Below are 56,108 nucleotides of genomic sequence, written 5' to 3'. Positions count from 1 at the left end.
GGTTGAAAGGCGATGCCGCCCGCGCTCGCGCCGGCTGCGCACTCAAAGAGCAGGAACTCGGGCATTATCGGCCCGAAGCCGGCGACGTCGTCATCGACGGCCTGTTCGGGGCGGGACTTGGCCGCGAGGTGTCGGAGGAGGTGCGCGCGCTGATCGGCCGTGTCACCGAGGCGGCTATCCCGGTACTCGCCATCGATCTGCCCTCCGGCCTTGATGGCCGCACCGGCAAGGTGCTGGGCGCAGCCTTCCGGGCGCATAACACCATCACTTTCATGACGCGCAAGCCGGGCCATCTCTTGATGCCGGGCAGGGAGCTTTGCGGTCGATTGGAGGTCTTCGACATCGGCATTCCCGCTCGCATCGTCAGGGCCGGGGCGAGCGGCGTCATTGCCGAGAACACGCCCGAGGCCTGGAAAGGCGTGCTGCCGGCCGAGCTGCTGGAAACTCACAAATACAAGCGCGGCCATCTGGTCGTCTTCTCGGGCGATGCCGACAAGACGGGGGCTGCGCGCATGTCGGCGATCTCAGGCCTGAAGGTCGGCGCGGGTCTGGTGACGATCGCCGCCCCGCGCGCGGCGATGGCCGCCAATGCCGCGCATCTGACCGCGATCATGCTGCATGCAATCGACGACGAGGCCGAACTGCAAAGCTGGCTCTCCGACAAGCGGCTGCAGACCTTCGTCCTCGGTCCCGGTTTCGGCATCGGCGCCAGGGCACGCGGTTTCGCCTCGGCTCTCGCAAAGCGCCGGCTCGTGCTCGATGCCGACGGCATCTCCTCGTTCAAGGATGAGCCGCAACAGCTCTACGACCTTTTCCAGGGTGAACCACGTCTGGTGCTGACGCCGCACGAGGGCGAATATTCACGGCTCTTTCCCGATATCGCCGGCGACGGCGCGCTCGGCAAGGTGGATAAGGCCGTGGCCGCTGCCCGTCGCGCCAATGCCGCAATCGTCTACAAGGGGGCCGATACCGTCATCGCTTCGCCGGATGGCCGCGCGCTCATCAATACCAATGCACCTGCCTGGCTTGCCACCGCCGGTTCCGGCGATGTGCTCGCCGGCATCATCGGCGGATTGCTCGCCCAGGGCCTGCCGGCCTTCGAGGCCGCGGCCGCCGGCGTCTGGCTGCATGGAGAGGCAGCTCACCGCGCCGGCAAGGGGTTGACAGCGGAGGACCTCGCGGTCGCCGTGGCGCCGCTTTAGCCCGCCGGCTCAAGCCTCAGCCCCGGCTTATTTCTTCAGCGTCTGCTGCAGGGCGATTGCCCCGTGCGGCGCATTGACCTTGCCCTCATGGATCATCAAGGCGAAGACGTCGCGCGGTTCGGCCTTGACTTGGCGATCCTTATCGATCAGCGGCAGATCATCGGGGACCTTGCCTTCCGCCCAGGTCTCGAGCCGACTTGCCCAGGCCTTCAGGTCTTTTTCCTCGTAGCAGGTCGGAATATCGTCCGATCCCTTCTGCAGCCTGGCATAGACGAAGTCTGCCGTGACGTCGGCAATCATCGGATATTCGAAATGTTCGGCGCAAACCGGGGCTACCCCGTATTTGGCTAGCAGCGCGACGAATTCCGGCACCTTGAAGGAATCGTGCCGCACCTCGACAACGTGTCGCAGCTTCAGCCCATCCTGCTTTTCCGGCAGCAGCTTCAGGAAGGCCTCGAAGTCTTCCGCATCGAACTTCTTGGTCGGCGCGAACTGCCAAAGCAGCGGCCCGAGATGGTCGCCGAGTTCGCTGATGCCCGACGACAGGAAGCGTTCCATCGATTCACCAGCCTCGGCAAGCACCCGCCTGTTGGTGACGAAACGCGTCGCCTTCAGCGAAAAGATAAAGCCGTCGGGAACATCCGCTGCCCATTTCGCAAAGACTGCGGGCTTTTGCGTGCTGTAATAGGTGCCGTTGACCTCGATGACCTTCAGCTGGCGGCTGGCATAATTCAGCTCGTCCTTCTGTTTCAGGTCATCAGGAAAGAAATGCCCGCGCCAGGGCTCGAAGGTCCAGCCGCCGATGCCGGTGCGGATAGTGCCGGATTTCGTCATGTCGTCCTCCCTATTGGCAGCCGCTCAGGCCGCATTGATCTCTTTCATCATGTCGACGAGCGTCCATCCTGGCCGATAAGGGTTCGGTCGACGACCCGTTTCCTGAAACCCGAAGGCGCGATAGAGCGCGATATTCCGTTCAATCAGGGCATTCGTATAGAGCCGGATCTCCGGCACGGCCCGCTCCCGCGCCCTGTCCTCCAGCCAGCGCAGCATCGAGAGCCCATGTCCGGCGCCCTGAAAGGCCGGCGAGACCGCGATGCTGAACAGCATCAGATGATCGGAATGCTGCTCGACGACCACGAGGCCGGCCGTTTCACCGCCAATCTCGCGCAGCCAGACCTCGCCGCGTTCGATCCGCGGCGCATAATCTTCCGTCACCGGTATCGGCGGAGCGCCGAGAAGCTCGGTATAGGGCCGATAGGCGGCTGTTGTCAGCGTCGCGATCGTTTCCAGATCATCGGGCGACGCCGGCCTCATCGTCATTCCGCCGCAACCGCCTTCTTCGTCGGCCGTCGTTCCAGCAATTCCTTCAGGAACTGTCCGGTATAGGAACGCTTCTCCCTGACGATCGTCTCCGGCGTGCCGACTGCCACGATCTCGCCGCCACCGTCGCCGCCTTCGGGCCCGAAGTCGAGGATCCAGTCAGCCGTCTTGATGACCTCCAGATTGTGCTCGATAACCACCACGGAATTGCCCTGGTTCACCAGCTCGTGCAGCATTTCGAGCAACTTGGCGACATCGTGGAAATGCAGGCCGGTCGTCGGTTCGTCGAGAATATAAAGCGTGCGTCCCGTCGAGCGTTTCGACAGCTCCTTGGCGAGCTTGACGCGCTGCGCTTCGCCGCCCGAAAGCGTATTGGCCTGCTGACCGACCTTGATGTAGCCGAGGCCGACATCCTTCAGCGATTGCAGCTTGTCGCGCACGGCAGGCACCGCCGCGAAGAAATCGACGCCTTCCTCCACCGTCATGTCGAGCACGTCGGCGATCGACTTCTGCTTGAAGGTGACGTCGAGCGTTTCTCTATTATAGCGCTTGCCGTGGCAGACGTCGCAGGTGACGTAGACATCCGGCAGGAAGTGCATCTCGATCTTGATAACGCCGTCGCCTTGGCAGGCCTCGCAGCGTCCGCCCTTGACGTTGAAAGAGAAGCGGCCCGGCTGGTAGCCGCGCGCCTTGGCTTCCGGCAGACCGGCGAACCAGTCGCGGATCGGCGTGAAGGCGCCGGTATAGGTCGCCGGGTTCGAGCGCGGCGTGCGGCCGATCGGCGATTGGTCGATGTCGATCACCTTGTCGATATGCTCGAAACCGTCGATGCGGTCGTGATCGGCCGGGTTCTCGCGCGCGCCCATGACGCGCCTTGCCGCCGATTTATAGAGCGTCTCGATCAGGAAGGTGGATTTGCCGCCGCCGGAAACGCCCGTCACCGCCGTAAACACCCCGAGCGGGATCGATGCCGTGACGTTCTTCAGATTGTTGCCGCGCGCGCCGATCACCTTGATCTCGCGGCCCTTCTTCGGCTTCCGGCGCTCATCGGGAACCGGCACGCCGAGTTCGCCGGAGAGGTATTTGCCCGTCAGCGACTTCGGATTGGCCATGATGTCCTGCGGCGTGCCGTGCGCGATGACCTGACCGCCGTGAATGCCGGCCGCCGGGCCGATATCGACCACGTCGTCGGCCGTCAGGATCGCATCCTCGTCATGTTCGACGACGATGACGGTATTGCCGATGTCACGCAGGTGCTTCAGCGTGTCGAGCAGCCGGGCATTGTCCCTCTGATGTAGGCCGATCGAAGGCTCGTCGAGTACGTAGAGCACGCCCGTCAGACCCGAGCCGATTTGCGAGGCAAGACGGATGCGCTGGCTCTCGCCGCCCGACAAGGTACCTGAGTTGCGCGACAGGCTAAGATATTCCAGGCCGACATCGTTGAGGAAGCGCAAACGGTCGCGGATTTCCTTGAGGATCCGGACGGCAATTTCGTTCTGCTTGGCGTTGAAGCTTGCCGGCAGCGCCTCGAACCAGTCGCGCGCGATGCGGATCGACATCTCCGTCACTTCGCCGATATGCAGCCTATTGATCTTCACGGCGAGCGCTTCCGGCTTCAGGCGATAGCCGTTGCAGGCCGGGCAGGGAGCGGCCGACATGAACCGCTCGATATCCTCGCGTGCCCAGGCCGAATCCGTCTCCTTCCAGCGACGCTCGAGATTGGTGATGATGCCTTCGAAATTCTTGTGGGTCGTATAAGAGCGGGCGCCGTCGGCGTAGTGGAACTCGATCTTGTCATCGGTGCCCTTGAGGATGACGTCTTTTACCTCGTCGGACAGATCGTTCCATCGCGTGCCGAGCTTGAAGCCGTAATGTTTTCCGAGCGCTTCCAGCGTCTGGTTGTAATAGGGCGAGGTCGACTTGGCCCAGGGCGCGATCGCCCCGTCGCGCAACGTGCGCTCGGGCTCGGGCACGATCAGGTCGGGGTCGATCTTCTGCTGCGCGCCGAGACCGTCGCAGGTCGGGCAGGCGCCGAAGGGATTGTTGAAGGAGAAGAGCCTGGGCTCGATCTCCGGAATGGTGAAGCCCGAGACCGGGCAGGCGAATTTCTCCGAAAACAACACGCGTTCATGCGTCTCGTTCAGCGACTTGTTGGCAGAGCCGCCGGCCGAGGTCTCCTCCGGCGGCAACGGTTTGTCGGCGAATTCGGCGACCGCCAGCCCGTCGGCGAGCTTCAGGCAGGTTTCCAGGCTGTCGGCCAGGCGTGCCGAGACATCGGAGCGCACAACGATGCGGTCGACCATCACGTCGATGTCATGCTTGTATTTCTTGTCGAGCGTTGGCGCCTCGGCAATCTCATAGAACTGGCCGTCGACCTTGACGCGTTGGAAGCCCTTCTTCATGAGCTCCGCCAGTTCCTTCTTGTATTCGCCCTTGCGCCCCCGCACGAGCGGCGCGAGGATATAAAGACGGGTGCCTTCACCGAAAGCGAGGATGCGGTCGACCATCTGGCTGACGGTCTGGCTCTCGATCGGCAGGCCCGTTGCCGGCGAATAGGGAACGCCGACACGGGCAAAAAGCAGGCGCATGTAGTCGTAGATCTCGGTGACTGTGCCGACCGTCGAGCGCGGATTGCGCGAAGTGGTCTTCTGCTCGATCGAAATCGCCGGCGACAGGCCGTCGATCTGGTCGACATCGGGCTTCTGCATCATTTCGAGGAACTGCCGGGCATAGGCCGACAGGCTCTCGACATAGCGCCGCTGGCCCTCGGCATAGATCGTGTCGAAGGCAAGCGAGGATTTGCCCGAGCCGGAAAGACCGGTCATGACGATCAGCTTGTTGCGGGGCAGATCGAGATCGATGCTCTTCAGATTGTGCTCACGCGCGCCGCGGATGGAGATCGTCTTCAGTTCGCTCATCGTCTCTGCTTTGGTTTTCTGGATAACAGCCCTTATTTAGTGATGCCGACCGGCGAGTCGAGGCTGAATATCCGCAAGGCTCAAGGTTTTCGATTCTGTTGACAGGATCATACGGATAAATTAGAACAAATAAAGAACAAAAATTCCTGATGAATGCATGCGGCTTTCTGATGGGATAAATATGTGGATTAAAGACCGCTTACGCGCATCGGCGGTCCTCTATGGTTTAAGGTGCGCTGATCGATTAACGCCGCCGGGCAGGGCGGCAGGCAGGGTGAAAAGCATGGCTGGTAGCGTGAACAAGGTAATTCTGGTCGGAAACGTGGGCGCAGACCCCGAAATCCGCCGCACTCAGGATGGCCGGCCGATCGCCAATCTTCGTATCGCGACCTCGGAAACCTGGCGCGACCGAAATTCCGGCGAGCGCCGCGAGAAGACTGAATGGCACACCGTCGTCGTCTTCAACGAGGGCCTCTGCAAGGTCGTTGAGCAATATGTAAAGAAGGGCGCCAAGCTCTATATCGAAGGCCAGTTGCAGACCCGCAAGTGGCAGGATCAGCAGGGCCAGGACCGTTACAGCACGGAAGTCGTGCTGCAGGGCTTCAGCTCGACGCTGACGATGCTCGACGGTCGCGGCGAGGGCGGCGGTGCGAGCTCCGGCTTCGGTGGCGGTCGCGGCAGCGGTGCCGGCGGCAACGATTATGGCGACGACTACGGCGCGCCGGCTCCCTCTTCGTCGCCGAGCCGCGGCGGCGGTGGTGGCGGCGGCAACTTCTCGCGGGATCTCGACGACGACATCCCGTTCTGATCGACCGCTTTTCCTGGTTTGAAAGATTGAGGGCATGATGTCTTGGATGACGTCATGCTCTTTTTCTTTGATCACGATGTCGATCGGGTGGATCCCGATCTTGCTGCTGTTTCAGTGCGGCGTCGCGCTGATCAGATTGAGCGCCGCTTTCGCGCCGTCGACGACGAATTGCACGGCGAGCGCGGCGAGGATGACGCCGAGAAGCCGCGTCAGGATGGCACGGCCCGTGACGCCGAGGAAACGGTCCAGCCTTTCGGCGATGAGCAGCATAAGAAGGGTCAGCAACAGATTGGCGGCAATGACGCCGATCAGCTGCGCCTTTCCGACAGATGTCGCCAGCGTGCCGGCAAGCAGGATCGTCGCCGAGATTGCACCGGGGCCTGCAATCAGCGGCAAGGCGAGGGGAAAGACGGCGATATTCTCGATATGATCCTTGGTGACGGCCGCTTCCGTGGCTTTCTCCTTGCGTTCCTGCCGCCTCTCGAACACCATCTCGAAAGCGATCCAGAAGAGCAGCAGCCCGCCGGCGATACGGAAGGCGCCGATCGAAATCCCGAGCACGCCGAGCACGCTTGCGCCGAACAGCGCGAAGATGGCGAGAATGATCAAGGCGATGGTCGAGCCGCGCAGCGCCACCTGTGTGCGCTCGGCTCGGCTCATGCCCGTCGTCAGCCCCAGGAAGATCGGCGCGAGCCCCGGCGGATCAATGGTGACGAGAAGCGTCGTGAAGGCGTTGATCAACTGGTCGGCGCTTGCCATCGTCTCTCCGGAACCCCATATGGATGCGTGGTTTTTTATGATTGTGAAGCGGGGATTTCGATTTGGCAAATATCCTGCGGCGGATTCCCGATCCGGCCGCGAAACTTATGTGTTTTACCCTCTTTAAGCCGCAAAAGCCTGTTCAAAACGCGCTGTGAAATTGGCGCGGGAACAGGCTTTCCGCTATAAATCTTCAAGTGATTCTAGAAGAGATCGTGATCTGTTTTGACTGAGCAAACACCCCCCGGCGGCGGGAAGCTCCCGCCAGGCATCGAGCCCATCTCCATCATGGAGGAAATGCAGCGGTCGTATCTCGATTACGCCATGAGCGTCATCGTCAGCCGCGCGCTGCCCGACGTGCGCGACGGCCTGAAGCCCGTGCACCGGCGCATCCTCTACGGCATGTCCGAGCTCGGCATCGACTGGAACAAGAAATACGTCAAATGCGCCCGCGTCACCGGTGACGTGATGGGTAAATACCATCCGCACGGCAATGCCGCGATCTATGATGCGCTCGCACGTATGGCGCAGCCTTGGTCGCTCAGGCTGCCGCTGATCGACGGTCAGGGCAATTTCGGTTCCGTCGATGGCGATCCGCCGGCGGCCGAACGTTACACCGAATGCCGCCTGGAGAAGGCCGCCCATTCGCTGCTCGACGATCTCGACAAGGAAACCGTCGACTTCCGCGACAACTACGACGGCACCCTCTCCGAGCCGGTCGTGGTTCCCGCCAAGTTCCCGAACCTGCTCGTCAACGGCGCCGGCGGCATCGCCGTCGGCATGGCGACCAACATTCCGCCGCACAATCTCTCCGAAGTCATCGACGGCTGCATCGCGCTGATCAACGATCCGGCGATCGAGCTGCCGGAACTGATGCAGATCATTCCAGGCCCTGACTTCCCGACGGGTGCGAAGATCCTCGGCCGCGCCGGCATCCGCTCCGCCTATGAGACCGGCCGCGGCTCCGTCATCATGCGCGGCGTCGCCGCCATCGAACCGATGCGCGGCGATCGCGAGCAGATCATCATCACCGAGATTCCCTACCAAGTGAACAAGGCGACGATGATCGAGAAGATGGCCGAACTGGTGCGCGAAAAGCGCATCGAGGGCATCTCCGACCTGCGCGACGAATCCGACCGCCAAGGCTATCGTGTCGTAATCGAGCTGAAGCGCGATGCTAATGCCGAGGTCATCCTCAACCAGCTCTACCGCTACACGCCACTGCAGACCTCCTTCGGCTGCAACATGGTGGCGCTGAACGGCGGCAAGCCGGAGCAGCTGACGCTGCTCGACATGCTGCGCGCTTTCGTCTCTTTCCGCGAGGAAGTCGTTAGTCGGAGAACGAAATTCCTGCTCCGCAAGGCGCGTGACCGCGCCCACGTCTTGGTCGGCCTCGCCATCGCGGTCGCCAATATCGACGAAGTCATCCGCGTCATCCGTCAGGCACCCGATCCGCAGTCAGCCCGCGAAGAGCTGATGACGCGCCGCTGGCCGGCGGAAGATGTTGAAAGCCTGATCCGCCTGATCGACGATCCGCGCCATCGCATCAATGAGGACCTCACCTACAATCTCTCGGAAGAGCAGGCGCGCGCGATCCTCGAATTGCGCCTTGCCCGCCTGACGGCACTCGGCCGCGACGAAATTGGCGACGAACTCAACAAAATCGGCGAGGAAATCAAGGATTACCTCGATATTCTCTCCTCGCGCGTCCGCATACAGACCATCGTCAAGGACGAACTTATCGCCGTCCGCGACGAGTTCGGTACGCCGCGCCGCACCGAGATCGTCGATGGCGGCCTCGAAATGGACGACGAGGATCTGATCGCTCGCGAGGACATGGTCGTCACCGTCTCGCATCTCGGTTACATCAAGCGCGTGCCTTTGACCACCTACCGCGCCCAGCGTCGCGGCGGCAAGGGTCGCTCCGGCATGACTACGCGTGATGAGGATTTTGTTAGCCGGCTATTCGTAGTCAATACGCATACGCCTGTTCTGTTCTTCTCCTCGCGCGGCATCGTCTATAAGGAGAAGGTCTGGCGCCTGCCGATCGGCACGCCGACCTCGCGCGGCAAGGCTCTGATCAACATGCTGCCGCTCGAGCCCGGCGAACGCATCACCACCATCCTGCCCCTGCCTGAGGATGAGGCGAGCTGGGATAATCTCGACGTCATGTTCTCGACGACGCGCGGCACGGTTCGCCGCAACAAGCTGTCGGATTTCGTCCAGGTCAACCGTAACGGCAAGATCGCCATGAAGCTCGAAGAGGAGGGCGACGAAATCCTCTCCGTCGAGACCTGCACGGAAGATGATGACGTACTGCTGACGACGGCGCTCGGCCAGTGCATCCGCTTCTCCGTCGACGACGTTCGCGTCTTTGCCGGCCGCAACTCGATCGGCGTGCGCGGCATCAATCTCGGCGATGGCGATCGCATCATCTCGATGACGATCGTCGGCCATGTCGATGCCGAGCCCTGGGAGCGTGCTGCCTATCTCAAGCGGTCCGCCGTCGAACGCCGGGCGACGGGCGTTGACGAAGAAGATATTGCGCTGGTTGGAGAAGAAGTCGTTGAAGAAGGACAACTCTCCGACGAACGCTATGAAGAGCTGAAGGCACGCGAACAGTTCGTGCTGACGGTCTCGGAAAAGGGCTTCGGCAAGCGTTCATCCTCTTACGATTTCCGCATCTCCGGCCGTGGCGGCAAGGGCATTCGCGCCACCGACACGTCGAAAACAGGCGAGATCGGCGAACTGGTCGCGGCCTTCCCGGTCGATGACGGTGACCAGATCATGCTCGTCTCCGATGGCGGCCAGCTGATCCGCGTGCCGGTCGGCGGCATCCGCATCGCTAGCCGCGCCACCAAGGGCGTCACCATCTTCTCGACGGCCAAGGACGAGAAGGTCGTGTCCGTCGAGCGCATCAGCGAGCCGGAGGACGACGAGACGGCGGAGGCGGGTGAGGAAACAGCCGTTTCCGAAGGCGCGGCTCCCGCTGGCGAAATCGACGAAACGCCGTCGGCCGAATAATTCGCCACATTCTCATTCTGAACCGGGCGGCCCCTGCCGCCCGGTTTTTTATTGCGCTATGAAGGGCTTGCCGATTCATCCGAGGGGGAATGTTATGGGCAAGTGGACAAGGCGAGGGGTGCTTGCGGGCATGTCGGCCGTCGCGGGGGCTGCCGCGGGCGGCTATCTCCTGCAGCCCGAAAGCGATTCCGGACCGGTCTTTCCACCGGAAATTCCCGCCGATGACGGCGCGGTCATTCTCAACGATGCAGGAGAGCTGACGCCGACGCGGGTCGCCACCCATCTGACCGTCAGGGAGCCGCCACAGGAGGCGATGATCGGCCGGTTGCGCACCGCGCTTTCGGAGGCGGTCAAAGCCAACAGGCCCTTCGTCGCCAGCGCAGCGCGCCATTCGATGGGCGGGCAGAGCCTTGTCGAGAACGGCACGGCGCTGACGCTCGATCAGGATTGGCTGGAGGCCGATACGTCGGCCCGGACCTACCGCGTCGCCGCCGGCACGCGCTGGTCGACGGTGATTTCGAGGCTCGATGCCATCGGTTTTTCGCCCGCCGTCATGCAGTCCAACAACGACTTCGGGGTCGCCAGCACCTTTTCGGTCAATGCCCACGGCTGGCCGGTTCCGTTCAGCGGTTGCGGCAGCACCGTGCGCTCCATCAGGCTGATGACGGCGGATGGCAATCTGCTGACCTGCTCGCGCAAGGAAAACACAGAGCTCTTCAATCATGCCATGGGCGGATATGGCCTTTTCGGGGTTATCACCGAGCTTGAGCTGGATATGGTGCCGAACGTGCTGCTGCAGCCGACATTCGAGCATCTTGCCGGCGAGGATCTCGGGCGGCGCTTTGCCGAGATTCTCAAGAGCGACAGCTCGATCAACATGGCCTATGGCCGCATGGATGTTTCTCTCGATCGCTTCTTCGAGGAAGCTCTGCTGATTACCTATCGCGCCGCCCCGGATCAGACGAATATACCCGCGGCCGCCGGCTCGGGTTTTGTCAGCCATATCTCGCGCGAAATCTTCCGCGCGCAGCTCGGCTCGGATGCGGCCAAACATTTCCGCTGGTGGACCGAGGCTGTCGTCGGACCGCCGATCGCGAGGCAGGCGACGCGCAACAGCCTGATGAACGAACCCGTCATCACGCTCGACGATCGTGATCCGTCCCGTACGGATATCCTGCACGAATATTTCGTGTCGCCGACGCGCTTTGCCGATTTCGTCGCGGCATGCCGCGATGTCATTCCGGCTTCCTATCAGCAGCTCCTGAACATCACGTTGCGTTATGTGGATACCGATCGACACAGCGTACTGGCCTACGCCGGGGAAGCCCGGGTCGCCGCGGTGATGCTCTTCTCGCAGGAAAAGACGGTAAGGGGCGAGGCCGACATGCAGCGGATGACCGAGGCGCTGATCGAGCGCGTGCTTGATATCGGTGGCAGCTACTATCTGCCTTATCGGCCGCATGCCCGGCCGGATCAGTTCGTACGTGCCTATCCCAGAGCCGGGGAGTTTGCAGCGGCCAAGCGCCGGCTGGATCCCGGCCTCACCTTCCGTAATCATTTCTGGGATCGTTATCTCGGAAGCCTCTAGGAGGATTTGCATGTCCAGGCTTCGGCTGACCGCTGTGCTTTATACCGTGGCCCTGCTCTTGGCGGCGGCGTTGAATTACATTCCGGGGCTGACGGATGCGCAGGGGCGCGCTTTCGGCATCTTCGCGCTCGATATCTATGATGACAGCCTGCACGTTGCCTCGGCGGCCTGGGCCGGCATTGCAGCGTTTATATCAGCCCGTGCATCCAGAAATTTCCTCTTCTATTTTGGTTTGCTCTATTTCAGCGACGGCCTTCTCGGGCTGATCACGGGATCGGGCTACCTCGACCTCGGCATCGTCAACTACGGCATCCAGGATATTCCCTTTACGTTCAAGATCCTGGCCAACCTGCCGCATCTCTTTCTTGGCGGTGCGGCGATCGTTTCCAGCTATATCTTCCGTCGCGAGGCCCCCTAATGCGGCGCCTCCTGAAAATCATCGGTTGGCTTCTGGCCCTCCTCGTCATCGTCATCCTGTTGCTGCTTAGCCCGGTCGCCTATGTCGAGACCTTCTGCCACGCCGACCCGGAACCCGATACCTACAGGCCGCTGATATCGGAGCCGGAATTCCGCCGGCAGGAAGCCAATACCTATCTCACCTATCCGGAGTGGCATATCGTCTATGCTTATGACGGCCTCGCCGAGACCCTGAAGACCGGGGACGAATATGGCTTTGGCTATATCTCCAGCGTCAAGGATTTCTGGGTCGCCGATTGCGCGCTGACCCGCATCGCTGATCGTCATGGCGGCGCCGATAGTCAGACTCGGATGATGATTGCTACCATCGGCGTCAGCTTCACGCTCGAAATGGGCCTGAAAGCTGCCTATGAGGAAACCGTGGGCAGGGTGTTTGCACTCTGGCGCGGCAGCGAAAAGACGCCGCAGGATATCGTTGCCCGCGACATGGCGATCGATTATGCGGCCTTCCTGCGCCAGACCCCATGGTACAAATATCCCTTCCAGCCCTGGATCGACAGGCTTTGGGCCGCCCCGATGGAAGAGCCGCTGCGCGGCTGGGAGCGCCGGCTCGCGCTCGGCGGCGAATGGCGCGCCAAGATCGCCTATGCCGGCATGATCGCCGGTGCTGTGGCCGCAACCGGCGAGGCGAAGCTGACGATCCGCTCGGTGATATCAGGCCTGCCAGCGGCCACGCTTTCTGAAATACCCGATGTGGCTGTGATCTCCGACAGCACTGACGGCGTGCTGATCGAGACGCCGCGATACGATCGCTTCACCCATATCCTCGCCGAGATTGTCAGGGCCGGCGGCGTAATCGTCGAAATTGCGGGTAATGACGAGATCATGCTGTCGCTGACCATGCCTTCTGGCGCTGCCCAGAACGATCTGCCCGGCGAGGTGATCACGCGTCTCCCGCGCGCTGGCTTCGATGGCGACCGCCTGCTTCTGTCGGTCAAGATGGCGGATCTCTCGCTCCTGCTGCGAGACCGGCAGATTGCCGATCCCGGCCTCGAGCATATATTCGATTTCTGACGTATCGGATGGGTGACGCCATGGTGAGGCGCCTGGCACGCGGAACAGGCATTGCAATTGCGGTCGTTGCCGCGGTCTTCGTGCTGTTTGCAGAGGTCTTCGCGGTAACGGGCAAGGCGCCGGCCGCTATGGTCTTTACCGTACGCGGCATGGAGCCTGCCGCCTTGCCGGACGGTGTCTCCATTCTTCGATGGGGCAGGGGTTTTGCCGTGGTGACAAGCGAGCGCGCCGATTATGTCCGCGCGCTTTATGTCAACGGCGCATTTCTCGTTCTGCCAGTGCGAAAGAGCGGCTGCCTGGCGCTTCGCCCGGCATCAAGCTGAGAAAAAAGCCGGACGCTGGGTGCATCCGGCTTTGAATAGCCTCGGCGACGGAAGGGTGTCGCTCGAGGTGGGGAAGGGGGAATGTCAGAATGCGCTATGCTTTTCGTTGAGCGCCTTTACCTCTTCGCCTTCGCGCCTGAGCGCGGAAATCGTCGAGGCCACGGACACTATGAACATGACGCTGATAAGGGCTGTGAGCACTGTCAAGATCGTGAACATAGGCATTCCTTTCGTGGGGAGTTGCGTTCTCGCCCGTCAGTATTGGCCCACGACGGCCGTCCGGGCCGAAGCATAGGGACCATAAACCTTGGACGTATCGACCTTCTGATCATAAAGAGCGACGGTTGCAGTAAGCATACCCGTGATCATTGCCATCCAGACTACGTTAATCATGGTAATCTTGCCGGGCATATTCAGTCCTTCCTGGCGCGCTTGTCGCATCTATGTGTCGGTTGAATGAACGCATCCGTTTAAAATTGGTTCCGCCGGATGTTGAGCGGGTGTTTAGCAAGCCCGATCTGAAGCGACTTTGAATGTCTCGTTCATCTGGCGTTCAGATTCGAAGCTCGTTTTTGGACGCAGCCGGCCCCGAGCAGCGCGCACGATCGCCGCGTGTTCAGCAAGCTCCGGCCGTACCCAGTTCACCTCGTAGCGATCGGCGAAATAGCCATAGGCCATTTCACCGGCGAGGGAGAAAACAACGGCAAGTGCAACGAGCACGATCAGCATGGACTTGGTCTTTCGGAGAGCGCCGGATGCCGGAATGGCATCGGCCGACTTGACGATCCGAGTTAAGCAGATCGTCTCTGAAACGGCCTTGAACGGTCTATTCATCCGTCGTTCAGTCGCCTGGATCGGCTGGCCAAATCACTTGCGGGAAGGCGGCATCCGTGACAAAAGGCGTCAAACCAACGGTCGGGCCAGATGACGACAGCTTTTTATCCGGGGTCCTTTGACCCGATCACCAACGGACATGTGGATGTTCTGGTCCAGGCGCTGAACGTCGCCGAAAAGGTCATCGTCGCGATCGGCATCCATCCCGGCAAGGCGCCGCTCTTCTCCTTCGAGGAGAGAGCCGAGCTGATCCGCCGTTCGCTTGCCGAGGTTCTGCCCGCCAAAACAGGCGACATCGCCGTCGTCGCCTTTGACAATCTGGTCGTCGATGCCGCCCGCACCCATGGCGCAACGCTGCTGATCCGCGGCCTTCGCGACGGCACCGACCTCGACTACGAGATGCAGATGGCCGGAATGAATAGGACGATGGCGCCTGATATTCAGACCATCTTTTTGCCGGCGGGAACGGCTTCGCGGCCCATTACCGCCACATTGGTCCGCCAGATCGCCGCCATGGGCGGCGACGTCAGCGCTTTCGTGCCGGCAGCCGTCTTGCAAGCCCTCACATCCAAGCGCAAAGACTAGGCGGATAACGCCCAACGGAGCTCACATGAAACTCTTTTATCTCGCATTTGCCGGCGTGCTGTATCTCGCCTCCTTCGCCGGCGATGCCTTCGCCCAGTCGGCCGATCATTATCTCACCATCCAGCTGAAGAGCGGCCCCGTGGTCATCCAGCTGATGCCCGATGTGGCGCCGAAGCATGTCGCTCAGATCGAGGCGCTGGCCAAGAAGGGCGAATATGACAACGTCGCCTTCCACCGCGTCATCCCCGGCTTCATGGCCCAGACCGGCGACGTGAAATACGGCAACATGGAAAAGAACTTCGACGCGAGCCAGGCCGGTACCGGCGGCTCTGACCTGCCAGACCTTCCGGCCGAATTCTCCAAGAGCCCGTTCGTACGCGGCACGGTCGGCATGGCACGCGCCCAGGATCCGAATTCCGCCAATTCGCAGTTCTTCATCATGTTCGCCGACGGTTCCTTCCTCAATGGCCAGTACACGGTTGTCGGCAAGGTTGTTTCCGGCATGGAGAACGTCGACAAGATCAAGAAGGGTGAAGGTCAGAACGGCGAAGTCAGCAATCCCGACCGGATGATCAAGGTCACCCTGGGCAAGAAGTAAGCGACGAGAAGAAAACAACAGGAGAAGGCAATGGCCGAGATCAAGGACCCCGAGAACACCATCATTCTGGAAACCACCAAGGGCAAGGTTGTCATTCAGCTGCTGCCGCAGGTCGCCCCGGAGCATGTCGCCCGCATCAAGGAACTCGCCCGCGAGAAGGCCTATGACGGCGTCGTCTTCCACCGCGTCATCCAGGACTTCATGGCCCAGACGGGCGATGTCGAATTCGGCAAGAAGGGCTCGGAAACCTTCAATCCCAGCCGCGCCGGCATGGGCGGCTCCTCCAAGCCCGACCTGAAGGCTGAATTCTCCGCGACCCCGCATGTCCGCGGCACCTGCTCGATGGCCCGTTCGCAGAACCCGAACTCGGCGAATTCGCAGTTCTTCATCTGCTTCACCGATGCGCCGTGGCTGAACAAGCAGTATTCGGTCTGGGGCCAGGTCATCGAAGGTATGGACAACGTCGACAAGATCAAGCGCGGCGAGCCGGTTTCCGATCCGGACTCGATCGTCTCTCTGCGGGTTGCCGCCGACGTTTGATTGTGATTTCTGCTGAAACCCGCCCTTGCGTGAAAGCGCGGGGCGGGTTTCGCTTTGCTTGAAAGTGCCCTTATGCGCGTAGACCTCTTCGATTTCGACCTACCGGATGAACGCATTGCGCTACGGCCCGCCGAGCCGCGCGACAGCGCGCGCCTGCTCGTCGTCGATCCGAACGGGCAGACAATGCTTACCGACCATCGCGCCTCCGATCTGCCATCCTTTCTGCGGGCAGGTGATGCGCTTGTATTCAACGACACCAAGGTTATTCCGGCGCAGCTTGAAGGCATTCGCCATCGCGAGGGTGCGGGCGGCCAGCAGATGTCGGCGACGCTGCATATGCGTGTCGGCGCCAACAAATGGAAGGCCTTCGCCAAGCCCGGCAAGCGCATCAAGGAGGGCGACCGCATCGCCTTCGGCCATAGCGGCGAAAGCTGCATGATCGGCTCGCTTGATGCGACCGTGGAAGAAAAGGGCGAGGCAGGCGAAGTGACGCTCGCCTTCGATCTCTCCGGCCCTGCGCTTGATGAAGCGATCGCCGCCGTCGGCCACATTCCGCTGCCGCCCTATATCGCCGCCAAGCGGCCGGAGGATGAGCGCGACCGCGCCGACTATCAGACCATCTACGCGCGCGAGAAGGGCGCTGTCGCAGCTCCCACGGCCGGCCTGCATTTTACGCCGGCTTTGTTCGAGGCGCTCGACAAAGCAGGTATCGAACGCCATTTCGTGACGCTGCATGTCGGCGCCGGCACCTTCCTGCCTGTCAAGGCCGATGACACCGACGACCACAAGATGCATCTCGAAAGCGGCTATGTCAGCGCCGAGACTGCCGCGCGGCTGAATGAGGTGAAGCGAAGCGGCGGGCGCATCGTCTGTGTCGGCACGACTTCGTTGCGGTTGATCGAGAGTGCGGCCGGGGAAAGCGGCGAGATCAAGCCCTGGGCTAGTCCCACTGGCATCTTCATCACGCCCGGCTACCGCTTCAAGGCGGTCGATATCCTGATGACCAACTTCCACCTGCCGCGCTCGACGTTGTTCATGCTGGTCTGTGCCTTTGCCGGCTTCGAAACCATGCACGCGGCCTATAAACAGGCCATTTCGACAGGCTACCGCTTTTATTCCTACGGCGACGCGAGCCTTCTTTTCCGGAAAGAAAAATGACCGAGAACTTCCAGTTCACCCTGAAGAAGACCGATGCCGGAGCACGCCTCGGCGAAATTTCCATGCCGCGCGGCACGATCCGCACACCGGCCTTCATGCCGGTCGGCACGGTCGGCACGGTCAAGGCCATGTATCTCGACCAGGTACGCGAGACCGGCGCCGACATCATCCTCGGCAATACCTATCACCTGATGCTGCGCCCGACGGCCGAGCGCGTCGCCCGTCTCGGCGGCCTGCATAAGCTGATCCGCTGGGAACATCCCATCCTCACGGATTCGGGCGGCTTCCAGGTCATGTCGCTATCGGGGCTGCGCAAGCTCGACGAACAGGGCGTGACCTTCAAGTCTCATGTTGACGGCAGCCTGCATCACATGTCGCCGGAGCGCTCCATAGAAATCCAGGGGCTGCTCGGCTCCGACATCCAGATGCAGCTCGACGAATGCGTGGCGCTGCCGGCCGAACCGAAGGAGATCGAGCGCGCCATGGAAATGTCGCTGCGCTGGGCCGAGCGCTGCAGGGTCGCCTTCGGCGAACAGCCAGGCAAGGCGATGTTCGGCATTGTCCAGGGTGGGGACATCCCGGCGCTGCGCATCCGTTCGGCGGAAGAGCTCACCAAGCTCGATCTCAAGGGTTACGCCGTCGGCGGTCTTGCGGTCGGCGAGCCGCAGGAGGTGATGCTGAAGATGCTCAACGAGACGCTTCCTGTGTTGCCTGGCGAAAAGCCGCGTTATCTGATGGGCGTCGGCACGCCTGACGATATCCTGAAATCGGTCGCTCGGGGCATCGACATGTTCGACTGTGTCATGCCGACCCGTTCCGGCCGCCATGGCCTGGCTTTCACCCGCCGCGGCAAGGTCAATATCCGCAATGCCCGCCATGCCGAGGATATGCGCCCACTCGACGAACAGTCGAACTGCCCGGCTTCACGCGATTATTCCCGCGCCTACCTGCACCATCTCGTCCGCTCCAACGAAGCACTCGGCGGCATGCTGCTCTCCTGGCACAATCTCGCCTATTACCAGGAATTGATGCAGGGCATCCGCAAGGCGATCGCCGAAGGCCGCTTCGCCGATTTCATGGCGGAAACGCAGGAGGAATGGGCGAGAGGGGACCTCCAACCGGTCTAAGCCGCTAGAAAGGTTTAAGCTGTGAAGCTGAAACAGGTTCTAGCTGAAATGCGGATTGGCACGCAATTTTCCGACAGCAAAATCGATGAAGCTTCTGACCTTAGCTGAGGCATACCGTCCATCGGGATGGACAACATGGATGGGTAGAGCTTCCTCATCGTAGTCGGACAGGACCGTCTGCAACTCGCCCGATTCAAGCTGAGGCGCAATTTGGTAGGAAAGAACGCGCGTCAAACCCCAGCCACGCGCTGCCGCTGCGATTGCAGCTTCGTTGGTGTTGCAAAAGAGGCGGGGGTTGACGCGCACAGCAGCCTTTCCTGCTCCTCCAAAGCGCCATTCCAGCGACGTCCATGCACTGGTGGATGCGACGATCTGATGGCGCGCGAGATCGTTAGGCACTGTCGGAATGCCGTGCTTCTCAAAATACGCAGGCGATCCGCAAATCACTCGCTTTATTTGGCCGACACGCGTCGCGGTGAAACCGGAGTCGCTCAGGTGTCCGATGCGGACAGCGACATCGATACCCTCGTCGACAATGTTCACCACGCGGTCAACAAAAAGGCCCCGCCCGGTGACCTCGGGGTAAAGATCGAGATATTCGGTCATGATGGGCAAAACGAACATCGTGCCAAACATCACCGAAGCGGTGACGGTGAGCGTGCCGGTGGGCTTGCCGTAAGCCCCTGCAGCCGCCGCGTCTGCTTCCTCGAGACCGGTAAGCAGCCGCTGACAATCCCCGAAATATCTGGCCCCGGCTTCCGTCAGCTTTACTGATCGGGTCGTGCGGGTCAGGAGGCGCGTTCCGATAACCGCTTCCAACGAGGAAACGATGCGCGTCACTGCCGGGGGACTCATGTGCATTTGTCGCCCAGCCGCGGCGAAGCTCTCTGTTTCCGCGACCTTCACGAACACTCTCATCGCCTGCCATCTGTCCATGCGAGCCGCAATCATCCCGTACATCGTTTCAGGATTGCAGAATTAAACGCTTTTGGGACGATCGCAACGCATGAACCCTTGGTGTAGCAGGCCATTGAACGGGAACATTCTATATTGACGTCGGCAGTTTTAGCCCCTGCACGAAGGCGTGGAGACGAGGAGCTAAGGCGGCCACACCGAAAGCAGCCAGTTTCTTCTTCGCGGCCGTTATTTCTGCCGCGTCGTCGGCGTAATCGGCAAGCGCGAATTTAACCGCGATATTGGTGATTGCATCAAAACTCGCTCCTCGTTTTGCAGCGTCGATCTCTGCCGCCGTAAGTGCCATCCGCTTTGCGTCGATCTCCAACAAGTCAAGAGAATCGCGATCACCTCTCGTGCTCGCAATCGCAAGTTCGATCTGTATGAGCATGACCGGCGTAATGAGATCTTTGGTCAAAGCACTCTCCGCAAGCAATAAGCATGCGAGCCTGCGCATTCGCCGTGGAATGCGCAGGCCTTACGCTAGCTCAGCGCTTTGCCACCTTCCGGTCGAGAAAGTCGTGAATGAGGGGCGCCATTTCATCGAGCTTGTCTTCCAGAGCGAAATGGCCCGTATCAAGGATATGCACTTCCGCGTTCGGAAGATCGCGCAGATAGGGATGGGCGCCTTCCACCGGAAAGATCTTGTCGTTTTTGCCCCAGACGATCAGCGCCGGCGGCTTGCGCTCGCGAAAGAACGTCTGGAACTGCGGGTAGAGCGGAACGTTCGTGCGGTAGTCGTAGAACAGATCCAGTTGAATGTCCTTGTTCCCAGGCCGATCGAGCAGCGCCTGATCTTGAACCCAGTTGTCGGGGCTGATGCGCGAGAGATCCTTCACGCCATCGGTATACTGGAACTTGGTGGTTTCGAGAGCGACGAGGTTCGACAGAGCCCCCCGCTTCTCGGGCGAGCCATCAGCCCAATAGGCCTTGATCGGATCCCAGAACGCGCGCAGACCTTCGTCATAGGCGTTTCCGTTCTGGATAATCAGTCCGGTAACCCGTTCGGGATGCTTGAGCGCCAAACGGTAGCCGACCGGAGCGCCGTAATCCATGACATACATCGCATATGTCTTGGCGCCAATCTGGCCCATGAGCGTGTCGACCATGTCGGCGTAATGGCCGAACGTATAGGCGAACTTCGCGTGATCGGGAGCGCCGCTCTGGCCGAAGCCCGGATAATCCGGTGCAATGACGTGATAGCGATCTGCCAGCAATGGGATGAGATTGCGGAACATATGCGACGATGTCGGAAAGCCGTGCAGCAGCAGAACCACTGGGCCATCGGCAGGGCCGGCTTCGCGATAGAACATGTCGACACCATCGATCTTGGCCGAGCGATAATGAACGGTTACGGCAGCCTGGCGGATGAGCGCAGCCTGCGTGGCTGGAGCTGCAACAGCCTGAGAAAGAGGGGCGATGATGACGGTTGCCAGCAACAGCGAAAGGATCAGTCTCTTCATCACATTTCTCCTTGGTTGAAGATCACCGAGCGTCTGCGTCGGCGTCTGCAACCAACAATAGCCGTTCGCTCGACTACGTTAATCGGCAAAAGGTGAAAGTGATTATTTCGATTATCGGAATAGTGACCGGCGTCTGCCAGCGCTCAAATGCCCTTGCTATCCGTATTCGGCATGATCTGCACCCCATTGATCCGGTAGCTGCCGTCCGGCTGGCGCGTGATCTGGTAGATCGCCGTCCAGTCCTTGCCGTCGCGGCCTGAAATCAGCACCTCGTGATAGATCAGTGCGCCGTTGTCGATCGAGCGGCTGCGCCCGAAAGCGTAGTTGCCGGGGTGATAGACCGGCTCGTAGCTCTTCTTGACCATGGCGAAGAACACGTTCTTGTCGGGATACATCGCCTTGATGCCGGGGGCGGCGAAGGAATAGGCGGTCTCGGCATCGTCCTTGAGGAAGGCCTTGATCTGTTCCTCGATCATCGTCCGCGTCGTTTCGATCGGATCTTCGGCGCGGGCCGATGCGTGGGAGAGGATGGACGCTGCACACAGAATGAAAACTGCGAAGAAGGCGCGCATGGGTTGATCTCCGGCTCTATCGAAGGAATGCTCCCGATAGAGCGGAAGTGTAGGCCATTTCCAGCGCAAGGAAAGTGGGCGCTAAGACCAGCGCCGGAAGAGGGCGCTGGCATTCACCCCGCCGAAACCGAAACCGTTGGTAATGGCATAGTCCATCGCCACCGGCCGCGCCGTCTTGCCGACGATATCGATGCCGTCAGCGGCTAGATCGGCCTCATCCAGGTTGCGGGTCGGCGGCGCGATCTGGTCGCGCAATGCGAGGATGGTGAAGATCGCCTCCAGCCCGCCGGCGGCACCCAGCAGATGGCCGGTCGCCGATTTCGTCGCGCTGACGGCGATGCCGCCATTGCGGCCGAAAACCGTGCTGATCGCCGCGATCTCGCCTCTGTCACCGACCGGTGTCGAGGTCGCATGCGCGTTCAGATGCTTGACCTCCGAGGTGGGGATCTTTGCTTGCCTCAGCGCGGCCTCCATCGCCCTGCGGGCACCATCGCCGTCCTCAGGGCCAGAGGTCATGTGATAGGCGTCTGCCGCCGTGCCGTAGCCGACGAGTTCAGCGAGCGGCACGGCGCCACGGGCAAGCGCATGTTCCAGCGTCTCGATGACCAGAATGCCGGCGCCTTCGCCCATGACGAAACCGTCGCGTGCCGTGTCGAAGGGCCGCGACGCAAGTTCCGGCGTGTCGTTAAAGCCGGTGGAAAGAGCGCGGGCGGCGGCAAAGCCCCCGAGGCTCACCTTGTCGATGCAGGCTTCGGCGCCGCCGCAGATCGCCACATCCGCTTCTCCGGAGCGGATCAGCCGCGCCGCATCGCCGATCGCCTGGACGCTGGCCGCACAAGCCGTCACTGGCGCGCCGAGCGGTCCTTTGAAGCCGTAGCGGATGCTGACCTGGCCGGCTGCAAGGTTGACGAGGAAGGAAGGCACGGTGAAGGGCGATAGCCGCCGCACGCCGCGCGTTTCGCTGATCCGCACCGCTTCGGCGATCGCCGGAAAACCGCCGACCCCGGAGGCGATGATCGTTGCTGTGCGCTCGCGCTCGCCTTCGTCTGTAGGCATCCAGCCGGCTTGCTTCACCGCTTCTTCCGTCGCCGCCATGGCGAAGTGGATGAAGCGGTCCATCTTCTTCTGATCCTTGGGCGGCACGTATCGATCGGGATCGAAACCGGCTTCCGCGTCCTCGGCGATGCTGGGAACGATACCGCCGACCTTGGCCGAAAGCTCGCCGACGATATCTTCCGCCAGCACACTCAGACCCGAGCCGCCGTCGAGAAGACGTCTCCAGGCGGGCTCGACGCCGGTGCCGAGTGGCGAGACAAGTCCCATGCCGGTGACAACGATACGATCCATTGCATTTCCTCTCTATGCGTCGATGCCGAGATACCATGCGCGCATGCGGGCGATCCGTTCGCGCACCCCGTCATCGGCGGCTGGGCCTGCAAGCAGGCTGGTGTTCTCGGGTGTGACTTGTTCGCCGGTCTGAGCGTCGACCAGCACCGTTTTGCGCTCTTGGCCGGAGGCAGCATCGCCGAGCAGGAAGGCGAGGTCCTCTGCCGGAATATGGCGGCTTCCCCAGGAAAACAGCGCCATCAAAACAGGAAAGAAATCCCGTCCCTTTTCCGTCAAGACATACTCGTAACGGGCAGGGCGTTGTTGATAGAGCCGCCGTTCGAACAGCCCTTCATCGGTCAGATGCTTCAGCCGCCGCGTCAGGATGTTTGGCGCCACGCCGAGGCTCTTCTGGAATTCATCGAAGTGCGACAGTCCCTGGAAGGCGTCGCGCAGAATCAGGATGCTCCACCAGTCGCCGACGCTGTCGAGCGCGCGTGCCGCCGGGCATTTGAAATTGCTGAAGCTTGTCCGCTGCATGGCTGATGTCACTACAACAGTGACTATCATCATGCAAGTTACTATCGAGACTGGCCCTCGAAAATCCGAGCAAGGACGATGCCGGTGACGAGCATGCCGGCCGCAACAAAGATCGTATCGCCCGGCGTGCCGATATAGAGCGGCCCGATATTGGCAAAGAGCAGGAAGGCAATGAGGAAATTTGCCCAGCCCCAGACGACATTGGCTGTCGGCGAGCCAAGCTTTGCCCGCGGCGCAAAAGGGCTGCGGAAAGACCGGCCGCTGACGCCGTTGACGAAATGCGGCACGCCGTTCGTCAGAAAGGCTGCGGCGATGAAATGGGCGATATAGGCGATCCAGGGCAAAGGCTTCTCCGCTGCTGCACGAGTGGCATCAATGGAAGAATGTGGCGGATATCCGCGGCGGCAAGAGGGGCGCGGCAACGCCGGCTGCCTGTCATGCCACGGAAATTCATTGTATTCGATTGTGGTGGAAGCGGCCGGAACGGCCGCTATCCCTATCAGAGAAGGTGGAAATCGCTGAAGTGAAGTGCGGGAGACTTGTCGAGATCGGCGACATGGACTGCGCTGCCCGCTGCGCTTCCATCCGCGTCAAAGAATAGAGCGCCGCTGGTCTGATTGTAGATCAGTCTATCATCGGCCTCGAGCGCTTTCGTTCCCAGAACGAAATTCTCATCCGAAAATCCGGAGAGGCTGAGTGCGGCGAAAATCGCATGGTCGAACAATAGCTTGTCGCCCGCCGCGGAAGAGAAATCCCGGATCTTGTCGACGCTGAGATTGTCGGGCTTCACGTCGAAGACGAAGGAATCGGCTCCGCCGCCGCCGGTCAAAATGTCCGCGCCGGCTTTCCCGATCAGCTTGTCGCTACCGAGCCCGCCGGTCATCTGATCGGCGCCTTTGCCGCCATTGATAATGTTGCTTCCGTCGTTGCCTGTGAGAACGTTGGCCGCGTTGTTGCCTGTCGCGCTGAGATTGGCCGTTCCGGTCAAGGCGAGGTTTTCGATCGTTCCGGCGGTGCGTGTCTGATCAGCCAGATTGAAGGAGATCGAAGCATTGATGGTGTCCTTGCCGGATGCGCCTGTTTCATCGGCAAAATCGCCCGTATTGTCGACCACATAGGTGTCGTTGCCGGCGTGCCCCGACATGTGGTCGGCGCCCGTGCTTCCATCGAGGATATTGTTGCCGGAATTGCCGGTGAGAACATTCGCCAGGGCATTCCCCGTGCCGTTCAGATTGGCGGTGCCGGTCAGCGTCAGATTCTCGACATTTCCGATCGTATGCGCGGTATCCTTGAGGCTGAAGCTAATCGACGACATGACGGTGTCGGTCCCACCGCCTTTGCTTTCGTCGACGATTTGGGCGGGGTTGCTCACGGTGAAAGTGTCGTTGCCGGTGCCGCCGTAGAGATGGTCGCCGGCCGGTGGAGGCGTGCTGGCGCTGCCGCCCTTGATGTTGATGATCAGGGGATGGTCGACGACGTCAAGCGTCAGGGACGAAACGTTGCTGAGGCTCTTGATTGCCGCCGTTCCGCTCAGAGGATCAAAGACCTCCACGGCGCCGAAGGAGGCCCCGAGATTGATCTTGACGCCTGACGTCGCGGCTTGAATGGCGGTGTCGGAGGCCTGGTTCCAGATGTCGGGCTCGTTCCAGATGATGATCTGGTAGCTGCCGTCCGATTTTTCCGTGAGCAAACTGTGTGCGGACGACGGCAGACCGTCGATCGAATAGTTGAGGGCCCCCGCGCTGAAGCTTGCCTTGGTCGCGCCGCCGTCATCGAGGATTTCGGTCATATTGTGGATTGCCGTCGCTGCCGGCTTGGCGGAATAGTCGAGATGAAAAAGGCCGAAATGCTTTTCTTGATTGGTGCCCTGCGGATCGGAATAGGCGTCCAGCAGTTCGTAGATGAACGTGTTTTTCGATCCGAGCGCTGCCCCGTCCATCAATGTATTGAGCACGAGCTTTGCCTGCGTCGCTTCACTGACGCCTTCCCAGCCGCCATTGGTGTCGGCGGTCAGCGAGGTGTGATAGCCCGTCTCGGTGACTGCAAGCGGCTTGCCGGGATCGGCAGCGCGTTGAACACCGGATTCCCGGGAGAGCCAGGAATATGGCTGGTCGCCATCTTTCGCGTAGGTGTGGATCGTCGTGTAGTCGGACGCGGAAGCGACGGTATATCCGGTAAAGCCGAGGACCGGGATATTCTTCAGCAAGGGATCTGCGTTGACGGCGGCAAACAAGTCCTTCTGATAGGCGAGCGCGGCTGCCTGGCCGCTGAGGCCGTGATAGCCGACCGGCCAGTTGTTGACTTCGTTCGGACCTTCGATGCCGACGACCGAACCGGGATGGGCCTGCACGAAGGTATGCAGCCGCTGGGCGACGGTCGCGGGGTCCACTTCCCGCTGGGCGCTGAAGACGAATTGCACGCCGGCTGCGGCCGCATCGCCGAGATGCGTCTGACCGTTGGGATCGGAAGCGGTGTTGGGGGCATGATCGCGGACCGTGTCGAGGCCAAGATAGTCGAGAGCTTTGACAACTTCACCGACATTGGAATATTTTCCGTCTGTATAGTCGATATGTGTGTCGATGCCAAAGGAACGAATAATATCGTTTATTCTAACAGCTTGAGCCATAAGTTTTTCTCCCAGTTTACAAGGGAATCGGCTGTGGGAATATATCCCCATTTGCTGAAGCCGAATCGATTTAATACACGGGGAGGGCCGTGCAGTGTTGCCCGTTAACCATGATTTATTGTTCTGAATGTGACCTGCGTCGCATCGCAATTGCTGCGGAATTGGTGCTTGCCTTTTTGCATTCAGCCTGCTGATCATGCCGCCTGAGACGGCCCATACCCCATTGCATGACGTAATCCGATGCAGGTTTGGAGGATCCGATGACCGTCAATGTTCAATTCCGGTTTCGCAGTGGCTTGCCGTCGACGGAATTCGACAATGTCCGCCTTCGTGGCAGTTGGGACGAGCACGGTCGGCATTCGAACGATTGGACGTCCGTTCCTATGCGGCGTTCCCATGACGAAGACGGATATGAGGTCTTCATTGCAGATGTTTCCTTTCCAGATGCCGGGATCGGCACAAATTTTCGCTGGGGTATCGAGCTGGATCGGCCTGATACACCGAACCTCTGGGCGATCGCCGCCGAATTGGATGACGAGACCTCGTCGCGTCGTGAACGTGCTTTCGATCTCCAGCGGGACATGGCGCCGCAGATCTACTATCTGACATGGATCGGCCGTCTGGGGGCCAATCGGGTTGAAAGGCCCGGCGCCGCCGACGGCATTCGCTTCTCGGTCTGGGCGCCGAACGCGAAAGAGGTTTCGCTCGTGCTCGCCGATCCCGCTATCGGCTATATCGCCGACGACGGCACCGGCACGGACGCGACCATCGGCATGAGAAGGGCCACGGATGGGTTCTGGATCGCTGAAACCGGCGATGATGGCACACTTGCCGATTTCGACGGCATGGTCGGCACGCCCTATATGTACCGCGTTACCAAGGACGACGGATCATTCGCCTACCGGACCGATATCTGGTCTCTCATGCAGATCGGCGCCGGAGATTTCGATCCCGACGGCGCAATCTATCGCGGATCGCCGGCGGCATTGGACGGACCGCAGAGCTGCTCAGTCGTCTGCGATCCGAAACGGGTGGTGCTCCCTTCAGGCCAGGAGGTTGCCGCCGAGGCTTTCTGGGCGGACGAGTTCGTTGCCGGACGGCTGCTTCAGGATCGGCTCGAAAATCTTGTCATTTATGAATTGCATGTCGGCGCTCTTGGCTTCGGCAAGTCCGCCCCCGGAACGCTCGATGACGCCATCGCATTCGTCGCCCATCTTTCGGCGCTGGGCGTCAACGCCGTGGAACTGCTGCCGATTGCGGAATTCGAGACCCGGGCCAATTGGGGTTACGGCACGTCGCATTTCTTTGCCGCGGACCACGGCGCGGGCGGCACAGACCGGTTGAAGATGTTCGTCAAGGCGTGCCATCAACAGGGCATCGCCGTCATCCTCGATGTTTGTTACAACCACTTCGATCCGGACGGCGAGCGCGCGCAATGGGCCTATGATTCCAACGATCACACGCGCAATATCTATTACTGGTACGAAGGACGGCCGGAGGACTACGCCGATCCCAGAGGCGGATATATCGACAACATCTCCACGGGATGGGCGCCTGCCTTCGATGAAGAAGCCGTGCGCCAGCTTTTCATTTCGAGCGCCGCCTTTTTCGTCTCCGTCTGCCATATCGATGGCTTCCGGTTGGATCAGACGAGCTCGATCCATCAATATCCGGTTCTGCACGCCGATGGCCGTCGCGCTGATCGGGCCGCGGCCTTCGGCGCCAAATTCTTAAAGCAGTGGACCCGCACGATGCGGCTGATCAAACCGCAGCTTTTCCTGACGGCCGAAGATTATTCCGACTGGTCGGCGATGACGGAACCGAGCCTGACTGGCGACGGACTCGGCTTCGACGCGACCTGGTACGGCGATTTTCATCACAATCTCGTCGAATATCATGGCGGTGCGCAGGCGCAGCTGCTGAAGAATGCCGGTTTCGGCGACGAGCGGCCTCTGACCATGTCGTCATTTGCCGGCGCATTGCGCACGAGCGCGCGATCAAAGGTGGTCTACAACCAGTCGCATGACGATTGCGGCAATCGAGAGGGATCGGCGCGAACTGCTGTTATCGCGGTCAATTTCGCGCCTGTTGTCGGCGAAACCCGCAAGTGGGCCGAGGCGCGATCAAGGTTCGCTGCAGCGATGACGCTGCTGTCGGCCGGGACGCCGATGTTTTTCATGGGCGAGGAAATCGGCGCCCAGAAGCCCTATCGCTACGATGATTTCCTCGACAACCGGGAGAATATTCTAGGCGAAGCCAAGAATGGCGGAGCGGGATTGCTCAGCTGTTATCGCGACCTGATCGCACTCAGCATCCGCGAAGCAGCTATTCGTTCGCGCAACATCGCCATTCCCCTAATTCATGACGAAAATCGGGTAATCGCATTCCACCGGTGGAACGACGGCGAGGATTTCCTTGTGGTCGGATCGCTGAACGACGCTCCTTTCGATGACGGTTATTGGCTGCATAGCGAACGCCTGGGAGATGCCCTCTGGGAGGAGGTCTTTAACACCGATGCTCAGGAATATGGCGGCTGGAATGTCGGCAATGGCGGCGCAAAGATCAGGGCCACGGCGGGAGCGCTCAATGCCGTGCTGCCTGCGGCAGGTGTTCTTGTCTTCCGCAGGCTGTGACGCTTGCCGCCTTGGGCGGCGGGAACCTCAGGCGAAGCCGAGCGGCAGGTTTTCCAGTTTCCTGTCAGCGCCGTAATCGCGTTCATGCGGCGAGCGGCGACGGCCGTCACGGCGGATGGACAGATCGATTCGGTTTTCGGCAAAGATCCCATCGGGATAGGTGCCGGTGTCATGGCAATCGCCGTCGATTTTCGGGGCAAGGATTTTCAGAATCATCGGGGGTTCCTCCGCAACGTACCGGACCGCTTGGCTCCATTTATAAATCCCGAATTATTAATAAATTAACCATAAACGCCGGCGGAAGACGCATTCGGCTCGACTGCTTGCGGCGTCGAAAGGCGTCTCGATGGAACTCCGAACCTTGCTCGCCGTTGATGTGGTGAGCACAGGAGGTTTCCCATGCAATTGATCGAAACGCGGGTGACGCAGGCTGGCGGCTTCCTTGCCGTCGAATTTCTGGGTGAGGGAGGGGAATCGATTTCCGTCAGGATCGACAACTCCAATGGCGAACTCGATGAGAAAACGGCGGTGGATCACGCCAAGGTCATGATGGTTCAGCTGACGGCATTTACCGGCACCGGCACGGATGGCAGCGTCAACCGTTACGATGCCCTGAGCAACGGCAACTTCGATGAAGGCAGCAAGGGCCTTCTCGGCCAAGCCAGTGCACGTTCGAGCAAAGATCGCGAAACGCTGGAGGACGAACTCGAGGAGGGACTTGAGGACACATTTCCTGCGAGCGATCCCGTCTCGGCAACGGTTTCATCCATCCCCGCCAATGCGCCGCGCCGCTAATCCGCGGACGGCGGGTTAGCGTTCGCATGACAGATTGATGTCACAACTGAGAAACAGCTGAAAACATCAGATATCTGTTTGACATGGGAGCCTCCTAGAGAGGTGCCAAGGAAGGGACGCGTGTGACGACATCTCGCGCTTCCCCTGTCTTGGAGATGCGCCCCATGAAAATCATTCAGATCACCGACACCCATTTCAGCCCGAACAAGCCGCACTTCAACGGCAATTGGGCACCGCTCCTGACATGGATCGAGGAGACGGGCGCCGATCTGATCGTCCACACCGGCGATCTCACCGTCGATGGGGCCGACAAGGACGAGGATATCACCTTCTCGATGGATCTGATGCGCCAGATCTCGATCCCGATGCTGATTGTTCCCGGCAATCATGACGTCGGCCACTTCAAAGAATCCGATCAGCCCGTCAATGACGAGCGACTTGCGCGCTGGCGCAGCCTTGCCGGTGACGACCGCTGGCTGGAGGATACGGCCGGCTGGCGCTTCGTCGGGCTGAACTCGCTGCTTCTTGGCCATGAGGACGACGAAGAGGAGGCCCAGTTCGAGTGGCTCGCCAAGGCGCTTTCCGAAAGGGCAGGGCGGCGCGTGGCGCTCTTCGCGCACAAGCCGCTGTTCGTCGACGCACCCGATGAAGGCGATACCGGATATTGGAGCGTTCGTCCTGCTCAGCGGCGCCGGCTCTATGAACTGATCGCGGCCCACGACGTGGCGCTTTTCGCAAGCGGCCATCTTCACTGGGCCTGGCAGGGTCGTTTCGTCAATACCCAGCTGACCTGGGGGCCGTCGGCCGCCTTCGTCATCGACAAGATGGAGCGGGAGATGCCGGGCGACCGCCTGATCGGCGCCGTCATCCATGAGTTCGGTGCCGATGTCGCAAGCACGATCGTCGCTATTCCCGGTATGACCGCGCATGTGCTCGACGATGTCGTGCACGAGGTCTATCCGCAGGCGGTCAAGCCGCGGGAGCCCGTCGAATGAGCGCGCTCTCGCTTCACGGTATTACCAAGGCTTTCGGCGGCAACCAGATCCTCAATGGCGTCAGCCTCGATGTCGGTGCCGGCGAATTCATCGCGCTAGTCGGCCCCTCCGGCTGTGGCAAGAGCACGCTGCTTCGCGTGCTCGCCGGCCTCGATCATGCCGACCACGGCGAGATCCTGATCGGTGGGCGGGACATGTCAGGTGTCGCCGCCGCCGACCGCAACATTGCCATGGTCTTTCAATCCTACGCGCTCTATCCGCATCTGACGGCCTCTCAGAATATCGCCGTGCCGCTGGCAATGCGCCGGCTGTCGAGGATGCAGCGGCTGCCCTTTCTGGGATCGCTGATGCCGGACCAGCGGACCATTCGCACGACGATTGCCCGCGACGTCAGGGACATGGCGACTTCACTGAAGATCGACCATCTGCTCGACCGCAAGCCCGGTCAGATGTCGGGCGGCCAGCGTCAGCGCGTGGCGCTCGCCCGCGCCATGGTGCGCCAGCCGAGCATCTTCCTGATGGATGAGCCGCTGTCCAATCTCGACGCCAATCTGCGCGTCCATGCCCGCGGCGAGATCGTCGAGCTGCATCGCCGCGCCGGTGTGCCGACGCTCTATGTCACCCATGACCAGGCGGAAGCGCTGTCGATGGCGGACCGTGTTGCCGTGATGATGGGCGGCCGGTTGCTGCAGATCGCAAGCCCGGAGGTGATCTACGACGATCCCGCCCATATCGAGGTGGCACGCTTCATCGGCCAGCCGCGTATCAATCTGCTGCCGGCGGAAGCCGAGAACGGTGTCGTTGCTTTCGGCGATATGCGCCTGACGCTGGAAAACCCGCCTGCCGGCAAAATACCGGTCACGCTCGCCATTCGCCCCGAGTTCGTGTTTCTCGACAGGAACCGCCAGGACGGGCTTGCCGCCCGGATCGAGCGCATCGAATTCCTCGGGTCGGAAGTCATCCTCTATTGCCGTCTCGATGCGATCGGCGAGAGCGTGATCGCCAAGGTTCAGCCGCCCGAAGCCGCAGGCCTTGCAGCCGGCGACCCGGTCGGATTGCGGCTGTCGTCGGGCAGGACAATGGCTTTCGCCGAGGACGGCAGCCGGTTGGCCGCTCGCGCCGAGGCCGGTGGCGGGTTCGCCGCAAGTGACATCAAGCGGGAGAGGGCACATGGCTAGCGTCGTCTCCATGGCCGTGCCAGGCAATCCCGCTATTGCGCATCGGCGCAGCGAGGCCCGCATCGCCTGGATGCTGGTGCTGCCGGCGATCGTCCTGCTTTTCCTCTTCGTGCTTTTGCCGGTGGCATCCGTCATCGTGCTCGGCTTCACCGATTTCGAACTCGGCTACGGCAAGTTCCGTTTCGTCGGCTTCGAGAATTACGCGCATTTGATCACCGACCGCACGTTCTGCAAATCGCTGTGGAATACCACTGTCTACACGGCAATCGTCGCACCCGTATCGATTCTTCTCGGGCTCGGCATCGCCATGCTGATCGAGAGCGAGACGGCAGCACGCAGCTTGTTTCGCACCGCCTATTTCCTGCCGGTCGCCTCGTTAATCGTCGCCATGGCAACCGTCTGGCAATATATGTTCCATCCCACCATCGGCCCCATCAATGCGCTTCTGGCGCTTGCAGGCCTTCCCGGCCCGAACTGGCTGGGCAGCTCCGGCACGGTCCTCTACAGCCTGTCGATCATCGGCGTCTGGCAATCGGTCGGTTTCAACATGGTGCTGTTCCTCGCCGGGCTGACGGCGATCCCGCGCGAGCTCTACGCGGCAGCCGAAGTGGACGGCGCCAGATCCTCGTTCGATCGCTTCCTGCTGGTGACCTGGCCGATGCTCGGGCCGACGACGCTCTTCGTCATCACGATCAGCATCACCAATGCTGTGAAGGTCTTCGAGATCGTGAAGACGCTGACGGACGGCGGCCCGAACAAGGCGTCGGAAGTGCTGCTCTTCACGATCTACCAGGAAGGTTTCGTCTACCTGCGCGTCGGCTACGCCTCGGCGATGACGGTGGTCTTCCTCCTGATCCTGGTGGTGCTGATGTTCCTGCAGTACCGCATTCTCGATCGCCGGGTGCATTACACATGATGACCAGCGCTTTTTCCCTCGGCAGGATCATCCGCCTGACGCTGCTTTCTCTCGGCGCGATCATCTTCCTGTCGCCTTACGTCTTCATGATCTCGACGGCTGGCAAGGCGCAGGGCGACATCTTTACCTCGTCGCTGTCGCTGATCCCCACGCACCTCACCTATGTCGAGAACTTCACCAAGGCCTTGAGCCGGGTGCCGATGGCGCGGCTCCTGTGGAATGGCGTCGTCGTCTGCGGGCTGATCTTCTTCTTCCAGATACTGGTGGCGATCCCCTGCGCCTATGCCATGGCGAAGCTGCGCTTTGGCGCCGCCCGGGCCATGATGGTGCTTGTCATGCTCGGCCTTCTCGTGCCGATCCATGCCACCGCGCTGCCGCTCTATGTCGCCTTTGACCGCGCCTCGTTGCTCAACAGCTATGCCGCCCTTGTCGCGCCCTTCACCATTTCGGTCTTCGCGATCTTCATGTTCCTGCAGTTCTTCCGCGCCATGCCGGATGATCTCATCCACGCCGCGCGTCTCGACGGCATGTCAGAGCTCGGCATCGTCGCCCGCGTCATCGTGCCGAATGCCTGGCCGGCGGTCACCGCCTTTGCCATCTTCTCGGTCGTCGCCCATTGGAACGACCTCTACTGGCCGCTGATCGTCATCAGCAAGCAGGACTACGCCACACCGCCGCTCGGCCTGATGTATTTCCGCGCCGCCGAAGCCGGCGACGACTACGGCGCGCTGATGGCGGCGACCCTCATCATTACCCTTCCCCTCGTCGCCGCCTTCCTGCTTGCGCAGAAGCGTTTCGTCGAGGGCATTACCATGACCGGTCTCAAAGGCTGACCGGCTTCAACCAGGAGAACGAGCGATGAAACATATCACCCAGCTTCTCGCCGCAGCGGCCGTATCCTTGGCAATCGCGCTTCCCGCGCATGCCGAGACGACGCTGACGGTTCATTACCCGATGCCGGGCTTCTTCAAGGACGTGATGGACACGATCTCGAAGAAATTCATGGAAGAAAACCCCGACATCAAGATCCAGTTCGCCAGCCCCTCGGCGACCTATGAAGAAGGTATCCAGACGATCCTTCGCCAGGTCGGCACCAGCGAAATGCCCGATATCACCTTCATTGGCCTCAATCGCCTGCGCATGCTCGACGAGCGCGACGTTGCCGTCGATCTCGGCCCGCTCGTCAAGAAAGACGGCAACATGGCCGAGCAGGGCTTCTCCGATACGATCCTCAAGCTCGCCCAGGTCAAGGGCAAGCAGGTGGGCCTGGCTTTCGCCACCTCGAACCCGATCATGTATTACAACGCCGATCTCGTGAAGGCAGCCGGCGGCGATCCTGAAAATCCGCCGAAGACCTGGGATGAGGTCATCGCGCTAGGCGGCAAGATCAAGGCGCTCGGCAATGGCGTCGATGGTATCGATTTCCGCTGGCAGGGCGACGACTGGATGTTTTCGGCACTGCTCTTCGGCGCCGGCGGCAAGATGCTGAGCGACGACGAAAGCAAGGTCGCCTTCAACGGTCCGGAAGGTCAGAAGGCCGTCGAAGTCCTGCATCGTCTGGTCACCGAAGGCGGCATGCCCGTTTTCACCAAGCCCGCCGGCGAACAGGCTTTTGCAGCCGGCAAGGTCGGTTTCGAATTCCAGACAACAGGCGCATTGCGCAACACGATCAAGAATGTCGGCAACAAGTTTGATCTGCGCACCGCAAAAATCCCGCTGATCGATCCGGTGAACGGCCATCTGCCGACGGGTGGCAACGCCGTCGTCATCCTGACGCATGACGCCGCCAAGCAGGACGCTGCCTGGAAGTTCGCCAAATTTGCAGCCGGCCCTTACGGCGCCTCCGTCGTCGCGCCCGGCACCGGTTATGTCCCGAATAACGAGCTTGCCGCCAAGTCGCCCAAATATCTCGGCGATTTCTACAAGCAGAACCCGTTGTTCCAGGCAGGTCTTAGCCAGATGCCGGTCATGATCCCTTGGTATGCCTTCCCCGGCTCGAACGGCGTCAAGGTCACGCAGACGATCGTCGACAACCTTTCGCGCATCGTCGACCAATCTGCCGAGCCGAAGGAAGCGCTCGACGACGCGGCTGCCGATGTCGAGGGCATGCTGCCGCGCAGCTGATCGGCTACATCAGCAGAAATGAGGCAGGGCCGCCACGCCGACGTGGCGGCCTTTGTGTTTCGCGGGTTTCAGATGGCACGCACCGTGCCGCCGCGGCGCAGCACATAGGCGACATCGAGATGGCGGGCCGGGGCGGCATTCTCCGCCATGTCGAGAAGCAATGAGGCGGCCGTCGCGCCCATGCTGGCGTCGGGCATTTCGATCGTCGTCAGCGGCGGGTCGATCAGCCTGCCGATGGTGATGCCGTCGAAGCCGGCAACCGAAACATCTCCCGGCACCGAAAGCCCCTCGCGCTTCAGCGCGCCGATAACGCCGAGCGCAAGGAGATCGTTGGAGGCGACGATCGCTGTGGGAGAGAGTGAGGTCATCACGTCGCTCAGATCGAGCTGGTCATAACCGCCGACAAAGGGAATCTGCACGGCATCGAGCGGTGTCAACCCGGCTCCGCCATGGCATCGAGATAGCCTAGGTAGCGCAGTCGCGCACGATCGGAGGCGGCAAAATTGCCGGAGAGGAAGAGAATGCGGCGGTGGCCCATGCCGATCAAGAACGTTGCGATCTCGCGGCCGGCGCCGCGATTGTCGACGGTGACGGCCGCCTGAAACTGCGCCGTCGGCAGATTGTGGAGCAGCACGGTCGGCGGGAGCTTCGCAAGCAGCGCCTCGCTGGTCGATGGATCGCAAACAGTCAGGATCAGCCCGGTCGGCCGGTCGTTCAGGAGTGCTGCAACGGCATCGGCCTCGCGCGCCGGATCGTAGTTCGATTGAGCAATCAGAACGCCGTGGCCGGCCACCAGCATGCGGTTCTGAATGCTTGATAGCGACGAGGCAAAGACAGGATTGGTGATGCTCGGGATCAGCACGCCGACCACGGGCCTGCGTCCTAGCCGGCCGACGGCAAGGCCGGCCGGCCGATAGCCGAGCTCGGCGGCGGCCCGGCGCACCTTGCGCACCATCAGATCACTCGCCGGTCCCTTGCGGTTGAGAACGCGGCTTGCGGTCGCCAGCGAGCAACCCGCCCGGAATGCGACCTGTTGCAATGTGGCCATTGGCAGCACCTCCTGGCGACGGCATCAGGCGCGTTCCCTTAGGCGCTTTCGATGACATTGGTCTGACACCCGGCCGTCGGCCTCGAGCAGGCACACTCAGGAGCGGCGTTTGACTACGCGCATGTTCATCTCCGAGCGAAGCGTGACGATCACCGCCATCAAAACGAGGCTGCTTGCACTATCTGACGCTCGGCCAGACGCAATATGCGATCGTAGCGAGGCCGAGGATATGATAGAACTGGAATGCATTTGACCACGGGAGGGGTAAATGCGCCGAGTCCTTCTGTCTCTGATCCTTTGCGCGCAGCCCGCATCGATGTCGGCGGCGTCCGAGCTCGCTGTCTTCCACACCGCTTCGTTCGGCGGCAGCCGGTCGGTCAGCCTCAGTTTAGCGGAGGGAACTGCGTCCGGCGATCCCGCCTTCGATTTCGACGTCGTCATTACGCTGTCGGAATTTGACGGTGGCGGGACAGTGCTCTATCGGGACGGAGGAAGACACCAGGCGAGTGTGCGCTGCGTTTCGCCCGCCATGGTCCGGATCAACTCTGCCGACTATGCGATCGACGTGTCGGCGCAGCCGGGAACCGACTGGAAATACGATCTCTGGGCAGCGCTCTGCACCGCTCCGGTTTCCTGACCGGCAGTACGACATGGGTAATCGATCGCGATGTCATCCCTTCTGAGGGCGGACCCGCATGAACACGTATGGCGCGCCTGTCCCCGAGGGGATCGCATAGACGTCAAAGGATGCCTGGGGGTCGTCGCCCATCCCCAGCGAGCCAGGTGGCATGCCCGGCACGGCCAATCCTCGGACCGGCGGCTGCTCCCGAAGCAGACGCTGGATGGCTTCGAGCGGGACGTGTCCCTCAAGGTAGTATTCGTCGACGATGGCGGAGTGGCATCCTTCCATGTCGGCAGGCACGCCCAGCCGTGCCTTGACCGCGGCAAGGTCGTCGGTGTCGCGGACATCGACGGAAAATCCTGCCCCAGCCATCGCCTTCGACCATTCATGACAGCAACCGCAGTTTGGATCCTTGTAGACTGTCATTTTCGCCGGGGCGGCGGCGCGGACTCCTCCGTCAACGAACGCCAGGGCGGATGCCGCCATCGCGATGAAGCTTCTCCTGTGCATCGTCTCCACTCCTCGACGTCCTGCCGCCCGGCCTCGATCCGGGCGGCAGGAGGTAGCTATTTTACCTCGGTGACGGTCAGCTTGCCATTCACGCGTTCGGCAACGAACTCGATGTTCGAGCCTTCCTTCAGCTTTTCAAGCAGAGCCGGGTCCTCGACCCGGAAGACCATCGTCATTGCAGGCATGTCGAGGTTCTTCAGATCCTCGTGCTTGATGGTGACCTTCTTCGCCTTGGCATCGACCTTGTTGACGACGCCCTTGGTGAATTCCTCAGCGAATGCGCCGAACGCAGCGCTGGCCGAGAGCAGGGCGGCTACGCCGATTTTGATCATTGCGGATTTCATCTCTGTGTCTCCTTAGTTTCGATTACTTTCCGGCGACGCTGACATCGCCGTGCATGCCGGCCTCATAGTGGCCGGGGATCAGGCAGGCGAACTTGAACTCGCCGTCGGTGGTGAACTTCCAGACGATCTCGCCGGACTGGCCGGCCGGAAGGCGGATCGAATTGGCATCGGCGTGTTCCATTTCCGGGAACTTCTCCATGACCTTCTTGTGCTCCATGATCTTGTCTTCCTGATCGAGCACGAACTCGTGGTCGACGGTTCCGGCGTTCTTGATCGCGATCTTGACCGTCTGTCCCTTGCGGACGTTGAAGACGGCAGGGGTGAACAACATCTTCCCGTCTTCGGTTTCCTTCATCGTGACGCGGATGGTCTGCGTCGCCTTGGCCTTGTCGCCGGGTTCTCCGACGGCCATCTTCTCACCATGGCCGCCGGCGTGGTTGCCGGAGGCGAACGCGGGGATCGCGAGGGCTGCGAGAGCCAGTGCCAGTACAAAATTCTTCATGCGTAGATCCTTTTTTGGGTGTGGGAGATTGAATCTCAGCCGATTGCCGGCTTTGGCGTGATTTGGGTTTTCGCGTCCTTGGCCTTGGTCGCGTCCGGCAGTTCGCCGGTCCACTCCCAGGCCTGGGTTCCGGGCGGGTTTTCGTACCAGCCCGGATCGGAGTAGTCGTCCGCCGAGATACCCTCGCGGACTTTCACGACCGAGAACATGCCGCCCATCTCGATGGGGCCGTGCGGACCCCAGCCGGTCATCATGGGGACGGTGTTCTCGGGAATGGGCATTTCCATTTCGCCCATATCGGCCATGCCTTTGGTTCCCATCGGCATGTAATCAGGTTGAAGCTTCCGGATTTTTTCGGTAACTTTCGACTTGTCCGCCCCGATGAAGGTTGGGATGTCGTGACCCATGGCGTTCATCGTGTGGTGCGACTTGTGGCAGTGGATCGCCCAATCGCCGAGATACTTCGCGTCGAACTCGTAGGCGCGCATCGCCCCGACGGGAATGTCGATGGATACCTCCGGCCATCGCGCCTCTGGACGTATCCACCCGCCGTCGGTGCATGTTACCTCGAAGTCGTAGCCATGCATGTGGATCGGATGGTTCGTCATCGTCAGGTTGCCGACGCGGACCCGCACCCGGTCGTTCTTGGAAACGACGAGGGGGCTGATGTCCGGAAACACCCGGCTGTTCCAGCACCACATGTTGAAGTCGGTCATCTCCATGATCCGCGGCACGTAGGAGCCGGGATCGATGTCGTAGGCGTTGAGGAGGAAGACGAAGTCGCGGTTGACGCGCATAAACTTCGGATCCTTCGGATGGACGACGAAGAAACCCATCATGCCCATGGCCATCTGCACCATCTCGTCGGAATGCGGGTGGTACATGAAGGTTCCCGACTTCACGAGGTCGAACTCGTAGACGAAGGTTTTGCCGACAGGGATGTGCGGCTGCGTCAGCCCGCCGACACCGTCCATGCCGGACGGCAGGATCATGCCGTGCCAGTGGATCGTCGTGTGCTCCGGCAGCTTGTTGGTGACGAAGATTCGGACGCGATCGCCTTCGACCGCCTCGATCGTCGGGCCCGGCGACTGGCCGTTGTAGCCCCAGAGGTAGGCGGTCATGCCGTCGGCCATCTCGCGCTCGACCGGTTCGGCGACGAGGTGGAACTCCTTGACGCCATTGTTCATTCTGTGGGGTAGGGTCCAGCCGTTGAGGGTCACGACCGGCTGGTAGTCCGGACCCGAGGTCGGGTGAAGCGGCGACTGCATGTCCGCCGATTCCATTGTCGGGGCGTCAGGCAGGCCCATCGCCGACGTCTTCGTCCAGGCTCCCGCTGCCAGCAGGGCCGCGCTGGCACCGAACAGTTGTCGTCTGTTGAACATGGTGGTTTCCTTTTTCAATGGCCGCCGCCACCGCCGCTCTCGGAAGCAGCGGCGACCTCGGTCTCCGCCGATGCGTTCGTCGCGCCGCCGTAGATGGTAGGAGCGAGATTGGCTTCGGCCAGCCAGAAGTCTCGCTTCGCGTTGACGGAGAGCAGGATGGAGTTGATCTTGTCGCGGGTGTCGGTCAGCAGCTCGAACGTGTTCGAGATCATGCCGTTATAGGTCAGCAGGGATTCCTCCTCGACCTTGGTGCGGAGCGGCACCACGCTGTTGCGGTAGTGCCGGGCGATGTCGTAGTTCGAGCGGTAGGCCTCGTACGCGGATCTCGCCTCCGACCGGACGTTGACGGCCTTCTCTGCGAGCTGGTTCGCCGCACGCATGTAGGCCACCTCGGCCTTGCGCATCCGGGCCTTGCCGGTGTCGAAGATCGGGATCGCGAATTCCAGCTCGACCTGGGCCGTCGTCCTCGTCTTCTTCTCGTCGTCCTCGATTTCTCGTTCGGCTTCGAAGCCGGTCAGGATCGCGAGGTCGGTGACATAGCGGGTCGCTTCGGTCAGACCATACGACCTGGCAGTGGCCTCGAGTTCGAGCTTCGCCACCTGGAGGTCTATCCGGTTTCGGAGTGCCTCGGCCTCGATAGTGTCGCGTCTGGCGACGGATCCAGGCAGCGGCGGCAGGCTCTTGGGAACCTGGTAGTCCAGGTCGGAGCCCCAGAGACCCATAAGCCGCGTCAGCTCCTCCTTGGTCAGGCGTGCCGCCAGGCGGGCCTTCGCGGTCTCTCCGGCAAGTTCGGCGACGAATACATGTTCACGGGCCTGGGCGCCCTTGGTCATCGCGCCGGTCTCGCCCAGCTTCTCCGCGAGCTCGGAAGCGGCGTCCGCTGTTGCCTGAGCGCGCTGGAGCTGCCCGACGTTCTCCCAGGCCGCCACCGCGCCGATCCACGCTCGCCGCGTGTCGGCGGCGACCTGGAGTGTCTTTACCGCCGCAGTCAACTGCGCCTGCCGGAAGCGGGTGTCGGCGATCGCGATGTCCCGGTTCTTCGTCGCGAGCGCCAGGATGTTCGTGGTGATCATCCCCTCGATGGTCTTGAATGCCTCCAGTTCCGGCGTGCCCATGCCCGTCGCGCCGATCGAGGCGGTCGGGTTGATGAACATCGTCGACTGCCAGGCGTCGGCGGCGCTGTCGCCAAGATCGGCGTATGCGGCCTGGAGACCCCTGTTGTTGAGCAGAGCGATCTGGACGGCCGTCTCGACATCGAGGACTTTCCGTCGCGCGAGCAGGTTTTTGACCTCAGCGGCGGCAGAGCGGGCCTGGTTCTGGTTCTGGATCCAGACCGTTTGCTTCGCACTCGCGATCGCGGTCTTGTCGGCAACGGAAGCGAAGCCTGCTTGCTTGCTGGAATATTCGGCGCCCGTGACACAGCCGCTCAGTACCACCGGGAACGCCAGCACGGACATCAGTTTTCTAGGGCCGATCATGAGGCGTCTCCTTTCGCGGGAGACTGCAGGTCGTTCTGTCTACGCCACGGTTTGGGATCGACGGGCTGCCTGGCGACAAAGCCCGAGATCGGCGACCGGTATGCGATCGGGCGCGCGGACGGCTGTTCGACTGCAGTGGAGGACGCCACCACGTCGGGAGGAAGTGTGGATGCGCAGCCGCCGATAACAAGCGGCAGCCCCACCACGAAAAGCGAGGGTTTCATTATGAAATTTCCGAATAAGAGATAGCCTACGGGCGCTCGCCTAAAAGGCAGGCGTCCGGCTGGACCCGATCAAGCGGGCGCGTCTCTATTCAGATATTCGGGGGACGGTCGAGGGTCGGCAGTTCGCCAAGTGTCGTACGGTCGTCGGCGAACTGCCGGATCGAGGTCACGACGGGTCCGCCGACGTCGGGGCCTGCACAGATGATGCCAAAGCCGCCGCAGAAGTCCTTGCAGCATTCCTGCTTGACGAGCTTCGATGGGCCATAGCCATCATCGGACACGTCGCCGTACGAGTGGCCGTGATGGGCGGCCTCCGTCATGTCGTGGCCTTCATGGGAAGGCATTACGTCCGAGACGATGGCTTTCAGATCGGGAAACGAGGAGCCGTGCATCGCCGCGTTGGCGCTCGACATCGAGTACCCCGCCAGTGATACGATGATCACCAGCCGCATCATCACAAGCAGTCTGCTCACTGTGATTCGGTACATCTTGCCCATTCCCAACGAGCTACATGCAAAGCAGCGCGATTTCAATTAGGACCTATGTCTCGTTGATGTTCGAGTCCTTTATGTGGCGCGAACATCACGGTGTGCACAGGCTAGAGCTTCCCACGGTGGTAAGGTCAACAGGAGCCGTTCTTTTCTAGCCATGATCGATTTCGCATCATACTTCGGCCTTTTCGCCGCCGCTCTCGGTGCGGCGACGATGTTGCCGATGCAGTCGGAGCCCGTGCTGGTCGGTCTTCTTCTCACGGGCAAGTTCTCAGTTCCGATCCTGCTCGCCGTCGCGAGCGTCGGAAACACGCTTGGAAGCGTCGTCAACTGGTTTCTCGGCCGCGGCGTCGAAAGAGTTCGGGACCGGCGGTGGTTCCCGGTCAAAGAGACGGCACTCGAACGTACGTCCCGGTGGTATCGGAAATACGGCAAGCGGACGCTGCTCCTGTCCTGGATGCCAGTCTTCGGCGACGCCCTGACCCGTTGTCGCCGGCGTGCTGAGGGAGCCGCTGCTTCCGTTCACGATCCTCGTGTTCGTCGCCAAGACAGGACGCTACGTCGTTCTGGCGCTGGCCACTTCACAGTTCTCCGGTTGACTGGTTCCGGCGGGGAAACACCATCCGGTCAACAGTCTCGTCGCGAACGGCCAGCGTGTGCCATGCTGCAGCGGCGAGATGCAGCGCGACCATTCCCAGTATGATCCTCGACCCGATGACGTGGTATGGGGCAATTCCGAACCAGAAGTAGCTCGCGACGAATCCCATGCAGGCCTGCCCGATGATCGCGGCGTAGAAGGCATGGTGAAGAGCCGCGGCGGCCCGACCGGTCCATGAGGTGGGCTCACCCGTTTCAGGCGGCTGAAGGATACGAACAACCAGCCGCACGCCCATCGCCACTCCGATCGCTATTCCCGCGTAGTTGTGAAGGTGGTGCTGGACGACGTCCCAGTACGATGGGGTCATGCCCATGTGGACGGCGTGGTGGGTTCTCTCGATACTGCCGCCCGTCAGATACTGGACCGGCACCATGAGGGCGATCAGCCAGTGAAGCCCTATCTGGGCCAGCGAATAGCCACCTTTCATCGATCCTCTCCCAGCGATGGGGCTCAGATTAGCCGGCGACGGTTAACGCTTCCTGATTGCCCCTTCGTGAGATGGCAGCGTATCGGGGAGGGCGTCCGCCTTTTTGCTGCCCAGATGAGAACGGATATCGGAAGCAAGTGGCATGATCTCGGATTCGGAACGCAGCCTTATGAGACGGACCATTTTCGCGATGATGTTCGGACTGTTCTCCGTCGTGGAAGCGGTGCTGATCACCGCAGTCCCGTCGTCGGCAGCCGAGGATGTCGTAGCGCTTCGGCAGGCGGACATGAAGGCCATGGCCGCGGCGGCAAAGAGGATCTCCGACATGTTCAAGGATCCGGCGAACTACAAGGCTGCCGAGTTCAGATCGGCGGCCGACGCCATCCGCGACAGGTCGGGTGTCGTGCTCTCTGGGCATTTCGCATCCGAGGCCGCCAGTCCACAGTCGAAGGCCAGGCCGAATATCCGCGAGGAGCGCGAGCGGTTCGACCGCATCGCGAACGACCTGCGCGACTACGCGGTCGCGCTGGACGCCGCTGCGCAGAATAACCCAGGACCGATGCCCGCCAGCATGCGCATGAAGCCTGGAGAGGCCATGGGCGGCGGGCCGCTCGGCACCCACGTCCGCAACGAGCAGGAGCTATCGGCAATGCCGGCGGAACACGCGTTCCACCTCATGCTCCAGACCTGCACGACCTGCCACGCCAAGTTCAGGACGGAATAAGGGCGCGATCACGCGGGACTGGAAGTTGCCCGCCTTGTCCAAGCGTCCGACCCTTCAAGCGCGGCCTCATTCGCTTCAAACAGCCATATTCGACGCTGCCGACATCACTTCCCGCGGCGCGGGGCCGCCGAACATATGGCTGCCACCGTCCTCGACTTCAGTGAAACACCAGCGCACGACGCCATCCCGATCGAGCAGAAATTCGCCGACGAGTTGGCCGTGGCCGGTGGCGATCATCTGCTTGTCGTCCTCGGTGAAGTCATAGCCGTCCGCCTTGTCGAGATATTCCACCGCGGCCATCAGGTCCATGGGCGCTGGAAGCTCGTCCGGCATGTCAATGCGCATAGACGTCACCGCATTCATGCTGATTTTGTGCGGCCAGTCATTCTCGTCTTCTGTGAACTGAAGGTTCGGCAGGCCGAAGGCTTTGTGCGATACCCGTTCGGGATCCGAGGCCGCCAGCAGATTGGGAAGCGGATGGTAACGGAAATAGAGGCGAGCGCGGTCGATCGGCGTGTTGACGACGGTCAGGCTGTCGATGCCTTTTTCCTGCAATGCGTCAGTGAGTTCGGCCATGGCGGCGATCTGCCGGCGGCAGAAGGGGCAATGCAGTCCGCGGAACAACCCGACGAGCACCGGCTTCTGGCCGCGAAAATCGTCGATAGCGATCTTACCCTGACGGGTGATCGCATCCAGCACCACGTTCGGCGCGCGATCTCCTGGCTGCAATGGTCTTCCTACGTGGTTCTCCTGCATCTTTCATTCCTCCCTTTATGCTTTTGAATCGATTTGCCAAATCGATTTCAGGCGATCACCGCAACGAGGACAAGTCAGTCGAGAAACGGCAAGACGACGAGCGTACCTGGATCGAGGTTGTGGCGGATGCACACATCCTGTGCCAGCGTAAAATACCGTTCCGCCTCGTCCATGTCGTCATGTTCGAGGCTGAGTGTCGCCAAGCCATCATAGCACGGAAAGAGCAGTTGCGGTTCATCAATTTCCTCCGCAACCTCAAGGGCTTCCTCGTAATACTTACGAGCTAGCTTCGGCTGACCGTGGCATTGATGAATCTGGCCAAGCACGATCAGCGGAACGGAGAGATGATCGCGCTGATCGAGCGCCCTGTCGATTTCGATGGCCCTTTCCGCCGCCGGTACACCCTCTGCAGCACAGCGATCGGTGAAAGTGCAGCAGGCGACTGCGAGATTGGCAAGAAGGCGCGCCTGGAAGCCGAGATCGCCGATGCGGGTCGCCACCTCCAGCCCGCGCCGGCAGATCCTGATGGCATTGGCCGGGTCGACGATCGTGTAGAGAACGCCGAGATTGGAATAGGCGCGACAGGCGGCACTTTGCAGATCGGCCTTTTCGGCGACCGAGAGGCTGTGTTCCACTTCCTGCACGGCATCGCGGCGACGTCCGAGCCGCGCAAGTGCTACACCCTTGGTATTTAGCGCCTCCGCCATCGCTCGCGCCGCCTCCCGTCCAGCCTCGGTCGTCCCGTCGATCGGGAGCGTTTGCAGACGTTGCAGCGCCAGCGTCGCCCACTCGGCGGCCGCGGCCTGATCCCCCATGCGAAAAGCCAGATGGCCGCGCTCCTGCAGGAGATGCGCATGTTCGATCGGCGCATCTATCGTCGCGATCATCGCTTCGGCTTCGGCGCAATGTGTCTCCGCTTGATCGCGGCGCCCTGCATCGAGGTGCAGGCGGCCGATCTTTCGCAGTATCCTCGCCGCGGCGATAGGGTCGTCCCTGGTGCGCTGGATCGCAAGCGCGCGCTGGTAGTGGTTCAGGGCAGCATCTCGCAGACCGGCCGGGCCGCATAGATCGGCAAGACGCTCCAGGAGCGCCAGTTGCTCCGGCGTCACCTCCGCCTCGTTTGCGAAGGCCGCAAGCGCCTGACGGTAAAGGCGCATCGCATCGTCATTGGCGTAGGTCTTGCGCGCCAGGTCGCCTGCAGCCATCAGGTAAGCGGCTCCTTTGGCCTTTTCGGTGGTCAGGCTGAAGTGATGGCCGAGCAACGCCAGATGCTCGAGCCGGTCGGGCGACGCGCCATACTGGCGTTCCAGAACCTGGCCGATCCGTCGATGAAGCTCCATCCGCCGTTGGAGCAGGAGATTGTGGTAGACGACGTCATGCATCAGCGTCTGGCTGAAGCGATAGCCCGGCGACACGACGGCATCGGGGCCGCGCAATTCCTCGATGATATTGGCATCGCAAAGGTAATCCAATGCGGCATCGATGCCGGCCGGATCGGTGGCGACAGTGCGCAGGAGGGCGGTATCGAACTTCGGGCCGACCACCGCTGCCTCCTGCGCCAACCGTCTTATCTCCTGCGGCAGACGATCGACACGGGCAAGCAGCAGGGCCTGCAGATTGACCGGGATATCGACAACGGTGTCTTCGGCCGCCACGTGCCAGTGCTGACCATCATGGTGCAACGTGCCCATGTCGATCAGTCCCCGAAGGATTTCTTCGATGAAAAGCGGGTTGCCGCCGGCGCGATCGAGGATGCGCTTGCGCATCGTGACCGGCAGCTTGCCGTGAGCCTCGCCGAAAAAGGCGGCAAGCAGCTTCTGCCCATCGGCTGCAAAGAGTGGGTCAAGACGTTGCACGGTGACATTGACACGATTGGAATTCAGCGGGTCGGTCTTCGATGTCGGCCGGTAGACCACGAGCATCATCAACCGGCTGCGCTCCAGCCGATCCATCATGAAGCGAAGCACTTCCAGCGAGGCGGCGTCCGCCCAATGCAGGTCCTCGATAACAAGCAGCAGAGGACCTTGCCCCAGCCGCCGCTCGAAGACGGTGCGGACCGCATAGAAGATCTGTCGCCGCAACTGCTCCGGTTCGATGTGCCGCAACGCGCCGTCAGGGTCGCCGAAGCCGAGGACGTGTAGAAACAGCGGCAACAACCCGTCGACGTCCTCCGGTGTGAGATCAAGGGCGCGGAACCCCGTTGCCAGCAGGTGCCGTGTCCTTTCGGGATCGTCCCGCTCGCCGATGCCGTAGGCGCTACGCACGACCGCAGCAAGCGTGCCGTAGGATTGTTCGCCGAGGGGAGAGCAGGTGGCCTGGCGGATGGCCAGTCCCTGGAAACGGGCGGTATTGGCGGCGATTGCGACGAATTCTTTCACCAGCCGCGACTTGCCGATACCCGCTTCGCCGATCAGGCGGACAAGCTGTGCAGCACCGCCGCAGGCAAGATCGAGGCATGTCAGCAACCGCGACAGCTCAGCATCCCGTCCGATCATCGGCGCTTGCAGGCCGAATCCTTCGAGTCCACGCGCCGTATGCGGCGCTTCCAGGAGGCCCGTCAGGCGATGGACATGGACGTTTCCGCTTTTGCCGCGCAATGTCTGCGCGCCGAGGCTGTCGAAGGCGAAGGCATGGCGGGTGAGGCGATAGGTCAGCGGTCCGACGAGGATGTCGTTTTCGCCGGCCATGGATTGCAAGCGCTGCGCCGTGTTCACGGTGTCTCCGGTCACGGAATAGGATTTTGTGCTGATCGCACCGAAACCGCCGGTGACGACAGGGCCGCTGTTGATGCCGATGTGCAGACGCAGCGGCACACCGGCGCGTGAATGCCAGCGCGTGCCGACCTTCGTGGCCCGATCGATCATATCGAGTGCGGCGTTAAGCGCGCGAATCGGATCGTCCTCATGCGCGACAGGCGCACCGAACAACGCCAGCAGCGCATCGCCGACGAACTTGTCGACGAAGCCTCCATAAGTCTCGACCGCCTGGGTCATTTCTTCAAACAACTCGTTTTGAAGCACACGCATGACTTCGGGGTCGATCTGCTCGCTCAGGGTGGTGAAGCCGCAGAGATCGGCAAAGAGCACGGTGACCGGCCGCCGGTCGGCATCGCTGTCTGATTTATCCGTTACCGCCGGCTCGGCATTCGGCTTCAATGCGGATTGCACTTTGCCGGAAAGCGGCGCGCCGCATCGGGGGCAGAAGGCAAAATCGGGTTGGCACGCGAAGCCGCAGGCGGCGCAAGAGAGCGGTTGCCTTGCGCCGCATCGCGGACAGAAAGCAAAACCGCTTTGAATATCGAAACCGCAGCCGGCGCACTCCATCGCACGCGTCTCACGAAAAGCCCACTTTGCTCCGGCTATTCAGCCGCTATCAGCGGGCTTCAATACAGAAGACAAGCATGAACCTGCTGCCTCAGGCCCGCAAGCACTAAACGAGCGGCGACCGACGTGTCAGCTTTGAATGCCAGGCCTGAACAAGATCTGGAGCGAACGTTAAACGACGTCGCCTCGTCCCGACAGAAACTGCGGAAATCGTTCGGACTTCGGCTGCGTGAAAAGCTCGGCAGGTGCGCCGGTTTCTTCGATGACACCCTTGTGGAGAAACACCACTTTATTGGAAACGTCGCGCGCAAACGCCATCTCGTGCGTCACAACAAGCATGGTGCGACCTTCTTCAGCAAGCGAGCGCATCACCTTGAGCACTTCACCGACGAGTTCGGGATCGAGGGCGGAGGTCGGCTCGTCAAACAGGATGACCTTCGGACGCTGCGCGAGCGCGCGCGCGATCGCAGCGCGCTGCTGCTGCCCTCCGGAGAGGTGCGCGGGATAGAAATTTCGCTTGTCGGCGATACCGACCCGTTCAAGCAGAGCTTCGGCCTCTGCAATGCATTCCGCACGGTCACGTTTCTGTACATGCACCGGCGCTTCGATCAGGTTTTCCAGGATCGTCATGTGCGACCACAGGTTAAAACTCTGAAACACCATGCCGATATGCTCGCGCATCCGTTCCGCCAGGCGGTTCTGGATGGCGTGCTTGACCCCAGGCGTACAATCCAGATCGGAATTCGGGGGAATTCCGAGTATCTGTGGGAATTCTCCTATGCGTCCGGCATGACCGTCATCCACGCGGAAGAAATTGGCGACCTTGGCATAAGGGGCGCGATCGCAAAGGCGAGAGAAATCGTCGGATCGGGTCCGACCTACGTCAGCTTCGATGTCGATTCTCTTGATCCGGCATTTGCGCCCGGCACTGGCACGCCTGAGGTCGGTGGGCTGACATCAGCCAGGCACTTGGAATTCTGCGCGGACTTGCAGGTTTGAACATCGTCGGCGGCGACGTCGTCGAGATCGCTCCGCAATACGATCCAACCTCGAACACGGCGCAGATTGCCGCTCAGGTCTTATTCGAACTCCTCTGCCTGACGGCAGAGGCAATCAAGGTTCGCGCGTCCTAGCAAATCGCTGGACGCGTGGAGTCTGCCACAGCCTGCCTTTGGAAAAGGGGCAGGGCGCGACAAAAAGGGGAATACCAAATGCAAGTATCAAAACTTTTGCTGACGTCCGCTCTGCTTGGCGTCCTGTCGGCTGGCGCTGCCGTCGCAGAGACGAAACCGAGGGAGATCACCATTGCAACCGAGGGCGCATACGAGCCTTGGAATTTTACCGGCCCAGACGGCAAGCTCGCAGGGTTCGAGATCGATCTTGCCAACGACCTTTGCGCTCGCATGAAGATCAAATGCACCATCGTCGCCCAGGATTGGGACGGGCTCATTCCATCGCTCAATGCAAAGAAGTTCGACGCCATCATGGCTTCGATGATCGTTACCGAGAAGCGTCTCGCCGTCATCTTCGTTCAGCAAGCCCTATGCCCCGACCGCGGCCGCCTTCATGGTCGATAAATCAGGTCCTCTCGCAGACCTGCCGGGAACGGGAACGACGGTCGATCTCGCCGGCGACAAGGCGAAGGTCGAGCAGGAATTGCAGCCGCTTCGGGACGCCCTGAAAGCAAGGCCGTGGGCGCCCAGGTCTCGACGGCGAACACTGCGTTTCTCGATGCCTATTTCAAGGGCGTCGTCGATACCAGGGAATACAAGACCGTCGAACAGCATGATCTGGACCTCCAGGCCGGTCGCATCGATGCCGCCGTTGCCCAGAAGACGTCATTGAATGCAACGCTCGGCAAGGAAGACTTCAAGGATTACAAGATCGCGGGTCCGACCTTCAAGGGCGGGGTTTTCGGGCAGGGCATCGCGGCTGGCCTTCGCAAGGACGACACCGTCTTGAAGTCGATGTTTGATGCCGCGATCGACGCGGCCGAAGCGGACGGCACGATCAATAAGCTAGCTGAGAAGTGGATGAAGACGAAGCTTGATTGATCAAGCGGCAGACTCCCATTTCGGCAGCGATTGGCAGCCGGCGTACCGAGAGGTCGCGCCGGCTGACCGGCCCAGCGTCGCCATCGAAACACACCTATCATTTGGAGAACCACTGTGACCATCCTTCTCAACTCGCTCGAATCCCGCGACGCCGCCTTCGTTCTTCATCCCTATACAAATGCCTCGCAGCATTTGAAGGACGGCCCTCTGGTGATCGCCAGGGGTGAGGGGATCCACATCATCGACAGCGACGGCAATAAATACATCGAGGGGCTTGGCGGGCTGTTTTGTGCGTCGCTGGGTTTCAGCGAACAGCGGCTGGTAGACGCGGCAACCCGCCAGATGAAGGAATTGCCCTTCTATCACAGCTTCGGCGGCAAGACGCATGAGACCGCGGTCGAGCTTGCCGACCGGCTCATCCAGCTTTCACCGGTGCCCATGTCGAAGGTGTTCTTCGCCAATTCGGGTTCCGAGGCCAACGACACGGCCATGAAGCTTGTCTGGTATTATCACAACGCCATCGGCAAGCCGGAAAAGAAGAAGATCATATCACGTATGCGGGCCTATCACGGCGTGACGATCGCTTCGGCCAGCCTGACGGGACTTCCCAACAACCATCGCGATTTCGATCTGCCCATTGACCGCGTGCTGCATACGGATTGCCCCGAATTTTATCGCTACGGCCGCCCGGGCGAAACGGAGGAAGAATTCGCGACGCGCTGTGCCGATTCGCTTGAACAGATGATCCTCACCGAGGGACCTGAAACCATCGGTGCATTTTTCGCCGAGCCGCTGATGGCATCCGGCGGCTGCATCGTTCCGCCGCCGACCTATTACGAGAAGATCCAGGCAATCCTCAGAAAATACGACGTGCTGCTGATCGCCGACGAAGTCATTTGCGGCTTCGGCAGGCTTGGCACGATGTTCGGCTCCGAGAGCTTCGGGCTTCAGCCGGATATGATCGTCATGGCAAAGCAGCTTTCGGCCGCCTATCAGCCGATATCCGCATTGATGATCAACGAAAAGATCCATTCCGCAGTCGTTGCCGAAAGCGAGAAAATCGGAACATTCGGACATGGTTTCACCTATAGCGGCCATCCTGTTGCGACCGCCGTCGCTTTGGAAACTTTGAAAATCTACGAGGAGCGCGACATTGTCGGCCACGTCAGGGACGTCGCCCCGGTATTCCAGCGGCGATTGAACGAACTTGGCGACCATCCGCTTGTCGGAAACGCTCGCGGTCGCGGTCTCATCGGGACCCTTGAACTGGTTCGCAACAAGGAAACGAAAGAGCAGTTCAAGCCGGCGGACGGCATTGCGATTCACGCGGGCAAGCAGGCCCAGGTCCATGGCGTCATCACGCGCGCCCTTGGCGACAACTACTCGCTTTGCCCGCCGCTCATCATCACCGAGGCGCAGATCAACGACTTGTTCGATCGCTCCACCCGTGCATTGGATGACACCTACACCTGGGCCAGGGCGACCGGCCTCTACTGAGCAAGGGATTCGACGACATGCGAAACTTCGAAATGCCGGGACGATCGATAGCTGTCGGCCGCAATGGGATGGCAGCAACATCACACCCTATGGCGACTTTGAGCGCGATCGATATCCTCAAAGCCGGCGGCAAGGCAATCGACGCTGCGGTGGGTGCCTGTGCCGTGCAATGCGTGGTCGAGGCCGGATCCACCGGCATCGGCGGTGATTGCTTTGCGCTGCTTGCCTCAAATGGAAATGATAATGTCGTTGCCTATAACGGCTCGGGACGCACACCGGCGGCGGCGCATTTCGAGTGGTACCGGGACAACGGGATCACTTCGATCGAGCGATCGTCGCCGCATGCGGTGACCGTTCCCGGTGCGGTGGATGCATGGGCGCGCCTTGTCGCCGATCATGGAAGGATGTCGCTGGCGGAAATTCTCGTTCCCGCGATAGCGCTGGCGCGCGACGGCTACGGGATCACGCCGCGCGTGGCCGCCGACCTCTCCAAGCAACGCGATATGCTGCTGCGCGATCCCTCGACGCGCCGTATTTTCCTGGTCGATGACGAGGTTCCGCCGGTCGGATCGGTTCAACGACAGCCTGAATTGGCACAAACGCTGGAGACGATAGCAGCCTTGGGACGTGACGGCTTCTATCGCGGTTCCGTGGCGGAAGACATGGTCGCGCGGCTGAATTCGCTGGGGGGGCTGCATACGCTTGAGGATTTTGCATCTGCCGCCGGCGAATATGTGAAGCCTGTCAGCGCGACCTATCGAGGATGGACGGTGCATGAATGCCCGCCGAACGGGCAGGGGATCATCGCTCTGATGATCCTGAAGATCCTGGAGCGTTTCGAACGCAAGGGCGATCCGCTCGGCGTCGACAATCTGCATGTCGAAGTCGAAGCCACGCGACTGGCCTATGCCGCCCGGGATCGGTGGATAGCCGATACTGAAGTATCGGATGTTCCGCTCGACTTCCTGTTGTCCGACGAACTCGCCGACAGTCTTGCCGCCAAGATCGACGTGAATGGAGTTGCCGACGCCGCGGCGGCCTTCGACGGCGCCGAGCATTCGGACACGGTTTATATTTCGGTCGTCGACAAGGACCGAAATGTTGCCAGCTTCATCAATTCGATCTTCCATCCATACGGCAGCGGCCTGATGGCGCCGAAGTCCGGCGTCTTGTTCCACAATCGCGGACAGAGCTTCGGCATGAAACAGGGCGATCCGAACGCGATAGGGTCGCGCAAGAGGCCCATGCATACGATCATCCCTGGGCTGGTGACGCGCCATGGCAAAACTGTCCTGTCGTTCGGGGTCATGGGAGGGCACTATCAGGCGATGGGCCATGCCCACGTCCTCTCCAAGCTGTTCGACTTCGGTCTAGACATCCAGAGCGCCATCGATCTGCCCCGGCTCTTTCCGCTCCCCGGCACGGCGACGGTCGAGGCCGAAGCACTTCTTCGCACCTCCATCGCTCACGATTTTGAAGCTCGCGGTTTCAAGGTTGTCGCTCCGAATTGGGCGATCGGCGGTGCACAGGCGATCTGGATCGACGATCAACACAACACGCTGCTGGGCGCATCCGATCATCGAAAAGATGGTTGTGCGCTCGGCTACTGACAGCAATGGAAGAGCGATATGTCGGCTTATCCGGATACCCAGCTTTTCATTGATGGCCTCTGGCGGGACGGGTCGAACGCGCACCTGTCCATCGTCAATCCCGCTTCGGGTGAGGTCATCGGCCGCGTTTCAAATGCCGGCGGGAATGATCTCGACGAAGCGCTTTCGGCAGCCGCCGCAGGGTTCGAACGATGGCGGCAAGTCAGTGCGTTCGACAGGGCAAAGCTTATGCGCCTCGCCGCCGAGATCCTGCGCGGCCGCACTGCCGAAATTTCGAGACTGATGACATTGGAGCAGGGCAAGCCGCTTGCTGAATCCAAAGCGGAAACGATGGGTGCTGCCGACATCATCGACTGGTTTGCCGAAGAGGCTCGCCGTGCCTATGGCCGCCTGATCCCACCGAGAGCAACCAATGTCAGGCAAATGGTGGTCAAGGAGCCTGTCGGCCCGGTGGCGGCCTTCAGTCCCTGGAATTTCCCACTAAATCAGGCGGTACGGAAAGTCTCGGCAGCTCTTGCGGCCGGCTGCTCGATCATCTTGAAGGGGCCGGAGGAGACGCCGGCAAGCTGCGCCGAACTTGTTCGCGCCTTTGCTGACGCCGGCCTGCCGGCGGGCGTCCTCAATCTGGTTTTCGGAATTCCGGCCGATATTTCCGGTCACCTCATCCCGCACCCTGTTATCCGCAAGATCTCCTTCACGGGATCGACCGCCGTCGGAAAGCATCTGGCTTCGCTCGCCGGCGCCCATATGAAGCGCGTCACGATGGAGCTCGGCGGCCATGCGCCGGCTCTCGTTTTCGATGATGCGGATATCGATCTTGCGGTCAGGATATTGGCCGCTGCGAAATTTCGAAATGCCGGCCAGATCTGCGTGGCGCCAACACGTTTCCTCATCCAGGAACGCGTCTTTGAAAAATTCCTCGACGGCTTTGTCAAGGCGGCAGAGGCAGTCACTGTCGGCGATGGATTGAGCGACGGCATAACCGGCCGCTGGCCAACCCGCGAAGGGTCGAAGCCATGGAAGCGCTGACGGCTGATGCGGTCATGCGCGGCGCGAAGATCGCAACCGGCGGCAAAAGGATCGGCAATCTCGGCAATTTCTTCCAGCCGACGGTTCTTGTGGACGTTCCACGAGATGCGCGCTTGCTGAACGAAGAACCCTTCGGTCCCATGGCGATCGTCAGTGCGTTTTCGGACTACGGTTCTGCCGTTGCGGAAGCCAACCGCCTGCCATACGGGCTGGCGGCATATGCCTACACGACGTCCGCGAAGACGAGCGCCGACCTTGCCCGCGACATCGAAAGCGGCATGCTGTCAATCAATCATCATGGACTGGCGCTGCCGGAGCTGCCCTTCGGCGGCATGAAAGAGTCGGGTTACGGGTCGGAAGGCGGCAGCGAAGCCATGGAGGCCTACTTCAATACGAAGCTCGTAACCGAGGCAATAAACTAGCCGACGGGATTCCATTCGGACGGTTGTTTTGCTGCGCCGCCCGCGAGTCGTCCCGGTATCAGACCATGCCCGGGCGAGGGGAGCCGGTTGATTGGTTCGCGGAGGACAAAACATCGTCTTCGGCACTCGGCACCTTTCCATTCGGGGTCAGGTCGTCGACCGCCTTGGGAAGATCGCGGCTCAGTCGCCCGAGAATCTCCTGATGCGAAAGGCCGGTCTTCCCGGCGATCTCGTTGAGAACGTCAGGACCTAACGCTTCCGCGAGCTGGCCGTCATTGATATCGGCATTCTGGCCGGGCCTCACCCACGACTCCATCTTGTCGCCGTGACCATTCTGTTGAAATGTCTTGAGGAGATCGCCAAGGCCGCCGCTGACGATGCTGCCTGACGTCAACCCTCCGAGAAGGTCGCCGAGACCGCCCGAACCGGCAGCCCCGCCAAGCCCGCCCGGCTGCTGAGGGTTCTGGAGACCTCGCAGGAGTTCCCCGATCTTGTCTCTGTTCTGATAGCCGGCAACAGCAAGAACGGCGAGAAGCGCCTTTAATGGACCGCTCATCATGATGAAATCCTCCTATGATGCAGGCGACACAATTCGGAGCGCCTGGCTGCAGGGAGGCAATGTCCCAAGTGCTCAAAGGTTCCACGTCGTTTTGCCCGGCGGAAAAGACGGGGTTCCGTCCATTCTGATCTGCCAGTTCGTTACCGCCGCGGCCTGGGTTGATCTTTCGCAAGGCAGTGGCCGGTGTAGGTCATATTGCAATATATTGAAGTGAAATCGGTGCGGAGCCGGAAGACCATGACGACGATTGTCCCACCCTGTCCGAACGCCGCCGAACGACAGCTGCGGATCAATGGCCAAGACTTAGACGGCGAGGGCGCTCTAAGCGATGGAGCAGCCCACCAGTTCCGGACCATCGAATGATGATATCTTTGGTGACGACAGAAGCATTCCAGCGTCTCAGTCTTGCGCTTGCGATCGGTATCCTGGTCGGCATAGAGCGCGGCTGGCAGGATCGCGACGCCGCCGCAGGCAAGAGGGTGGCGGGCATCCGCACCTATGGCCTGTCCAGTTTTCTCGGGGGTTTCTGCGGTTTCCTGCAGCCGGTGATCGGGCCGGTTCTGCCGACGGCCATCTTTGGGTTCTTCTGCATCACCGTCCTCCTGTTCAGCCGTTTGCAGGCTGCGCGGGAAGAGGATTACAGCGCCACCGGGGCTATCGCGGCAATCATGGTCTTTGCGCTCGGGTATGCCGCCGTGGTTGCGGATATGACGGTAACGGCGGCAAGCGCTGTTGCCGTCACGGTCCTTCTCGCCGCACGGGAACCGTTGCATGGATTTCTTCGGCGATTGACCTGGCTCGAACTCAGAGCCGCCTTGATTCTGCTGACGATGACGGTTGTTATCCTGCCGATCCTTCCCAACGAGCCGATCGATCGCTGGCAACTGATCAATCCCTTCGAGCTTTGGATGATGACGATCCTGGTGGGAGGTGTCTCGTTTGCCGGTTACATCCTGATCAGACTCAGCGGCGCTCGCGCCGGAATACTGCTGACCGGGGCAAGTGGCGGCATCGTCTCGTCGACCGCCTTGACGCTTTCCTTTGCTCGCCAGTCGACGCAAATGCCTGCGATCTCGCCACTTCTTTCAGCGGGAGCCATGCTGGCCGGAGCGGTTTCGCTTGTCCGCGTGCTTTTGATTTGCGGCGTCATTGCACCGGCGGTTTTCAGGGAGCTGGCTCCATCACTCGCTGCTGCCGCGGTGGTCTTTGCCGTCGGAGCCGGCCTTGCCGCGTCGTTGCGGCGCGCCGACGACGGCGCCGATTTTTCACCGCGAAACCCGCTTGAGGTGATGGTCGTGCTGCGTTTCGCGCTTGTTCTTGCTGTCGTGATGATCCTGACAAAAATGACCATGATCGTCTTCGGAACCCAGTCGCTGATTGCCCTTGCTTTCATCACGGGACTGGGCGACCTCGATGCGATAACGCTTGTCGTTGCGAAACTGCCGAGCGCACAGGTGCCGGCGGAAGCGGCCGCCCACGCCATCGCCGTCGCGGCCTTTGCCAATCTCCTCGCAAAGACCGTTCTTGCAGCAAGCATGGGGAGCATCGGCTATGCGATCCGCCTCGCCATCGCCGGCGTTTTTGCCACCCTTGCCGGAATTGCCGGTTTGCTCCTGGCTTGACCTTCCGTCGTCGGATTTGGCCAATGATCCCAGCGGCATTGCACGCCGCATCAGAGATAGACTTCAGTGACAGAGAAGAGCGGGCGTCTCAATGCGCGTCAACAGCGATCGGGTGACGCCTCCCAGAATGAATTCACGCAATTTCGAATGGCCGTTCATTGATCTGGCGCAAGGCGGTCCTGTTCCGGCCGTCTAGAATGCGCTGACAGGTGAGGGCCGATGACGTCGGATCCGACCCTATATTTTTATGGGGAGCGGAGATCTCGCGTTGGGTACTGAAGGCGGTCGATGAAAGCTGAAATGACAGGAGGTGGCATGAAAGAGGCCGCGCCCAGCATTGAGAGAACGGATTTCTGAGATGCAGATGATCTTGGGACAGTCACGCCTTGCGCTGTTTGGCCTACCTTACTTGGGTTTTCGCGAACTCAT

51 protein-coding genes and 7 pseudogenes (1 of these 58 running past the window's edge) are annotated in these 56,108 nt (G+C 61.0%); 28 read left to right on the top strand and 30 right to left on the bottom strand.

Features of this window, described 5'->3' with window-relative positions; translation table 11 throughout:
- Positions 1 to 1,202, top strand: the 3' portion of a protein-coding gene (locus EFD55_RS29070; RefSeq protein ID WP_125850039.1) for an NAD(P)H-hydrate dehydratase. Its footprint begins 271 nt before the window's first position; the window shows 1,202 of its 1,473 coding nt (coding positions 272-1,473); its start codon lies beyond the left edge, outside the window; it ends in the stop codon at positions 1,200 to 1,202.
- Positions 1,203 to 1,229: 27 nt separating this feature from the next.
- Here the strand turns inward: EFD55_RS29070 and EFD55_RS29065 are convergent, their stop codons facing one another.
- From EFD55_RS29065 to uvrA, 3 genes are read right to left on the bottom strand one after another with little or no spacing between them, the layout of a single operon-like run.
- Positions 1,230 to 2,036 (bottom strand): DUF72 domain-containing protein, encoded by an 807-nt coding sequence (locus tag EFD55_RS29065; protein ID WP_125850002.1) that lies wholly within the window; start codon positions 2,034 to 2,036, stop codon positions 1,230 to 1,232.
- A gap of 24 nt (positions 2,037 to 2,060) precedes the next feature.
- Positions 2,061 to 2,522, bottom strand: a complete 462-nt coding sequence (locus EFD55_RS29060) for a GNAT family N-acetyltransferase (RefSeq protein WP_125850000.1) — start codon at positions 2,520 to 2,522, stop codon at positions 2,061 to 2,063.
- Positions 2,519 to 5,440 (bottom strand): excinuclease ABC subunit UvrA, encoded by a 2,922-nt coding sequence (uvrA, locus tag EFD55_RS29055; protein ID WP_125849998.1) that lies wholly within the window; start codon positions 5,438 to 5,440, stop codon positions 2,519 to 2,521. The genes EFD55_RS29060 and uvrA overlap by 4 nt, the downstream gene beginning before the upstream one ends.
- Positions 5,441 to 5,723: 283 nt before the next feature.
- On the opposite strand from uvrA, the gene EFD55_RS29050 reads away from it, so the two are divergent.
- A complete protein-coding gene (locus EFD55_RS29050) occupies positions 5,724 to 6,248 on the top strand; it encodes a single-stranded DNA-binding protein (protein ID WP_125849996.1) in 525 nt (174 codons plus the stop codon).
- A 111-nt stretch (positions 6,249 to 6,359) separates the two neighbouring features.
- Here EFD55_RS29050 and EFD55_RS29045 read toward each other — a convergent pair whose 3' ends face one another.
- The gene (locus tag EFD55_RS29045; RefSeq protein WP_125849994.1) at positions 6,360 to 7,007 is read right to left on the bottom strand and encodes a MarC family protein; all 648 of its coding nucleotides are present in this window, start codon (positions 7,005 to 7,007) and stop codon (positions 6,360 to 6,362) included.
- A 225-nt stretch (positions 7,008 to 7,232) separates the two neighbouring features.
- Here EFD55_RS29045 and gyrA point away from each other — a divergent pair, with 225 nt between their 5' ends.
- The 5 genes from gyrA (at position 7,233) to EFD55_RS29020 (ending at position 13,433) form a co-directional block, all read left to right on the top strand.
- Positions 7,233 to 10,031 carry a DNA gyrase subunit A gene (gyrA, locus tag EFD55_RS29040; RefSeq protein WP_125849992.1) on the top strand — a complete coding sequence of 933 codons (2,799 nt, stop codon included), beginning with the start codon at positions 7,233 to 7,235 and terminating at the stop codon, positions 10,029 to 10,031.
- Positions 10,032 to 10,125: 94 nt separating this feature from the next.
- Positions 10,126 to 11,619: an FAD-binding oxidoreductase gene (locus EFD55_RS29035; RefSeq protein ID WP_125849990.1), complete on the top strand. Its 1,494-nt coding sequence runs from the start codon at positions 10,126 to 10,128 to the stop codon at positions 11,617 to 11,619.
- 10 nt (positions 11,620 to 11,629) lie between these two features.
- Complete coding sequence (locus EFD55_RS29030; protein ID WP_125849988.1) at positions 11,630 to 12,037, top strand: hypothetical protein; 408 nt, start codon at positions 11,630 to 11,632, stop codon at positions 12,035 to 12,037.
- Positions 12,037 to 13,110: a hypothetical protein gene (locus tag EFD55_RS29025; protein ID WP_125849987.1), complete on the top strand. Its 1,074-nt coding sequence runs from the start codon at positions 12,037 to 12,039 to the stop codon at positions 13,108 to 13,110. The genes EFD55_RS29030 and EFD55_RS29025 overlap by 1 nt, the downstream gene beginning before the upstream one ends.
- A 20-nt stretch (positions 13,111 to 13,130) precedes the next feature.
- On the top strand, positions 13,131 to 13,433 hold the full coding sequence (locus EFD55_RS29020; protein ID WP_125849985.1) for a hypothetical protein: 303 nt from the start codon (positions 13,131 to 13,133) through the stop codon (positions 13,431 to 13,433).
- 84 nt (positions 13,434 to 13,517) lie between these two features.
- Here the strand turns inward: EFD55_RS29020 and EFD55_RS34150 are convergent, their stop codons facing one another.
- The 3 genes from EFD55_RS34150 to EFD55_RS29015 all read right to left on the bottom strand — a co-directional run bounded on the left by EFD55_RS34150 (position 13,518) and on the right by EFD55_RS29015 (position 14,162).
- The gene (locus EFD55_RS34150; RefSeq protein WP_010056528.1) at positions 13,518 to 13,652 is read right to left on the bottom strand and encodes a hypothetical protein; all 135 of its coding nucleotides are present in this window, start codon (positions 13,650 to 13,652) and stop codon (positions 13,518 to 13,520) included.
- A gap of 36 nt (positions 13,653 to 13,688) precedes the next feature.
- Entirely contained in the window at positions 13,689 to 13,844 is a 156-nt protein-coding gene (locus EFD55_RS33370) for a hypothetical protein (protein ID WP_165504894.1), read from the bottom strand.
- Between the two features lie 93 nt (positions 13,845 to 13,937).
- Positions 13,938 to 14,162: a hypothetical protein gene (locus EFD55_RS29015; protein ID WP_245438611.1), complete on the bottom strand. Its 225-nt coding sequence runs from the start codon at positions 14,160 to 14,162 to the stop codon at positions 13,938 to 13,940.
- A 195-nt stretch (positions 14,163 to 14,357) separates the two neighbouring features.
- On the opposite strand from EFD55_RS29015, the gene coaD reads away from it, so the two are divergent.
- The 5 genes from coaD to tgt all read left to right on the top strand — a co-directional run bounded on the left by coaD (position 14,358) and on the right by tgt (position 18,275).
- On the top strand, positions 14,358 to 14,852 hold the full coding sequence (gene coaD, locus EFD55_RS29010) for a pantetheine-phosphate adenylyltransferase (protein ID WP_125849981.1): 495 nt from the start codon (positions 14,358 to 14,360) through the stop codon (positions 14,850 to 14,852).
- A gap of 25 nt (positions 14,853 to 14,877) precedes the next feature.
- A complete protein-coding gene (locus EFD55_RS29005; protein WP_125849979.1) occupies positions 14,878 to 15,450 on the top strand; it encodes a peptidylprolyl isomerase in 573 nt (190 codons plus the stop codon).
- A 30-nt stretch (positions 15,451 to 15,480) separates the two neighbouring features.
- Entirely contained in the window at positions 15,481 to 15,990 is a 510-nt protein-coding gene (locus EFD55_RS29000; protein ID WP_125849977.1) for a peptidylprolyl isomerase, read from the top strand.
- Between the two features lie 72 nt (positions 15,991 to 16,062).
- On the top strand, positions 16,063 to 17,148 hold the full coding sequence (gene queA, locus EFD55_RS28995) for a tRNA preQ1(34) S-adenosylmethionine ribosyltransferase-isomerase QueA (RefSeq protein WP_125849975.1): 1,086 nt from the start codon (positions 16,063 to 16,065) through the stop codon (positions 17,146 to 17,148).
- Positions 17,145 to 18,275, top strand: a complete 1,131-nt coding sequence (gene tgt / locus EFD55_RS28990; protein ID WP_125849973.1) for a tRNA guanosine(34) transglycosylase Tgt — start codon at positions 17,145 to 17,147, stop codon at positions 18,273 to 18,275. Before queA ends, tgt begins: the two co-directional genes overlap by 4 nt.
- A 39-nt stretch (positions 18,276 to 18,314) precedes the next feature.
- Here tgt and EFD55_RS28985 read toward each other — a convergent pair whose 3' ends face one another.
- The 8 genes from EFD55_RS28985 to EFD55_RS28950 all read right to left on the bottom strand — a co-directional run bounded on the left by EFD55_RS28985 (position 18,315) and on the right by EFD55_RS28950 (position 25,756).
- Entirely contained in the window at positions 18,315 to 19,211 is an 897-nt protein-coding gene (locus tag EFD55_RS28985; protein WP_125849971.1) for a LysR family transcriptional regulator, read from the bottom strand.
- 109 nt (positions 19,212 to 19,320) lie between these two features.
- Positions 19,321 to 19,647: a hypothetical protein gene (locus EFD55_RS28980; RefSeq protein WP_245438609.1), complete on the bottom strand. Its 327-nt coding sequence runs from the start codon at positions 19,645 to 19,647 to the stop codon at positions 19,321 to 19,323.
- 70 nt (positions 19,648 to 19,717) lie between these two features.
- Positions 19,718 to 20,692 (bottom strand): alpha/beta fold hydrolase, encoded by a 975-nt coding sequence (locus tag EFD55_RS28975; RefSeq protein ID WP_125849967.1) that lies wholly within the window; start codon positions 20,690 to 20,692, stop codon positions 19,718 to 19,720.
- A gap of 143 nt (positions 20,693 to 20,835) precedes the next feature.
- A complete protein-coding gene (locus tag EFD55_RS28970) occupies positions 20,836 to 21,264 on the bottom strand; it encodes a DUF4864 domain-containing protein (protein WP_125849965.1) in 429 nt (142 codons plus the stop codon).
- An 81-nt stretch (positions 21,265 to 21,345) separates the two neighbouring features.
- On the bottom strand, positions 21,346 to 22,611 hold the full coding sequence (fabF, locus tag EFD55_RS28965) for a beta-ketoacyl-ACP synthase II (RefSeq protein WP_125849963.1): 1,266 nt from the start codon (positions 22,609 to 22,611) through the stop codon (positions 21,346 to 21,348).
- A gap of 12 nt (positions 22,612 to 22,623) precedes the next feature.
- The gene (locus EFD55_RS28960) at positions 22,624 to 23,130 is read right to left on the bottom strand and encodes a winged helix-turn-helix transcriptional regulator (protein WP_125850037.1); all 507 of its coding nucleotides are present in this window, start codon (positions 23,128 to 23,130) and stop codon (positions 22,624 to 22,626) included.
- A 41-nt stretch (positions 23,131 to 23,171) separates the two neighbouring features.
- A complete protein-coding gene (locus EFD55_RS28955; protein ID WP_125849961.1) occupies positions 23,172 to 23,474 on the bottom strand; it encodes a hypothetical protein in 303 nt (100 codons plus the stop codon).
- 155 nt (positions 23,475 to 23,629) lie between these two features.
- Positions 23,630 to 25,756, bottom strand: coding sequence for a calcium-binding protein (locus EFD55_RS28950; RefSeq protein WP_125849959.1), 2,127 nt, complete (start codon positions 25,754 to 25,756; stop codon positions 23,630 to 23,632).
- Between the two features lie 260 nt (positions 25,757 to 26,016).
- Here EFD55_RS28950 and EFD55_RS28945 point away from each other — a divergent pair, with 260 nt between their 5' ends.
- Positions 26,017 to 28,389 carry an alpha-amylase family glycosyl hydrolase gene (locus EFD55_RS28945; RefSeq protein ID WP_125849957.1) on the top strand — a complete coding sequence of 791 codons (2,373 nt, stop codon included), beginning with the start codon at positions 26,017 to 26,019 and terminating at the stop codon, positions 28,387 to 28,389.
- A 27-nt stretch (positions 28,390 to 28,416) separates the two neighbouring features.
- Here the strand turns inward: EFD55_RS28945 and EFD55_RS28940 are convergent, their stop codons facing one another.
- Positions 28,417 to 28,605: a hypothetical protein gene (locus EFD55_RS28940; protein ID WP_125849955.1), complete on the bottom strand. Its 189-nt coding sequence runs from the start codon at positions 28,603 to 28,605 to the stop codon at positions 28,417 to 28,419.
- Positions 28,606 to 28,788: 183 nt separating this feature from the next.
- Between EFD55_RS28940 and EFD55_RS28935 the strand changes: the two genes are divergently transcribed.
- From EFD55_RS28935 to EFD55_RS28910, 6 genes are all read left to right on the top strand, one after another.
- Complete coding sequence (locus EFD55_RS28935; RefSeq protein WP_125849953.1) at positions 28,789 to 29,184, top strand: hypothetical protein; 396 nt, start codon at positions 28,789 to 28,791, stop codon at positions 29,182 to 29,184.
- A gap of 164 nt (positions 29,185 to 29,348) precedes the next feature.
- Entirely contained in the window at positions 29,349 to 30,179 is an 831-nt protein-coding gene (locus EFD55_RS28930; protein WP_125849951.1) for a metallophosphoesterase family protein, read from the top strand.
- Complete coding sequence (locus EFD55_RS28925) at positions 30,176 to 31,357, top strand: ABC transporter ATP-binding protein (RefSeq protein WP_125849949.1); 1,182 nt, start codon at positions 30,176 to 30,178, stop codon at positions 31,355 to 31,357. Before EFD55_RS28930 ends, EFD55_RS28925 begins: the two co-directional genes overlap by 4 nt.
- Entirely contained in the window at positions 31,350 to 32,273 is a 924-nt protein-coding gene (locus EFD55_RS28920; protein WP_125849947.1) for a carbohydrate ABC transporter permease, read from the top strand. Before EFD55_RS28925 ends, EFD55_RS28920 begins: the two co-directional genes overlap by 8 nt.
- Positions 32,270 to 33,106, top strand: coding sequence for a carbohydrate ABC transporter permease (locus tag EFD55_RS28915; RefSeq protein ID WP_125849944.1), 837 nt, complete (start codon positions 32,270 to 32,272; stop codon positions 33,104 to 33,106). The genes EFD55_RS28920 and EFD55_RS28915 overlap by 4 nt, the downstream gene beginning before the upstream one ends.
- 25 nt (positions 33,107 to 33,131) lie before the next feature.
- A complete protein-coding gene (locus EFD55_RS28910) occupies positions 33,132 to 34,397 on the top strand; it encodes an ABC transporter substrate-binding protein (RefSeq protein WP_125849942.1) in 1,266 nt (421 codons plus the stop codon).
- A gap of 68 nt (positions 34,398 to 34,465) precedes the next feature.
- Here the strand turns inward: EFD55_RS28910 and EFD55_RS28905 are convergent.
- Positions 34,466 to 35,445: pseudogene (locus EFD55_RS28905) on the bottom strand (substrate-binding domain-containing protein).
- 268 nt (positions 35,446 to 35,713) lie between these two features.
- Between EFD55_RS28905 and EFD55_RS28900 the strand changes: the two are divergent.
- Positions 35,714 to 36,082: a hypothetical protein gene (locus EFD55_RS28900; protein ID WP_125849940.1), complete on the top strand. Its 369-nt coding sequence runs from the start codon at positions 35,714 to 35,716 to the stop codon at positions 36,080 to 36,082.
- 33 nt (positions 36,083 to 36,115) lie between these two features.
- Here the strand turns inward: EFD55_RS28900 and EFD55_RS28895 are convergent, their stop codons facing one another.
- The 7 genes from EFD55_RS28895 to EFD55_RS28865 form a co-directional block, all read right to left on the bottom strand.
- The gene (locus EFD55_RS28895) at positions 36,116 to 36,577 is read right to left on the bottom strand and encodes a DUF411 domain-containing protein (protein ID WP_125849938.1); all 462 of its coding nucleotides are present in this window, start codon (positions 36,575 to 36,577) and stop codon (positions 36,116 to 36,118) included.
- Between the two features lie 56 nt (positions 36,578 to 36,633).
- Positions 36,634 to 36,921, bottom strand: coding sequence for a copper-binding protein (locus tag EFD55_RS28890; protein ID WP_125849936.1), 288 nt, complete (start codon positions 36,919 to 36,921; stop codon positions 36,634 to 36,636).
- 22 nt (positions 36,922 to 36,943) lie between these two features.
- Positions 36,944 to 37,423, bottom strand: a complete 480-nt coding sequence (locus tag EFD55_RS28885; RefSeq protein ID WP_125849934.1) for a cupredoxin domain-containing protein — start codon at positions 37,421 to 37,423, stop codon at positions 36,944 to 36,946.
- A 35-nt stretch (positions 37,424 to 37,458) separates the two neighbouring features.
- Complete coding sequence (locus EFD55_RS28880) at positions 37,459 to 38,805, bottom strand: multicopper oxidase family protein (RefSeq protein ID WP_125849932.1); 1,347 nt, start codon at positions 38,803 to 38,805, stop codon at positions 37,459 to 37,461.
- A 14-nt stretch (positions 38,806 to 38,819) separates the two neighbouring features.
- The gene (locus EFD55_RS28875) at positions 38,820 to 40,283 is read right to left on the bottom strand and encodes a TolC family protein (RefSeq protein ID WP_125849929.1); all 1,464 of its coding nucleotides are present in this window, start codon (positions 40,281 to 40,283) and stop codon (positions 38,820 to 38,822) included.
- Positions 40,280 to 40,507 (bottom strand): hypothetical protein, encoded by a 228-nt coding sequence (locus tag EFD55_RS33950; RefSeq protein ID WP_125849927.1) that lies wholly within the window; start codon positions 40,505 to 40,507, stop codon positions 40,280 to 40,282. Before EFD55_RS33950 ends, EFD55_RS28875 begins: the two co-directional genes overlap by 4 nt.
- A gap of 89 nt (positions 40,508 to 40,596) precedes the next feature.
- Positions 40,597 to 40,995, bottom strand: a complete 399-nt coding sequence (locus EFD55_RS28865) for a hypothetical protein (RefSeq protein ID WP_125849925.1) — start codon at positions 40,993 to 40,995, stop codon at positions 40,597 to 40,599.
- A gap of 160 nt (positions 40,996 to 41,155) precedes the next feature.
- Here EFD55_RS28865 and EFD55_RS33945 point away from each other — a divergent pair.
- Positions 41,156 to 41,597, top strand: a pseudogene (locus tag EFD55_RS33945) (YqaA family protein).
- On the opposite strand, the gene EFD55_RS28860 reads toward EFD55_RS33945, so the two are convergent.
- Positions 41,580 to 42,083 (bottom strand): cytochrome b, encoded by a 504-nt coding sequence (locus tag EFD55_RS28860; protein WP_125849923.1) that lies wholly within the window; start codon positions 42,081 to 42,083, stop codon positions 41,580 to 41,582. The pseudogene EFD55_RS33945 and the gene EFD55_RS28860 overlap by 18 nt on opposite strands.
- Before the next feature lie 169 nt (positions 42,084 to 42,252).
- Here EFD55_RS28860 and EFD55_RS28855 point away from each other — a divergent pair, with 169 nt between their 5' ends.
- Entirely contained in the window at positions 42,253 to 42,807 is a 555-nt protein-coding gene (locus EFD55_RS28855) for a cytochrome c (protein ID WP_125849921.1), read from the top strand.
- A 75-nt stretch (positions 42,808 to 42,882) separates the two neighbouring features.
- On the opposite strand, the gene EFD55_RS28850 is transcribed toward EFD55_RS28855, so the two are convergent.
- The 3 genes and pseudogenes from EFD55_RS28850 to EFD55_RS28840 all read right to left on the bottom strand — a co-directional run.
- A complete protein-coding gene (locus EFD55_RS28850; RefSeq protein WP_125849919.1) occupies positions 42,883 to 43,563 on the bottom strand; it encodes a peroxiredoxin-like family protein in 681 nt (226 codons plus the stop codon).
- Between the two features lie 74 nt (positions 43,564 to 43,637).
- The gene (locus EFD55_RS28845) at positions 43,638 to 46,886 is read right to left on the bottom strand and encodes an adenylate/guanylate cyclase domain-containing protein (RefSeq protein WP_125849917.1); all 3,249 of its coding nucleotides are present in this window, start codon (positions 46,884 to 46,886) and stop codon (positions 43,638 to 43,640) included.
- A gap of 171 nt (positions 46,887 to 47,057) precedes the next feature.
- Positions 47,058 to 47,564 (bottom strand): annotated as a pseudogene (locus EFD55_RS28840) (ATP-binding cassette domain-containing protein); the annotation flags it as partial.
- Here EFD55_RS28840 and EFD55_RS28835 point away from each other — a divergent pair.
- The 5 genes and pseudogenes from EFD55_RS28835 (at position 47,478) to EFD55_RS28815 (ending at position 53,498) form a co-directional block, all read left to right on the top strand.
- Positions 47,478 to 48,019, top strand: a pseudogene (locus EFD55_RS28835) (arginase family protein). The pseudogenes EFD55_RS28840 and EFD55_RS28835 sit on opposite strands and share 87 nt — an antisense overlap.
- Positions 48,020 to 48,097: 78 nt before the next feature.
- Positions 48,098 to 48,940, top strand: a pseudogene (locus EFD55_RS28830) (transporter substrate-binding domain-containing protein).
- 114 nt (positions 48,941 to 49,054) lie between these two features.
- Positions 49,055 to 50,437 (top strand): aspartate aminotransferase family protein, encoded by a 1,383-nt coding sequence (locus EFD55_RS28825; RefSeq protein ID WP_125849914.1) that lies wholly within the window; start codon positions 49,055 to 49,057, stop codon positions 50,435 to 50,437.
- Positions 50,438 to 50,454: 17 nt separating this feature from the next.
- Positions 50,455 to 52,047, top strand: coding sequence for a gamma-glutamyltransferase (gene ggt, locus EFD55_RS28820; RefSeq protein WP_125849912.1), 1,593 nt, complete (start codon positions 50,455 to 50,457; stop codon positions 52,045 to 52,047).
- A gap of 18 nt (positions 52,048 to 52,065) precedes the next feature.
- A pseudogene (locus EFD55_RS28815) lies at positions 52,066 to 53,498 on the top strand (NAD-dependent succinate-semialdehyde dehydrogenase).
- A 58-nt stretch (positions 53,499 to 53,556) separates the two neighbouring features.
- Here EFD55_RS28815 and EFD55_RS28810 read toward each other — a convergent pair.
- On the bottom strand, positions 53,557 to 54,057 hold the full coding sequence (locus EFD55_RS28810; protein WP_125849910.1) for a YidB family protein: 501 nt from the start codon (positions 54,055 to 54,057) through the stop codon (positions 53,557 to 53,559).
- Positions 54,058 to 54,416: 359 nt separating this feature from the next.
- Between EFD55_RS28810 and EFD55_RS28805 the strand changes: the two genes are divergently transcribed.
- On the top strand, positions 54,417 to 55,679 hold the full coding sequence (locus tag EFD55_RS28805) for an MgtC/SapB family protein (RefSeq protein ID WP_125849908.1): 1,263 nt from the start codon (positions 54,417 to 54,419) through the stop codon (positions 55,677 to 55,679).
- Positions 55,680 to 55,742: 63 nt separating this feature from the next.
- On the opposite strand, the pseudogene EFD55_RS33940 reads toward EFD55_RS28805, so the two are convergent.
- Positions 55,743 to 55,832: pseudogene (locus EFD55_RS33940) on the bottom strand (universal stress protein); the annotation flags it as partial.
- Positions 55,833 to 56,108 lie beyond the last annotated feature (276 nt).

The organism is Rhizobium pisi (genome assembly GCF_003938655.1).
Lineage (GTDB): Bacteria > Pseudomonadota > Alphaproteobacteria > Rhizobiales > Rhizobiaceae > Rhizobium > Rhizobium pisi.
The sequence above is the reverse complement of the archived record's forward strand: the minus strand, read 5'-3'. Positions and strand labels throughout refer to the sequence as shown.

Bases quoted from the DNA above. Each gene is read 5' to 3' on its own strand.
- EFD55_RS29065 (WP_125850002.1), bottom strand. From the start codon at position 2,036: ATGACGAAATCCGGCACTATCCGCACCGGCATCGGCGGCTGGACCTTC.
- EFD55_RS29060 (WP_125850000.1), bottom strand. From the start codon at position 2,522: ATGACGATGAGGCCGGCGTCGCCCGATGATCTGGAAACGATCGCGACG.
- uvrA (WP_125849998.1), bottom strand. From the start codon at position 5,440: ATGAGCGAACTGAAGACGATCTCCATCCGCGGCGCGCGTGAGCACAAT.
- EFD55_RS29050 (WP_125849996.1), top strand. From the start codon at position 5,724: ATGGCTGGTAGCGTGAACAAGGTAATTCTGGTCGGAAACGTGGGCGCA.
- EFD55_RS29045 (WP_125849994.1), bottom strand. From the start codon at position 7,007: ATGGCAAGCGCCGACCAGTTGATCAACGCCTTCACGACGCTTCTCGTC.
- EFD55_RS29035 (WP_125849990.1), top strand. From the start codon at position 10,126: ATGGGCAAGTGGACAAGGCGAGGGGTGCTTGCGGGCATGTCGGCCGTC.
- EFD55_RS29030 (WP_125849988.1), top strand. From the start codon at position 11,630: ATGTCCAGGCTTCGGCTGACCGCTGTGCTTTATACCGTGGCCCTGCTC.
- EFD55_RS29025 (WP_125849987.1), top strand. From the start codon at position 12,037: ATGCGGCGCCTCCTGAAAATCATCGGTTGGCTTCTGGCCCTCCTCGTC.
- EFD55_RS29020 (WP_125849985.1), top strand. From the start codon at position 13,131: ATGGTGAGGCGCCTGGCACGCGGAACAGGCATTGCAATTGCGGTCGTT.
- EFD55_RS34150 (WP_010056528.1), bottom strand. From the start codon at position 13,652: ATGTTCACGATCTTGACAGTGCTCACAGCCCTTATCAGCGTCATGTTC.
- EFD55_RS33370 (WP_165504894.1), bottom strand. From the start codon at position 13,844: ATGCCCGGCAAGATTACCATGATTAACGTAGTCTGGATGGCAATGATC.
- EFD55_RS29015 (WP_245438611.1), bottom strand. From the start codon at position 14,162: ATGCTGATCGTGCTCGTTGCACTTGCCGTTGTTTTCTCCCTCGCCGGT.
- coaD (WP_125849981.1), top strand. From the start codon at position 14,358: ATGACGACAGCTTTTTATCCGGGGTCCTTTGACCCGATCACCAACGGA.
- EFD55_RS29005 (WP_125849979.1), top strand. From the start codon at position 14,878: ATGAAACTCTTTTATCTCGCATTTGCCGGCGTGCTGTATCTCGCCTCC.
- EFD55_RS29000 (WP_125849977.1), top strand. From the start codon at position 15,481: ATGGCCGAGATCAAGGACCCCGAGAACACCATCATTCTGGAAACCACC.
- queA (WP_125849975.1), top strand. From the start codon at position 16,063: ATGCGCGTAGACCTCTTCGATTTCGACCTACCGGATGAACGCATTGCG.
- tgt (WP_125849973.1), top strand. From the start codon at position 17,145: ATGACCGAGAACTTCCAGTTCACCCTGAAGAAGACCGATGCCGGAGCA.
- EFD55_RS28985 (WP_125849971.1), bottom strand. From the start codon at position 19,211: ATGGACAGATGGCAGGCGATGAGAGTGTTCGTGAAGGTCGCGGAAACA.
- EFD55_RS28975 (WP_125849967.1), bottom strand. From the start codon at position 20,692: ATGAAGAGACTGATCCTTTCGCTGTTGCTGGCAACCGTCATCATCGCC.
- EFD55_RS28970 (WP_125849965.1), bottom strand. From the start codon at position 21,264: ATGCGCGCCTTCTTCGCAGTTTTCATTCTGTGTGCAGCGTCCATCCTC.
- fabF (WP_125849963.1), bottom strand. From the start codon at position 22,611: ATGGATCGTATCGTTGTCACCGGCATGGGACTTGTCTCGCCACTCGGC.
- EFD55_RS28960 (WP_125850037.1), bottom strand. From the start codon at position 23,130: ATGCAGCGGACAAGCTTCAGCAATTTCAAATGCCCGGCGGCACGCGCG.
- EFD55_RS28950 (WP_125849959.1), bottom strand. From the start codon at position 25,756: ATGGCTCAAGCTGTTAGAATAAACGATATTATTCGTTCCTTTGGCATC.
- EFD55_RS28945 (WP_125849957.1), top strand. From the start codon at position 26,017: ATGACCGTCAATGTTCAATTCCGGTTTCGCAGTGGCTTGCCGTCGACG.
- EFD55_RS28940 (WP_125849955.1), bottom strand. From the start codon at position 28,605: ATGATTCTGAAAATCCTTGCCCCGAAAATCGACGGCGATTGCCATGAC.
- EFD55_RS28935 (WP_125849953.1), top strand. From the start codon at position 28,789: ATGCAATTGATCGAAACGCGGGTGACGCAGGCTGGCGGCTTCCTTGCC.
- EFD55_RS28930 (WP_125849951.1), top strand. From the start codon at position 29,349: ATGAAAATCATTCAGATCACCGACACCCATTTCAGCCCGAACAAGCCG.
- EFD55_RS28925 (WP_125849949.1), top strand. From the start codon at position 30,176: ATGAGCGCGCTCTCGCTTCACGGTATTACCAAGGCTTTCGGCGGCAAC.
- EFD55_RS28920 (WP_125849947.1), top strand. From the start codon at position 31,350: ATGGCTAGCGTCGTCTCCATGGCCGTGCCAGGCAATCCCGCTATTGCG.
- EFD55_RS28915 (WP_125849944.1), top strand. From the start codon at position 32,270: ATGATGACCAGCGCTTTTTCCCTCGGCAGGATCATCCGCCTGACGCTG.
- EFD55_RS28910 (WP_125849942.1), top strand. From the start codon at position 33,132: ATGAAACATATCACCCAGCTTCTCGCCGCAGCGGCCGTATCCTTGGCA.
- EFD55_RS28900 (WP_125849940.1), top strand. From the start codon at position 35,714: ATGCGCCGAGTCCTTCTGTCTCTGATCCTTTGCGCGCAGCCCGCATCG.
- EFD55_RS28895 (WP_125849938.1), bottom strand. From the start codon at position 36,577: ATGCACAGGAGAAGCTTCATCGCGATGGCGGCATCCGCCCTGGCGTTC.
- EFD55_RS28890 (WP_125849936.1), bottom strand. From the start codon at position 36,921: ATGAAATCCGCAATGATCAAAATCGGCGTAGCCGCCCTGCTCTCGGCC.
- EFD55_RS28885 (WP_125849934.1), bottom strand. From the start codon at position 37,423: ATGAAGAATTTTGTACTGGCACTGGCTCTCGCAGCCCTCGCGATCCCC.
- EFD55_RS28880 (WP_125849932.1), bottom strand. From the start codon at position 38,805: ATGTTCAACAGACGACAACTGTTCGGTGCCAGCGCGGCCCTGCTGGCA.
- EFD55_RS28875 (WP_125849929.1), bottom strand. From the start codon at position 40,283: ATGATCGGCCCTAGAAAACTGATGTCCGTGCTGGCGTTCCCGGTGGTA.
- EFD55_RS33950 (WP_125849927.1), bottom strand. From the start codon at position 40,507: ATGAAACCCTCGCTTTTCGTGGTGGGGCTGCCGCTTGTTATCGGCGGC.
- EFD55_RS28865 (WP_125849925.1), bottom strand. From the start codon at position 40,995: ATGTACCGAATCACAGTGAGCAGACTGCTTGTGATGATGCGGCTGGTG.
- EFD55_RS28860 (WP_125849923.1), bottom strand. From the start codon at position 42,083: ATGAAAGGTGGCTATTCGCTGGCCCAGATAGGGCTTCACTGGCTGATC.
- EFD55_RS28855 (WP_125849921.1), top strand. From the start codon at position 42,253: ATGAGACGGACCATTTTCGCGATGATGTTCGGACTGTTCTCCGTCGTG.
- EFD55_RS28850 (WP_125849919.1), bottom strand. From the start codon at position 43,563: ATGCAGGAGAACCACGTAGGAAGACCATTGCAGCCAGGAGATCGCGCG.
- EFD55_RS28845 (WP_125849917.1), bottom strand. From the start codon at position 46,886: ATGGAGTGCGCCGGCTGCGGTTTCGATATTCAAAGCGGTTTTGCTTTC.
- ggt (WP_125849912.1), top strand. From the start codon at position 50,455: ATGCGAAACTTCGAAATGCCGGGACGATCGATAGCTGTCGGCCGCAAT.
- EFD55_RS28810 (WP_125849910.1), bottom strand. From the start codon at position 54,057: ATGATGAGCGGTCCATTAAAGGCGCTTCTCGCCGTTCTTGCTGTTGCC.
- EFD55_RS28805 (WP_125849908.1), top strand. From the start codon at position 54,417: ATGATGATATCTTTGGTGACGACAGAAGCATTCCAGCGTCTCAGTCTT.